Below are 56,535 nucleotides of genomic sequence, written 5' to 3' on the forward strand. Positions count from 1 at the left end.
CTCGCTGGACAGCGCCATGAACAGCGAGAAGGCTCGGCTATCCGGGGCCAATGGCGTGCTCACCAAGTTCTCCTCACCGGAGCTGACCAAGTGCCTGATCACGGCCGCCAAGGCCGTTGCCGAGCAGGGCCACTGAGTCATGCCTGATGATCATTCCCACGCGTATAGGGGAATGATCATCCCGGCACCTCAGGCATACTCCTGTCCTGGCTTCCCAGAACAAGGATCTTGCTGATGAAAATCCACGCACTCATGTTTTTAGGCTTCACGGCCCTCGCCGCCCAGGCCCACGCCTCCAGCCCAGAAGCCTGGGCCACCCATGACAAAACCGTGCTTGCCAGTTGCATCAAGGCCAGCGGCTTGAAGAACGCCGAGCCTGTGGGCACTGCCGCGCAGTTCGATGACCGGGTGGGTTATACCGCGCTGTTGCTGCAAGGCCAGTATCCGCAGAAACACATGAAAGGCGCGACGGGCACCGAGCTGTGCCTTTACCGTAAGAAATCCAAGACCGCCTACGTGACCGAGTGGGACTCCATCCGCCCCGCCGACAACAGCCGGTGATGGCGCACAACTTGCTTCGCAACGGTTAATCGCGGCGTTTTTCTGTCGCCGCTTTCCAGCTTTTGACCGGGCGCTCAATGAACACAACGTTTTCCTGCGTAGGGTGTGGCAAATGCTGCACCGATCACCATGTCCCCCTGACCCTCGACGAGGCCCGGATGTGGGCTGACGACGGCGGCCAGGTGATTGTCCTGGTGGAAGCCTTCCTGCCCAACGGCCTCGGCCTGCCGGCGGCGCAACGCGAACACGCTGAGCGCCGTTCGGCGCGGGTCCACAGCGGCGCCACCGAGGCCTTGGTGGCAATCACCTTCGCCGCCTATAACGCCGGGCGCTGCCGCAATCTTGACGAAGAAAACCTGTGCCGTATCTACGAGCGCCGCCCCTTGGTGTGCCGTATCTATCCGATGGAAATCAACCCGCACATCCCGCTCAACATTGCCGTAAAGGAATGCCCGCCAGAGTCGTGGGAGACCGGACCGCAACTGATACTCGGCGGTGAACTGGTCGACAAGGAACTGGCGCAGTTGATCGAACGCTCACGTCAGGCCGATCGCGAGGAAATCCGGATCAAGGAGCGCATCTGCGCTTCGCTGGGCATCCTCACCACCGCGCTGAAGGGCGACGGTTTTACCGCGTACCTGCCGGACATGAGCGCGTTCGCCGCCGTCATTGATCAGGTCCGTTTGCAGCCACTGGAGCAAGCGGCCAGTGAATGGCAGTTCCATTTGTCCGGTGATGACGTGGCCTGCCAGGTCCTGGCCAGTGGAGCACGGGTCGCCACTGAGGCACCGGTCAACTACGCGTTTATTTCGCTGCGGGCAGCGTAAACACCCCAGGGATGAAATAGAAATCCCTTGTGGGAGCGAGCCTGCTCGCGATAGCGGTGGATCAGTTTGCAGTGATGGTGGATGTGCCGCCGTCATCGCGAGCAGGCTCGCTCCCACATCCAACATAGATGCTCCCCCATAGGTACTGCCCATAAGTACTCCATTCCTGCCACTGACTCGCCTCAATCGACGCTCCCCCTCTCGCCTAACCCACATCCAGAATGTTAGCGTGCTTGGTATTCCTTGCCTGATGAGCCCTCTGCGATGAAAAAAACCGTACTTGCCTTCAGCCGTGTCACACCCGAGATGGTCGAACGACTGCAACAGGATTTCGACGTGATCGTGCCAAACCCGTCGAACGGCGACATCAATGCACAGTTCAACGAAGCCTTGCCCCACGTGCACGGCCTGATCGGTGTCGGACGCAAGCTCGGCCGCGAACAACTGCAGAACGCCGCGAAGCTGCAAGTGGTGTCCAGCGTGTCAGTGGGTTACGACAACTATGACCTGGCCTACTTCAATGAGCGTGGAATCATGCTCACCAACACCCCTGACGTGCTCACCGAAAGCACCGCCGACCTGGCTTTCGCCCTGCTGATGAGCAGCGCCCGGCGCGTTGCTGAACTGGACGCCTGGACCAAGGCCGGCCAATGGCAGGCGACGGTCGGCCCGCAGCTGTTCGGCACTGACGTGCACGGCAAGACCCTGGGCATCGTCGGCATGGGCAACATCGGCGCCGCCATTGCCCGGCGTGGCCGGCTGGGGTTCAACATGCCGATTCTCTACAGCGGCAACAGCCGCAAGACCGAACTGGAAGATCAGTTGGGCGCACAATTTCGCGAGCTGGATCAGTTGCTGGCCGAAGCGGACTTTGTTTGCCTCGTGGTGCCATTGAGTGAGAAGACCCGCCACCTGATTGGCCAGCGCGAACTGGCCCTGATGAAACCGAGTGCCATTCTGGTCAATATTTCCCGCGGTCCGGTGGTGGATGAGCCGGCGCTGATCGAAGCCTTGCAGAACAACCGCATCCGCGGCGCCGGGCTGGACGTTTACGAGAAAGAACCGTTGGCCGAGTCGCCGCTGTTCCAGCTGAAAAACGCCGTAACCCTGCCCCATATCGGCTCGGCCACCCACGAAACCCGTGAAGCCATGGCCAATCTTGCCGTGGAAAACTTGCGCAGCGCTTTGCTGGGCGAGCGACCGAAGAACCTGGTCAACCCGCAAGTCTGGAAGTAAACCATCGGGCAGGCGCCGGGTTCGGGCCTGCCATCCCCTGGCTCAGCGTGCGCCCAGGGCGGCTTGCGTCGCCACGGGCCGGGGTTTGCGAAACACCAGCACGTTCCCCAACATCACCAGTACCAGCCCAAGCAGTGCCGGCGCCGTCCATTGGTAGCCCTCGACCAACGCCGAGACGTTCAACGCCACCACCGGAAACAGCACCGTGCAATACGCCGCCCGCTCCGGGCCCATGCGCCCCACGAGCGTCAGGTAGGCGGTGAAGCCGATCACTGAACCTGGGATCACCAGGTACAACAGCGAGCCGACATAGCGCGCGTTCCATTCCATATCGAACGGGATGCCTTTGAAGAGGCACCACACCGCCAGCATCGCCGCCCCATAAGCCATGCCCCAGGCGTTGGTGGTCAACGGTTTGAGACCGGCCTTCTGCTGCAAACTCGAGAGCATGTTGCCCGCCGAAAAGCACAAGGTTCCCAGCAACGCCAAGGCCAACCCGAGCAGCGTTTGCGGGCTCGCGCTATGACCCGCCAGCTCCGGCCAGAACAGCAGCGCCAGCCCCAGCAACCCCAAGGCGCCGCCGAGCATGACGTTGCGGGCGATCCTTTGACCGAAGAACACGCGGGCATTGAGGGCATTCCAGAGCGTGGCAGTAGAGAACACCACCGCGACCAACCCACTGGGAATCCATTGGCTGGCAGTGAGGAAACACATGAAGTTGATGCAGAACAGGCACAGGCCCTGGGCCACGCAAATCAAATGACCGCGCCGGTTCATTGCTTGCAGACGTCGGCTGAGCAAGAGCATCACAAACAGAATCAGCGCCGCCAGGCCGAAGCGATAGACAATCGACACGGGGATGGCGACCACGCCCAACTGCAATTTCAGCGCAATCCAGGTAGTGCCCCAGATGAGCACGGTAAGCAGATACAACGAGAGGTTCATGACGGCAACTCCTGACAATGACCGCCAGTGTTGCGCCGCCCACCACCAGGCGCTTGCGTAAACTTGCGGTTTTGTCGGTTTGCAGGCTGGCATGAGCCGATCGACGGAGTAGGATGCAAGGCGTTGGAGAGACCCGATCATGCCCACACTGCAAACCCTGCAAGTCTTTCAAGCCCTCAACAGTTCGCCCAATGCTCGCCTTGAGCACAGTGCCGAGCTTGGAGATGGCATGGCGGCCGCTTTGTGGAGCAACCATCACGACGCCCAAGACTACGAGGCGCCGACTCACCACACGCTGTCGTGCTACATCGCCGGTGGTACCGGCACGTTTCGCCGCGAACGCCCCGACACCACCGGGGCACCCGGCAAACTCTGCGTCCTGCCGGCCGGGCACGAATCGGCCTGGGTCATCAATGGCGACATTCGCCTCGCCCACCTGTACTTCAGCCCTGAGCAATTCGCCCTCGGTTGCGTCACGCTACTGGATCGCGAGCCGCGGCAAGTGCAACTGCGCGAAGCCACCTTTCTCGACGACCCGCAACAGGCACAGCGCTTTCGCCAGTTGATCGCCCTGAACTGGGATGAGCCCGGTGAACGCCTTCTGACCACCAGCCTGGCCCATGACTTGCTCAACCATCTGCTATTGAGTCAGGTCGGCCAGCGCCAGGGGCTTCGCCTCAAGGGCGGACTGGCCGCTCACCAGCGGCGAATGCTGGTGGACTACATCGACAGCCATCTGGCCGACGCCATCAGCCTCGGCCAACTGGCGGCGCTGTGTGCGCTGTCCGAATACCACTTTGCCCGGATGTTCCGCGAAAGCTTCGGCCTGCCGCCCCATCAATACGTACTGGCACGACGTCTGGCCCACGCGCGGCACTGGCTGCGCAGCACGTCAAAACCGCTGGGTGAGGTCGCGTTGGCCTGCGGGTTCGCCAGCGCCAGCCATTTTACGAATCGTTTCCGGCAGGCCCTCGGCGCGACACCCGGCGAGTATCGACAGGCGTTTTTGCGCTAGGCATCAGCGTGCCCCGGTCAAATGAAACAAGCAGGTACTGATCCCGATTGCCGTAGCCACCGCCGCGCCCCTACAATGCGAACAATTCTTGTTCTCTAGCACAGCTCATCGCTGTCGGGATGCTCCTCGTTGCCGCCTGCACACACCGTCGAAGTGCTCTACAACGCCCATCACAGTTGGCTTAACGGCTGGTTGCGAAGAAAAATCGGCTGCCCCGACAGTGCCGCCGACCTGGCCCAGGACACGTTCATGCGCGTACTGACTGCGCGCGACCCGCAGCCTGTCCTGGAACCCCGGGCGTTTCTTACGACCATTGCCAAGCGCGTACTGTTCAACCACTACCGACGCCAGGACCTTGAGCGCGCCTACCTCGATACCCTCGCCCAACTGCCGGAGCAGGTGGTGCCGTCGGAGGAAGAACGGGCAATCATCCTGCAAAGCCTGATGGAACTGGACCAACTGCTCGATGGTTTGCCGCGAGCGGTCAAGCAGGCGTTTCTGCTGGCCCAGGTCGATGGCCTGACCTACAACGAAATAGCCCGTGAACTGGGAATTTCATTGGCGACGGTCAAGCGTCATTTGAACAAGGCAGCGATGCGCTGCTACTTCGCCTTATGACCCCTGCGATGAACAGCGCACCAGATGTCAGTGCGAAAGTGGCCGAACAGGCCGTGCACTGGCTTATGGAAATGCAGCAAGGCCCACTCGATACTCGCCGGCAGAAAGCCTGGGAGCAATGGCTCAATGCTCACAACGAACATCGCCGCGCCTGGGAGCATATCCAGCGGGTCAATCAGCGGCTGCGCAGCGTGCCCTCTCCGTTGGCCCATGCGGCCCTCAATGCACCGAAGTCCGCTGCGCGGCGTCGAGCGCTCAAAATGTTGTTGGTGCTTGGGGCCGGTTCAGCGTTGACCTGGAGCCTGCGTGAACGCCAACTGCTACCCCCATTGATGGCCGATTTTCGCAGCCCGGTAGGCGAACGGCGTCGTCTGACGCTGGATGACGGCAGTCAGTTGCAGCTCAACAGCGGCAGTGCGGTAGACGTTCGCTTCGACGCTCAACGCCGCTTGATCCACCTGCTGGAGGGGGAACTGTTATTGACCGCTGCCCGCGACCCAAGGCCCCTGCAAGTGCTGACCGCCCATGGCCTGCTGGAAAGCCGCAACGCCCGGTTCAACGTACGCGAGTATCCGGACCACACCCAGGTGGCGGTGTTTGAAGGCCAGGTGGACATTCGTAGCCGACACGGTCCGGCGTTGTTGCTGGCGACGTCACGGCAACTGAGCCTTGGCATCAACGGCGCCGGGCCCGCCACGGCCCTGGATGCCAACAGCGGCGCCTGGACAGAGGGCATGCTGGTAGCGGCGCACATGCGCCTGGCGGACTTTCTCGACGAGCTAGGCCGCTACCGACGTGGCCAATTGCACTGCGACGAGGCGGTCGCCAACCTTCTGATCTCCGGAACCTATCCGCTGGACGACAGCGAGCGAATCCTCGATCTGCTGGAAGTCAGCCTGCCGGTAAAAGTGCGTCGTTTCACCCGCTATTGGATCTCGGTCGAAGCTCGAGCCTGAACCACGGCCACCCCAGCTGAAAAAAAGTGATGCACCAGTGAGCCGTTTTCCACACCTGGGGTGACAGAGAAGGAAAGCACTTCGATACAACCTTCTCGGGATTCTCATCCATGCCGCAACGACCCACCCGTCTCACCCCGCTCGCCCGTACCGTGCGTCAATTGCTCCTGGGGGCCAGCTTGAGTTTCGTCGTACTGCCTTGCGTACAGGCTGCAGATGCCAAGCCCTATCACATCGCGCCGTCGTCACTGGAAAATGCCCTCAATCAATTCGGACGCGAGGCTGGGGTGTTGATTTCCTTCAGCTCACAGACGACCGCAGGCCTGCAGAGTCGTGGCCTGGAAGGCAGCTACAGCCCAGAGCAAGGGCTGAGCGCGCTGCTCGAAGGCACAGGCCTGCAAGCCCGCCCTGAGGCAGACAACGCCTTCAGCCTGCAACCGGCCGCCAGCACCGCGCTGGACATCGGCACCACCACCGTGGTCGGTGACTGGCTCGGCGATGCCGCGCCGACCAATGTCTTCGAACACGCCGGTGCCCGAGACGTCATCCGTCGTGAGGCGTTCGAACGCCAGGGCGCGACCCAGGCCCGGGATGTGCTCAATCGCATTCCTGGCGTCAACGCACCGGAAAACAACGGCACCGGCAGCCATGACATGGCGCTGAACTTTGGTATCCGCGGGCTCAATCCTCGCCTGGCCTCACGTTCCACGGTGCTGATGGACGGCATCCCGGTGCCTTTCGCACCCTACGGCCAACCGCAGCTATCGTTCGCGCCGGTCAGCATGGGCAACATGGACGCGGTGGATGTCGTGCGCGGAGGCGGCGCGGTGCGCTACGGTCCGCAAAACGTCGGTGGCGTGGTCAACTTCGTGACGCGGGCGATTCCCGAGGCGCCGACGGTAAAGGGCGGCTTCCAGACCGAGACCAGCCCGGCTTCCAGCCACGACGGCTTCAAGACATCCGCCAACCTGCTGGCCGGCGGCACCGCCGACAACGGCCTTGGCGGTGCCCTGTTGTACTCCGGCACTCGCGGCGGCGACTGGCGCGAACACAGCGACACACAAATCGACGACTTGATCCTCAAGGGCAACTACCAACTGGACGAGGCCAACAGTTTTAATGCCATGGCCCAATACTACGAAGGCGAGGCCGACATGCCCGGCGGCCTGAATGTGGCCGACTACGACGCCAACCCGTATCAGTCCACCCGTCAGAATGACCGCTTCTGGGGCCGTCGCACCCTGGTCAACTTCGGCTACCGCTACCAGCAGGATCGACGCGAATTTACCGCCAGCACGTTTTTCACCAAGACTTTGCGCAGCGGCTACCTGGACCAGGGCACCTTCCTGTCCCTGTCGCCTCGCGAATATTGGGTACGCGGCCTGGAAACCCGTTTTGCCCAAGGTTTCGACCTCGGGCCGACCAGCCACGAGGTCGGCGTCGGCTATCGCTACATCAACGAGGCCGGCCATGAACTGCGTTATCGCACGCCGATCGCCAGCAACGAATTGCCGACAACCTCCAGCCGAAACGACCGCGATACACGGGGTGGAACCGAAGCCAATGCAATTTTCATCGATGATCGGATCGATATTGGCAAATGGACGATCACGCCCGGTATTCGTTACGAAATGATCGAATCGCAGCAGACAAACAATTTGACCGACGTGAAATACAAGGGCGACTACAACACCGCCCTGCCAGCGCTGAATGTGCTGTACCACCTGACCGACGAATGGAATCTGTATGCCAATACCGAAGGTTCATTCGGCAGTGTGCAGTACAGCCAGATGCCCAACCGTGTGAGCAGCGGTGAAGTGAAACCGGAGAAAGCCCGCACCTGGGAACTTGGAACCCGCTATGACAATGGCAACCTGCGGGCGGAGATCGGTGCGTTCCTGATCAACTTCGACAACCAATACGAAAGCAACCAAACCAACGATTCGGTGATTGCCCGTGGCGAAACCCGCCACCAGGGCATCGAAACCAGCATCAACTACGCCCTCGACGGCCTGAGTCCGGCGCTGGCCGGTTTTGACGTATATGCCACGTATGCCTTCGTCGATGCCACCATTCGGGAAGACGGACCGAACAAAGGCAACCGCGTGCCATTTTCTTCCAAGCACAAAGGCACACTGGGCGTGGGTTACACGGACGGGCCGTGGAAATTGAACCTGGACAGCACCTATCAGAGCGCGCAGTTTGCCGACAACGCCAATACCCGCGCCGAAAGCGCCGACGGCAGTACCGGCAATATCCCTGGCTATATGCTGTTCAGCAGCCGCGCCGCCTATGATTTCGGCCCGCAACTGTCGGACCTGAACGTGGCGGTGGGTGTGAAGAACATCTTCAATACCCAGTATTTCACCCGCTCGTTCGACGATAACAACCGGGGCAAATACGTAGGGGAACCGCGCACGCTGTATGTGCAGACGTCCGTGGCGTTCTGATCAGGGGCTGCGATGGATCGCTGAAACAAGACGGGCCTGCGATTGCAGGCCCGTCTGTTCGGTGGGTAATTTTAAATGATCGGGCTCAGCCGTTGAGTGCAGCCCGTTCGTTCTCCAGGAATTCTTCTTCCAGCATCGCATCGGCCAAGGCCACCGACTCGGTCGGCTTCTCAGCGGTGGCGCGTTTGACGCGCAGTTTGCCGAACAGATGCTCCAGGGCATGTTCAAGCTTGGTGGCCGCCCCTTCGATGGCCAATTCCAGCGTATCGGCCTTGTGTGTCACCGAGACCGGTTGCAGACCCTTTGGCCGTGCTTCCAGCTGACAACGCAAGTCATGGGGACCGGGCTTGTCGCCGTTCTCGTCCCGCAAATGGACCTCGACCCGTGTCAGGTCTTCTTCATAACGTTCGAGCGTGCTTTCGATGGTAGTACGTACCCACTCCTCCAGTCGGATGCTGCTTTGAATATGGTTATCGCTGTTGACTTGGATTTGCATAGTTCATCCCTTATTTCGGCTAGCTCGCCAGGGGCCAATCGACGGTAGCGCGACGACCCCTTGAATACAGAGTCGGGCTGGCGGCAGAACAATTCAACCCCTTCGAAAAGATAAATATTCATACGCAAATAAAGCCGGACAACGGACAAAAGCGCTGTTAATGTCGGGAGTTGCCTCGCCTTGCTTACCCCACGAAAATTCTGCGCTCACCCTGCACCGTCAGCGACCATTCGCCCATTCCTGCACAGAAACGGGCAGCCTCCCGGGCCGCATGCCAAGGCCTTCAGCGCCTATGCGCCGTGATCATTGTCCGACAGTTTTTCCGGCATGCCCCTTGCTACCTCTCTGCTGGAGCGGTCGCAGGTTGGGATCTTCCGATCCAGCCTCTGCCTGGCTCTGGATGAAGCACGATCATGGAATGGCCGGTGGTCCGGTATCGCGAACTAATCCCGATCACGGCCGGTCAACAACTGCACGTTCAATCAGGCGGTGACGCATCATGGACAACCCTTTTCAGCTCATTACCGACGCTTTTGCGCCGCAGTATCAAATCAATCTGAGCATCCAGGGCCTGGACGGCAGCATCATGCTGACCCTCTCCAAGGCCGGGCGCATCGTCGCCAAGCGCATGATCAGCGCCCAGCAACGCAATGACCCGGAACGCCTGCGGCGCCTGGTCCAGAGCATCCAGTTCGGCATCGCCATCGAGCAGGGCCACAGCGCTGTGGCGATCCTCGAAGCCATGACCGGCGGTGACAACGTCAAGCTGCCACCACCGCAGACGCAGGGCGCGACATCCGCCCCCGCCGGTTTCTAGATCTCGCCCTTCTCCACTTCGGCGTGCTCGCTGGAACCCGCGCCAACCTTGCGGTGCGGGTGCTCGATTTTCACCGAAGGGAACTGTGAGGAAGCGTAACGCACCACCAGGATCGCGAACGCCAGCAGCAAGATGCCGCCGCACAAGTAGATGATGCCCAGGTCAGGCGGACTGTGGTGGGAGACGTTGGAAATCAACAAGCGCGTCAGCGCCGTGATCGCCACGTAGATCAGGAACCGCACCGGCATGTGGTTGGTCTTGAAGTAGATCCCGACCATCGCTCCCAATTCCAGATAGATGAACAGCAGCAGGATGTCATCGATCTTGATGTGCCCCTGCTCGAGCATCTGCAAAAACTCCATCACCGCCGCCCAGGCGGTCACCGCTCCGATGGCAAACAGTGCCAGGTAATGGAACGTCTCGACGAACAGATTGCCCAGGGATTCGGCCAACTGATGTACGTTCTGGCGCAGGTTCTCGGCCCAGTTGATTTTCACGATGTAGTTTCCTTAGGTCGACTCGACCGGATGATGCGGGTTGGACGTGACGGTTGTTCTGCATGCAGAAAAAAGGCCAGCGGCTGAGGGTGAGATGGCGATGGGCCGCAACCCGACACTTTTACGATGTTGATGCCGCCCTGTCGTGAGCAGGCTGGCTCCCACACCAGCGCTCGCGACAAATGTGCAAATACGTCTACATTAAAAAGCCACTATCCAAAGGGAAGGGATTCGCTTATCCTTTTGGCTGTATATAAATACAGTAGTCACAAAGATAACCAATGTGAAGGCATGTGAGGTGGTGAATGGCCGTCGAAGTGGTATACCGCAGCAGCCGAGATCTGGAGCGCTTGTTCATGGATAAAGCCGAAGCTGACCGTCATGACAAAATGCTGGAACTCGCCGAATTGCTGGCAGAAGTGTTGCAAAAAGCCGTTCCCTCGCTGAGCGAGAAACAGGTTGAGGAAGCCGGCATCTACATGGCGAAAAATCGCGATGTGTTCGCCAAGGCGTTCAAGAGTCAACCGGACGCCTTGTCCGAACTGCTCAATGCCCCTGCTGAATAAGCCTTGAAAAGATCGCAGCCTTCGGCAGCTCCATGGAATCCACCCAGGAGCTGCCGAAAGCTGCGATCTTTTTTATCGGTACAACAAACGCTCTGCCAATTCATCGGCCACCCTGGCCGGTGAGCGTTTTTCTGCCTGGGCGTGGGCAAAGACTTCCGTAAGCCGGGCGCCGATCTTCGACAAATGCGCGGTGATCGTCGACAGCTCTTCGCCGCGATGCTTCAAGGCGACATAGATCAGGCCTCCGGAGTTGATCACATAATCCGGCGCATAGAGGATCCCGCGCCGTTCCAATTGATCGGCCACCTGCAGGTTGCTCAACTGGTTATGGGCCGACCCGGCAACCGCCGAGCAGCGTAGTTGCGCCACGCTCTGGCTATTGAGCACCCCGCCCAGGCCACAGGGGGCGAGGATGTCGCACGGGGTACTGAGCAGTGCATCGTTGGCGATCGGATGCGCGCCCAGTTGCTCCATCGCCAGTTGAACCTTGCCAGGGTCAATGTCGCTGACCAACAGTTCGGCGCCTGCGGCGTGCAACTGTTCGGCCAGGGCGAAACCGACATTACCCAGGCCTTGGATCGCTACCCGCAGGCTTTCCAGGTTATCGCTGCCCAGGCGGGCCATGGCCGTGGCACGGATGCCGGCGAATACCCCCATCGCCGCGTGAGGCGCTGGGTCTCCCGAAGCCGTGGTGCTGGTCACATGACGGGTCTGTTGGGCGATGCAGTCCATGTCCGCCACCGAGGTGCCGCTGTCGATGGCGGTGATATAGCGGCCATCCAGTTGCTCGATGCAGCGCCCAAATGCCTCAAACAGCGCAGCGCGGCTTTCGACATGGGCCGGACGCATGATCACGGCCACGCCGCCGCCCACCGGTAAGCCGGCCAGTGCGGCCTTGTAGCTCATGCCCTGGGCCAGGCGCACGGCGTCGACCACGGCACTTTCATCGTCGGGGTAGGACAGATAACGACATCCACCCAGAGCAGGCCCAGGACGGCTGCAATGAATGGCAATCACCGCCTTCAACCCGGTGGCCGGGTCTACGCTCAGGTGCAGCGATTCAAGGCGGGAGCTTTGCATGAGAGCAAACATCGACAGGCTCCCGAATCACTTTTGTTTGTTCCGCCAGTATAGGCGTGCGCTCAAAATTTGCTGGAGCGCGCCGGAATAAGTCGAGCGGACGGCCAGTCTTTTGGGCATAACCTGATTCCTTCCCCGGACGAGACTGGACGAAAGCCCGCAGCAGAGCTAAAAACGAGGCATAGCCCGGAGACTGTGATGACACCGCGCCAAGCCTTTTTTGATTGCCTGCACCGCTCCCCACCGGCGCTGTTCGAAGCAGCGTTGTGGATTGCTGCCGAACATGATCGCGAAGTGGACGTACCGGCGTTGCTGAACGATTTCAAGGATCTGCAACAGCGTGTCAGCCATGACCTGCCGATGCTGCCCGTCAGCGAACTGGGCCAACCCTTGCTGCGCCGCCTCAATGACCTTGGATTCGCCCAGGATGATTTCACGCCCCTGCGCCCACGGGCCGCGTTGCTCGACAAGGTGCTGACGCGTAAACGTGGACAGCCCCTGGCCCTCGGCCTGATCGCCCTGGAGCTGGCTCGTGGCCTGGAGATTCCGATGGTCGGTGTCAATTTCCCCGGTCACTTCCTGTTGCGGGTCCCCGGTGCCGATCATCTGCTCGACCCGTGTGGCGGACGCCGGTTGTACCCCAACGACTGTCGGGAACTGCTGCAACGCCAATACGGCGCCAACATGCCCCTCAAAGCCGAGCACCTGGTCAGTGCCGAGCCCATGCAGATGCTCCAGCGCCTGTCGCGCAATCTTCGCCAATTGCATCTGACCAACGACGACTACATTGCTGCACTGATCGACGCCGAACGGGTGCTTGAACTGGGCAACGCCAGCGCCGCCGATTACCTGGCCCGCGCCAGCCTGTACCAACGGCTCGACTGTCCCAACGCCGAACGATTCGACTTGGAGCACGCGCTGATGCTCAGCGAAGACCCGATCCAGCGAATCCGGCTGACGGAACGGCTGGGGCATCTGCCGCCCAATTCAATTGTGCATTGAGCGGGTGTAGATCGCGGAGGACGAGGTGGTAACTCAAGGGCTCGCCCCCTCTCCTTCTGTGGGAGCGAGCCTGCTCGCGATAGCGGCGTGTCAGACAACATGTTTGTAAGCTCAACCACCGCCATCGCGAACAGGTTCGCTCCCACAGGGGGCTCAAGGTGTATCAGGCTGATTTGCCGGATGCGCCTGTTGAAACGCTGGATGCGCAGCCGCCAACGCCGCAACGCGACGGATCCGTGGATACGTCTCCAGAGAGACATTGAACCGTTCTGCCGCGTACACCTGCGGGATCAGATACACGTCCGCGATCCCGGGTGCTGCACCGAAGCAGTAGCCGTCATCCCCAATCAACTGTTCCACCGCCGCCAGTCCCTGGCTGATCCAATGCCCGATCCACTGCGCCACCTGCGTTTCATCGTGGCCCCACTGCCGCAGCTGGTTGAGTACGCTGACGTTGTGCAGCGGATGAATATCGCAACCGATCAATGCCGCGACGCCTCGCTCATGAGCCCGAACCGTCAGGTCGGCGCTGAGCAACGGCACCTGTGGATAACGCTCCTCCAGGTACTCGATGATGGCGGGTGACTGCACCAGCAACGCGCCTTCGTCGGTACGCAGCGCCGGAACCCGGCCCTGAGGGTTGATCGCCAGATAGGCCGGCTGACGATGTTCGCCCCCAGGCGCAGCGATCAGGTTGACCGGCAAGGCCTGGTAATCCAGGCCCTTGAGCGCCAGGGCAATGCGCACCCGGTAGGACGAAGTGGAGCGGTAGTAGGTGTAGAGTTCCATGCCCTGTCCCTCACCGCGCCGGCAGGATCTTGCCCCGGCATTCGCCAAAGCCGATGGACGCAACACCTTCGCGGCTGCAACGGGCACGCAGGATGATCTCGTCACCGTCCTCAAGGAATTTGCGCACTTCGCCAGAGGCCAGCTCGATTGGCTTTTTACCGCCCTCGGTAATCTCCAGCAGGCTGCCGAACTGACCGCTCTCAGGCCCCGACAAAGTGCCCGAACCGAACAGGTCACCGGCCTGCAACTGGCAACCATTGACGCTGTGGTGGGCGACCATCTGCGCCACGGTCCAGTACATGTACTGGGTGTTGCTCAACGTCAGGCGATGGGCCGGCAGGTTCTGCTCGCGCATGGCTTCGGTCAGCAGCAGGACTTCCAGTTCGATGTCGAAAGCCCCACCGGCCTGGTCACGCTTGTCCAGCAGATATGGCAACGGCTGCGGATCGCCTGCCGGACGCGCCGGTTGTGGGCGACGGAACGGTTCGAGGGCTTCGGCCGTCACCACCCATGGCGAGATACTGGTCAGGAAGCTTTTGGACAGAAAGGGCCCCAGCGGCTGGTATTCCCAGGCCTGGATATCCCGGGCCGACCAGTCGTTGAGCAGGCAGAAACCGCCAATGTGCTCGGCAGCATCACCGATGGCGATGGGTTCGCCCAAGGCGTTGCCCTTGCCGATCCAGATGCCCAGTTCCAGCTCATAATCCAGTCGCGCGCACGGGCCGAAGGTCGGCTCGGTCTGGCCGGCGGGCAGGGTCTGGCCCTTGGGACGACGCACATCGGTGCCGGACGGGCGAATGGTCGAGGCACGCCCGTGATAACCGATGGGCACGTACTTGTAGTTGGGCAACAGCGGATTGTCGGGACGGAACAACTTGCCGACGTTTTGCGCGTGTTCGATACCGACGTAGAAGTCGGTGTAGTCATTGATCCTGGCCGGCAAATGCATCTGGCAGTCCGCTGCGCGGACCAGCAGTTTCGCGCCCTGGGCTTCGATCTTGCCCCGCAGCGAGCTGTCTTCGCGCAGCAGCTCCAGCAAGCGTTCACGCAGGGCCACCCGGGCGCTGCGGCCGAGGTCGAAGAATGCATTCAACTGGCCGTCCTTCATGGCTTCGACGGCTTCGCGCGCCGCGCCGTCAAACAAGCCCGCCTGCAACGCGGCCTGCAAATCGAAAATCTGCTCACCAATCGCCACGCCGCTACGGGGAGCACCGTCATCGATACTGAAGATGCCCAGCGGCAGGTTCTGCAGCGGGAAGTCGGCATGGCCATTGGCGGAGGCGACCCAGCTACGGGCAGGGGAAAGTTGAGTCATGGGTTATCTCCGGGTCGGGTCGAAAGTGACCGGCAGCGAGGCCCAGCAGGCGTCGTAGTCAGTTTGCAATTGTGGGCAGTCCAGGGCGAAACGGCTCGGGCGCAGGACCTGGCTGGTTTCGAACATGAAGGCCATGGTGTTGTCGATTTTCGCAGGCGTCAGCTCGGCGTTGATCGCCTTGGTGCAGGTCTCGCCGTCCGGGCCATGGGCACTCATGCAACTGTGCAAGGAGGCGCCGCCGGGCAGGAAACCTTCGGCCTTGGCATCGTAGGCGCCCTGGATCAGGCCCATGAATTCATTCATCAGGTTGCGATGGAACCACGGCGGACGGAAGGTGTTTTCAGCCACCATCCAGCGCGGCGGGAAGATCACGAAATCGAGATTGGCCAGGCCGTGGACGCTGGTGGGTGAGGTCAATACGGTGAAGATCGACGGGTCCGGGTGGTCGAAGCTGACCGTACCGATGGTGTTGAAACGGCGCAGGTCATATTTGTAAGGCACGTTGTTGCCATGCCAGGCCACCACATCGAAGGGCGAATGATCCAGCTCGCAACCCCACATCTCACCGAGGAATTTCTGCACCAGCGCAGTCGGTCGGGCGAGGTTTTCGTAATGAGCGACCGGCGCCAGGAAATCCCGCGGGTTGGCCAGGCCGTTGCTGCCGATCGGCCCAAGGTCCGGCAGGCGCAACGGCGCGCCATGGTTTTCGGCGATATAGCCGCGGGCTTGTGGATCAAGCAGCTCGACGCGAAATTTCAGGCCCCGGGGGATCACGGCAATTTCCAGCGGCGCCAGTTCCAGCACTCCCAGCTCGGTGGCGATCCGCAGCCGTCCCAGCTGCGGCACGATCAGCCATTCCCCGTCAGCGTTGAAGAACACCCGTTCCATGGAACGGTTGGCGCGGTAATGGTAGACGCTGATACCGGCCGGTTTGTCCGAGCCGGCATTGGCCGCCATGCGCACCAGTCCATCGATGAAATCGGTTGGCTCGGCAGGAATATCCAACGGGTTCCAGCGCAGGCGATTGGGCGTGACCTCACCCAGAGGACCGCCCGCTATCTGATGTTCAAGCTTGACGAAGGCCGGATGATTGGCCGAAGGCCGGATGCGATACATCCAGGTCCGCCGCGCTTCGCTGCGAACCATGGTGAAGGCAGTGCCGGAGAATAATTCGGCATAGAGACCGTAAGGGGCTTTTTGCGGGGAGTTCTGGCCAACGGGCAAGGCGCCGGGCAGCGCCTCGCTGGCAAATTCATTGCCAAAGCCTGACTGATAAGCCAGGTCCGACACTGTGGAATCGAGGGTCATGGAGCCTCCTGAACACAGGACTGGGTACGACCTCGTCGTTCCACGAAGAAACGTCAGGCGCACAGGTTATTTTTATCGTAATTCAATTACGCATAACGTAATTTGCTCGACAGCGACCGTCAAGCTATAAAGACGCCCATTCGCCTCTGGACTCAGCGCCTCCATGGAAACCCCGCTCAGCAACGGTAAACAGAAAGTCCGCTCGGCCGAAGTCGGCACCGACATCCTCAAGGCCCTGGCCGAACTGTCGCCCTCCACGTCGCTGTCGCGTCTGGCCGAACACGTGCAAATGCCGGCGAGCAAGGTTCATCGGTACCTGCAGGCCTTGATCGCCAGCGGTTTCGCTGAACAGAACACGTCCACCAACCACTACGGCCTCGGGCGCGAAGCCTTGCGCGTGGGCCTGGCGGCGTTGAACGGCATGGACGTGTTGCAAGTGGCCGCCCTGCCCTTGGCCGAACTGCGCGATGACTTGAACGAAACCTGTTTCCTGGCGGTGTGGGGCAATCACGGCGCCACCGTCGTTCGGATCGAACCCGCCATACGGGCAGTGACCGTGGTGACGCAACTGGGGTCGGTATTGCCGCTGCTCAGCTCGTCCACGGGGCTGGTGTTCAGCGCCTACCTGCCGACGCGCGAAACGATCGGCTTGCGCGAACAGGAAGTGAGCGCTTCCACCGCCCACGCCCTGGCCGACGACCAGGCCTATGCCACCCTGTGCCAGCAAATACGCAGTCGCGGCCTGCACCATGTGCATGGCTTGCTGATGCCCGGCGTGGATGCCCTGTCAGCCCCGGTATTCAATGCTGTCGGCCAAGTGACGGCGGTGATGACCATTGTCGGCCCGACTTCCCTGTTCCATGCCGACGAAAACGGCCCAGCGGCGCAACGACTGCTGGCGGCGACCCGGGCCGTGAGCTGGCGGATGGGGTATGAGGCAGGCGCAGGATCGGATCAGCCAACGGGCCAATCCTGATCACACCATTGATGTGAGCGGTGATACGTAGCGGTGGCAGCTAATCGTCTTGTCCTTGGGAATTCTTTATCTCATCACGCCCATGACTTTGGCCTTGGCGACCGCCTGCGTGCGCCGCTGAACGCCTAACTTGCTGTGTATCCGCCGCGAATGGGTTTTTACCGTGTGCAAGGATATGAACAAACGTTCGGCAATCTGCTGATTTGAATAGCCCTGCGCAATGAGCTCCAGCACTTCCAATTCCCGATGACTCAACAACGTGTCTTCGACTACCTCCGCCGGCTGCTCGATGTGCTCAGTCGATTGCGCCCAGCCCAACAGATCGGGCTGACGCGCGCGTAACTCGCACAAGGCTTGCTGGGCGCGCCAACAGGCAACTCGCTTGAGGCCCTCTTGCACAAGCGATCGTGCCTGGGAACGATCAGCGGACAGCCAGACGACTTCAGCCAGCGCCAGATACAGTTCGGTCTCCAGGCCATGCATTTCACAGTGCTGTGCCCGGTCGATCATTGCCTTGAGTTGCGCTTGCGGGTCTTGCGCCCGATGCAGATAAACCTCGGTCAGCACCAGCAGGTACTCAAGCCGAGGAATCAACTCCAGGGTCGCAGGTGGGGCATGCTTGGCCTGCGGCCCGCGAAAATGACGCAAGACTCGGGTCAGGGCCTCGAGGGCCAGTTCCGGGCGTCCCTGTTGCAGCCAGAACTGGCAACTGGTTTGCAACAGCACGCCACGGTACACCGTGTCGGGGATGTGCCGCTGTTGCATGATCCGCTCGGCATCGCGCAGTTGCAGGAAAGCCTCGCCATAGTCGCCGCCATTGGCCGCCAGGGTGGCCTTGCCGAGAAAACCATAAAGCACTTGTTTGTCCTGGCAATGCAGGCCCGTTTCCAGGCCCGCCTGGAACTGCTCGGCAGCCTGCTCGGCCAACCCCATGCGCAAAGCCAGACGGCCACGGCGCAAGGCAATACGTCCCAGCAAGGCAGAAAAGTCCTGGCCAGGCTTATCGAGCAACCCCTGAACTGCGCTCAACAGATGATCGGCCCGGTGAGGAGCACCGCGTTGCTCCAGGACTTGGGCGTGATCCAGTTCCAGCAAGCCCTCGAAGACCAGTGAGCCTTGGGCGCGCGCCAGGCACAGGGCTTGGCGATTGATCCATTGCGCAGTGGCCAGTTCCCCCTTGAGCAGTGCCTGCTGTGTCAGCCCCAACTGGCACAGCAGGTGCAAGGCCCAGGCCTCTGGGTCGAGGCTCGCCTGGGCCTGGAGCAAGTGCTCGCGGGACTGCTCGCCATCCCCCGAAAGGTGCAGCAGCCAGCCCAGCAGAACCTGCCACCGGGCCAGCAGTTGCCGCTGCAGGCAGGCCGAAGGTTGCGGCATGAACCTGGCCAGTTGGTCGATGCACGCCGATGCCTGATCGAAGCGTCCGGCGAACAGCAACGCGGCCGTGACCAACCCCACCGATTGCGGCGTGCCGAGTGTCAGCGCCTCACCTTGTTGATCATGCAGCTTCAGCAACAGCGTCACGTTGCTGCGCTGCAATACGTGTTCAAAATTCAGATGCTGCAGGAAACTGACGGCAGCCTCGAACTCTTGCGCATGCATGGCCTGCTCGAATGCCATTTGCCAATCCTGCTCGGCGGCAAACCACTGGCAAGCCCGCCGATGCCAGGAGCGTCCCTGCGGCCAGGGCTCGTCACGCACCAGTCGGGCCAGGGCCGGGAAAATCTGCAACCAGTCCGAAGACTGCTCCCACGGTTCGATAAAACAGCCCAGGTCCAACAACAAGGGCAGGCATTCGGCGCCCACCGTGTCACCAAACAGATGCTCGCAGAGCCGGGCATTGAAGCGCGGCAGATGCGCCAGCACTCGCCAGGCCTGCGCCAGGTCCGGGGTCAGCGTACTGAACAGCTCATATTCAAGGTAGTCATGCAGGGTCCCGGGCCGCCCCGGCGACGCGTGGCTGCGCGCCCATTCACAACGTTCAAGCAGGGCGATACGCACCCCGGCGCACCAACCACCACTGCGCTGTATCACCTCGCGCGCGGTGCGAGCGCCCTGGGGACCGGGCAAATGTTTGAGCAACTGCTGGACATCGTCATGGGTGAAGACCAGCGCCTGGGCATCGAATTCATGCAGTTCGTCATCAAGTAGCAGGCGCGGCCAGTTACAGTGAGGACGACGGCGACCATTCAACCAAAGGTGAAGCGCCGGACTGCTGATGCTCAACAGACGATCGAGAAACTGATCCAGCTCGGGGTTGGGTACCCGACAGTAATCATCCAGGAACAGCCAGGTCGGTGCTTGCAAGCCCGCCAGGTGAGCCAGCAGCCCCCCTTCATCCAGCAACGGCAGCCCGAGGGTCTGCGCCAGCCGCTCGCACATTTGCGCCGCGTCCAGCATTGCGCCCCCAAGCGGCAACCAATGCAACCGGCAAGCGGCGGGGGCTTGCAGGAAACACTCAGCGAACAACGCACTCTTGCCACTGCCCGCCGGTGCGCAAAGCAGTTTTACCCGCGCCTCGGAGGCCAGCAAGGGCTCGCTCAAGGACCTGCGCGGCACATGGGTCGAAGACAGGCGGGGCAGCAATCCAGGACGGTCCGGACACGGGGTCATGGCGGTCATGTGCGAAGTCCAGTTTATTATTGTTTCATCACCCTAGTCCTGTGGCGCTCACCTTTGGAGAAGTATTCAGCGCGCTGATTGGCGCCCATAAAAAAAGACCGGCAAATCGATTGCCGGTCCTCACGATTATCTAACGTCAGCCATAGTCAGCTTCAAACCGCCGGGTCTCAACGAACCCCCGTCGAGCGCAGCGCCGCTGGCGTGAAGTCCGCAGCCCTGGCTTCGAAACCGTACTCGTAGCTGCGCTTCTCTTCGTTCTTCATCCCCAGCGCAATGTAGCGGCCGGCGATGATGTCGTAGAGCGCCTCAAGGGTGTAGCCCGGGTTCTGGTTGGCGTAGTAGAACTGGGCATGACCTTCGGCCACCCGCCACAGTTGACCGCGACCGTCGTAGTGATCCACCAGTGCCGCCTGCCAGCTGTCTTCATCGAAATACATGTGGCGCTTGGCGTAGATGTGACGTTCGTTTGGCTTGACCGTACCGACCACTTCCCAGACCCGATGCAGTTCATAGCGGGTCAGATCCTGATTGATGTGGCCGGCCTTGATCACGTCGTCATACTTGAGGCTGGGGGAATCCAGTTTGTAGCTGTTGTAGGGGATGTACATTTCCTTCTTCCCCACCAACTTCCAGTCGTAGCGGTCCGGCGCGCCGGAGAACAGGTCGAAGTTATCGGAGGTACGCAACCCGTCAGCGGCGGTGCCCGGGCCGTCGTAGGCCACTTGCGGGGCGCGACGCACACGGCGCTGGCCGGCGTTGTAGATCCAGGCCAGGCGCGGCTCCTTCACCTGGTCAAGCGTTTCATGCACCAGCAGCACGTTACCGGCCAGACGCGCCGGCGCGGTGACCGACTGTTTGAAATAGGTCAGCACATTGCTGGCCTTTTCCGGATCGGCGTCTTTGATCAGAAACGGCACGGCGATCTCTTCTTCGAAGCGAATCGGGGTGAAGCTGCCGTTGGTTTGTGGGGTGGCCTGGGTGATGATGCGCCGCACGTTGCCGCCGTGATAGCGGGTGACGTGGTTCCACAGCACTTCCACGCCGTTCTTGGGGATCGGGAATGCGTAGTAACGGTTACCGGTGAAATTGGCCAGGCCGTTGCCGTCATTGATGGTGGTGACGTTGAGGGCGCTGCGCTTGGCCGACTCGTAGATCTCGGGCGGTAGCGAGACGCTGCGATGGGTCGGATAGACCGGAATCTTGTAGGTTTGCGGATAGCGCTTGAACATCGCTATCTGGCCTTCGGAAAGCTTGTCCTTGTACTTGTCCACGGTCTCGGCGGTGATGGTGAACAGCGGTTTTTCCCCGGCAAAGGGATCGGCCAGAAAGCCTTTGCTGTCCACCGCCCCGGCGTTTTTGGCGATGCCACCGGTCCAGGCCGGAATCGAGCCATCAGCATTGCCTGCCATTTCCGCGCCCAACGGCGTAAGGCTGGTGCCCAATTTATTTGCTTCATCCGGCGAAACCGCCGCCATCACGTTCGCGGCCAGCAGGCTCAGGGCCAGGGCGCCGCATTGCAGAATCATCTTGCGCATTGGTTTTTCCTTGTCAGCCAGATCAGAAGTTCACGCCAAAGCTCAACGCGAGGAAGTCGCGGTCTTCGAGGACGTTGTAGTCGCCGCCGAAAAAGTCGGTGTAACTCAGGCTGGCGGTATAGGTGTTGCGGTAGTCGGCATCGACACCCAGGCTGATGGCCTTGGCACCTTCGTTGAACAAGCCGTTGGGGCCGTAGCCGGCCACGTCATGGGACCAGGAGACATTGGGCTTGAAGTTGATACCGGCAACGACGTTGGAGTAGTCAAGAATTGCCCGGGCGCGATAGCCCCACGAGGTCGAGGTGACGAAACCGTCGGTGTCACCGCCAAACCCGTACTGGCCGTAGACCGAGTCACGGCCATAACGCAGCTTGTCCTTGGATTCCAGGCCACCGACGTGCACCACCGCCGCCTCGCCCACCACGGTCAGGCGATCAGCGCCCAGCACCTGGTCGAAGAAGTGCGTCAGGGTGCTCTGGATCTGGGTCAATTCCTTACGACGATAACCGGTGTTATCGGCCCCGGGCGAGGTCGCGATGGGCGAAGCTGCACCGCCTGCGATCGGGTTGAGCAAGGTCAAGGTCAGATCGTTGGTGTTGAGCTGCACAGGTGCGTTGGGGCGGTAGCTGATTTCCCCGGTCCACGCGGTGCCGGTAGGCAGCGTGGTGGCGAAGCTGGCACCGTACAGACGGATGTCCTCGGGGTATTCAAGGTAATACTGACCGCGCCCCAGCATCACGCTTTGCGCCAGCCCCGAACCGCTGCCAGGGGCAAGCCCTTCTGCAATCGCGACCATTCCCGGCAATGCCGACAATGTAGACAGGCCGGCGGTGGTGGTGCCCACGGTTGGCGTGCGGCTGTGGTAGTTCATGAAGTACAGGCCGTACTCGGTGTCGTCACCGAGCCAGCGCAACGCCGTGCCCCACTGGCCGGAATCACGTGCGTCACGGTCACCGCTGCGAGCAATGACAACGCCTTCGTCATTCACCTGTATGCCTTGGCCAAAGGCCTGAGTCAATGGTACGAATGGCGCAATCGCCGGGCTGCCCACGGTGTAGCCGCTGGTGCAGCCATCGGCTACCACGTCGTTGCCAAAGAAAGTGCCGCAGTTATCGACGACCGTCTGATCCCATTCCAGTTGGTAGAAACCTTCGATGGTGAGCTTGTCGGTCAAGCCCTGGGAGGCGAACAGCATGTTCACCGGGATCAGGCCTTCCTTGATCTCGGCACCCGGCCGGCGGAACGCGGAGACGTCCACCGGGTTGATGCTGTTGATGGAGTTGCCGATGAAGGTACTTTCACCCCAACTGACCACCTGCTTGCCCGCACGCACCGTACCCGGCAAGTCGGCGATGGAGTAATTGTGATAGACAAACGCATCGAGAAGCTGCGCCCCTGACGACTTGGAGCCTTCCTTGCGGTTGCTGTCGCTGATGTCCTTGAACGGGCGGCTTTCGTCCTTGAGTTCGAAGTCATACCAATACTTGCCGCGCACGAACACGCCAGTATCACCGTACTTGAGTTCGAGATCGTGCAGGCCTTTGAATATCTTGGAAAAGGTCTCGCCCTTCTTGAAGTTCAGCCGCCCATCGTCACCGGTGGACGACTGCCCCGTACCGCCGTTGACGCTGCCGACCAAGTCCCGGTCGGCGTCGCGCATGCCCCAGCTCGCGCCCACGGACAACGAGGAGTCGAACTGCCCCTCGATCTCGCCAATGTTGAATGAAACGGCCTGCGCCTGGGCAGAGCAACCCAAGGCCACCGCGACGGCCAGCGCCTGCGGTTTGAAGATGGCGCGCATTGTTATTGTTGTCATGCGTCTTCCCCGGTGAGTGACAGAGCCTTCACCCTACTGCCGCACGACATGGGCGATAAGCGCACCAAGGAGGTATTCGCGCTGTACCCCGAAAGGATTACAGGTCATGGAATACGGGGCTTTGCGCCGCGCATGGACGCACTGGATGATGGGTCATCAGCGCCGCGCATATTCATCGGGCCTGTTAACTGTTGCGCGCCCTGCAACGGTGCATGTCTGGATCCGGGCTGTTTCCGACGATGGCCAATCCCTATGCTGGCCGGGCTTTCAGGGCAACGGGCCTGCAGGCACAAGCCGCCATCGCGTCCCTCGCGACCGGCGCACCGTCATTCGGATGGATTGGCGCATCGGTCCATCACCTCCCGTGTTCACTGACGTTGGTTTTCTGCTCCTTTGCAACGTCATTTTCAGGCCGCTGCTTTTTGCAGCGGCCTTTTTTATGCGTAGTTACTTGCGAGTTAAAACTTCTTTCAAACGGGAGCAAGCGCCCTCGCCACGCAATCATTCACCCGCGTATGCGTCGTCTCGTTTAACGGCTGTTTTACTCTGTAGATTATCTCCAACTAAACTTTCTCAATTCCTACATCACCGTCAGCTTTCGCCATAGGAAATGGCAGCCACACCCTGTTTCCACTAACGATTAATTCCCGGACATCCAAACGCCTGTTCCTACAACAAAGCAAGAAACCCACTACGGCCATATCAAAAACTCACTGTTAGGCTGAATGTCAGTCACAGCATTCTGTTTTGACTTTAAACCTCAGTGAGTTTTTATGACACTTATCAACTACAACAGCTATCGCTCGGTAAAAGGCTTCAACAATAGAATTCGTTTTCTAGTCTTTCATTACACCGCCGCGAACTTTTCATCCTCCATCAACGCACTGACCGGTTCCTCTGTCAGCGCCCACTACCTCATCCCGGACTTCAGCGACCCGAGTTACTTGAAAGCAGGTTTCCAGGAACCGCAGATTTTCAATCTGGTCGACGAGAACCAACGAGCCTGGCACGCAGGGGTGAGCAGTTGGGGTGGTCGCACGAATCTGAACGACACCTCGATCGGTGTTGAAATCGTCAACCTGGCCACCGATAACCACGGGCAATTCACTTTCCCGCCTTATCAACCTCAGCAAGTCGAGGCGATCGAATACCTGGCGTTGAACATCCTCAAGCGCTATCCGGACATCAGCCCGGTCAATGTGGTGGGACACTCGGATATTGCCGCTGGCAGGAAAAGCGATCCCGGCCCGATGTTCCCCTGGCATACGCTGTATCTTAAGGGCATCGGCGCATGGTTCGATGAACCCACGCAGGAAGCTTACACCCGCGCCTACCAATGCAACGGCCTGCCGACTCGCGAGCAACTGCTCGGCTTGTTCCGCAAATATGGGTATGACACGTCGGCAGCCGCCACAAGTGCGGGTTTTCAGCGTTTGGTGCGAGCCTTTCAGCTGCACTTTCGTCCAGCGAAATACGACGGTGTGATGGACATCGAGACTGCCGCGAATCTGGCGGCGCTGGTGAAGAAATACGTCCCCTGACCACCGTTGCCGCGCGTGACGGCAACGGGTCGAGGCCGCAAGGTCAAACGGTGTAGCGCTGCAAGTTCGCCATCATTTCCTTCAACGCTTCAAGGTTGTCATTGGGGTGTACCGCACCCTCGAAATCACAGATTTGCTGCCAGTGGGCCGCGACGTCTTCGGGCGAGAAACCTTTGTTTGGATCGAAGCCGGCACCCAGGCTGCGCTCCCAACGCACCTTGCCCATCCAGCCGCCGCCCACTTCGAACAACCCGGAGGTTTCCTGGCAGGTCTCGCTGGCCAGATACACCACCAACGGGCTGACGAGTTCAGGCTTGAGCTGTTCGAACACCTGCGGCGGGATCAGGCCTTCGGTCATGCGGGTGCCACCGGTGGGCGCGATGGCATTGACCAGAATATTGTTCTTGCGACCTTCGATGGCCAGGGTGCGCGTCAGGCCATAAAGGCCGAGCTTGGCCATGCCGTAGTTGGATTGACCGAAGTTGCCGTAGATGCCGGACGTGGAGGCCGTAAAGATCACCCGCCCGTAATTCTGCTCACGCAGGTGTGGCCAGGCGGCGCGGGTGACTTTGTAGGCGCCCTCGACATGGACGCGGTAGACCAGATCCCAGTCGGCGTCCTCCATTTTGTGGAAGGTCTTGTCCCGCAGGATCCCGGCGTTGTTGACCACTACATCGACCCGGCCAAATACGTCGAGCGCGTTTTGAACAAGCTTGTCGCCATCGGTGACGGAGTCGTGGTTCGCTTCGGCAATGCCGCCGGCTTGGCGAATTTCAGCGACCACCCGATCCGCCGCCGAGGCGTTGGCCCCTTCTCCCTGGGCAGAGCCGCCGAGGTCGTTGACCAGCACTTTGGCCCCCTGCCTGGCGAACAACAGGGCATGGGCTCGCCCCAGGCCACCGCCGGCTCCCGTGACGATCACGACTTTATCTTCGAAGCGCACAGATTCACTCATGGGCAGAACTCCAGCAGGCAATAGGACAATGCCCCGAGTGTCGGGCACAGGGCGGGTGGTCACAATCAACAGGGTTACAAGTGAATGGTGGCCAATAAGGTGAGGGGATGATGCGAGCCGGTTCTGCTGTGGGAACAGCGGCCCTCATCAGGTGGCGGGACCGAGTCGCTGCTATCGCGAGCAGGCTCGCTCCCACACAGGCCTGCGTAGACTCGCCTCTCTGTGGGAGCGAGCCTGCTCGCGATAGTGCTCCAACCTTCAGCACTTATGAGCAGACCACCTGCCTGACCGGTGCGGCCATGTTTTCGCGAAACTCCAGGTAATGCTTGAGTACCTGCACCGGGGCTTCGGTGTGCGGGTAGTGGCCGATGTCGGGCAGCAGTACGGTGTCAGGGTTGGGGATCAGCGCCTCGTAGCGCGCCACCATGTGTTCACCGGAAATCGGATCGACCGCGCCGTCGATCACCCGCAGCGCCACCTCGCCGCGCTGCATGGCCTGCACCCAGCGGTCACGCTGCACACGCCGTTCGGGAATGTAGGCAATGAGTTTGTGCATGATCCGCGGTCCGTGATGGGTTTCGACCAGGCTCCAGTAATCGTCCAGCTCGCTTTCGGTCGGGCCAGTCCTGGGGCCGAATATCTGGCGAAAACTCTTGACCAGGCCTTCTCGGGAAAAAGCTCGGCCCAGTAGCCAGCCCAAGGGGCTGAGCAACAGTTTTTGCATCAGCACCGGACGATGGGTTTCGGGAAACAGACCGCCGTTGAGAAAGACACAACTGGCGAGTTCGATGCGCGCCTCGTAGTGACGGGCGATCAGTTCCTGGGCCACGCTGTCACCATAATCATGGGCCAGTACATGCACGGCTTGCTTCACATTCAAATGCGCCAGCAAAGCCTGCTGCAGGTCAGCCTGCTCCAACAGGCTGTAGACATGATCCGTCGGCTTGGCCGAGTCGCCAAAACCGAGCATGTCGCAGGCGATCACCCGATAACGCTGTGCCAGCGGCTGCCACAGGTAATGCCAGTCCCAACTGGCGGTGGGGAAACCATGGATCAGCAACAACGGCTCGCCGTGCCCCGCCACCCAATACCGGATAGCGTGGCCACGGAACATCAATGTCTGGCCGCGCTGGCGCCAAATACGCAGGGGAATCTGGACCAGAGGCATCAGCATCTATAACCCGAATCTTGTTGATCCAGCTTGCGCAGCAACGCCGGCCATGCCAGCGCGCCTCCCATGCCTTGGGCGCTTTTGGTCACCCCGGCAATCATCGCCCGGGCGCCGGCCAGTATCTGCGGCTCGATGGCGATCAGTTCAGCCCCACCGTTGAGCGCCAGGACCTGGATGTCACAGGCTCGCTGGAAGGTGAACATCATCAGGAAGGTGTCGGCAATGGTGCCGCCACAGGTCAGCAGACCGTGATTGTGCAGCATCAGGAAATTATTGGCGCCCAGATCCGCCTGCAGGCGGGCCTTCTCTTCGTGATTGAGGGCCACGCCTTCATAGGCGTGATACGCCAGACTCGACAATACGAACAACGATTGCTGGCTGATAGGCAACACACCCTGCTTCTGTGCCGACACAGCAACGCCGGCCGCCGTGTGGGTATGCAGCACACACACCACATCGTGCCGCACCTCATGCACCGCACTGTGGATGGTATAACCGGCCGGATTGATCTCGTAGGGGCTGTCCATCAGCTTGTTGCCGGCCTGATCGACCTTGACCAGGCTCGAGGCGGTGACCTCATGAAACATCAACCCGAACGGGTTGATCAAAAAATCATCGGTCCCGGGCACCTTGGCGGATATATGCGTGAAAATCAGGTCATCCCAGCCATACAGGGCGACTAGCCGGTAACAGGCGGCCAGATCGACGCGAGTTTGCCATTCGGCGGCACTGACCTGATCCTTGATGCTGAGTGTCGATGGGACGGGCGCTACGCTCACGGCTCTGACCTCTGCTTTCTAGTTATAGGTGCTTGTTCTGAAACAGTCATGAACAAGCTAACCAGTCTAGTCAGCTCCCGCGAGGTCGGTAGTTGCATTGGCAGCCAGCTTACTGGCCGAGCGAGTCATCCGGGGGTGGCCGTTCACCTCACATTACGTTAGCGACGCAGCGCGTCGATCAACGCCTCCAGCCAAGGTTCGGCATCGGTTTCCGGGGTGACGCTTTCGCTGGCATCCAGACGCAACATGGGCAATACCTCGCGCACGCCCAGCTCGGCGAACAACTCGCGCATCTGCTCGCCACCGCCGCAGAAGGTATCGCCATAACTGGCGTCGCCCAGGCCTATCACGGCACCCGGCAGGTCACGAAAATAGGCTGGCAATTGGTCGCGAATCGTCGAATATAAGGGCATCAAGTTGTCCGGCAACTCTCCCATGCCCGTCGTGGAAGTCACGGCCAGCAAGGCCGCCGGGCCAAACGCCTGAATGTCCGCAAGGCTTGCGCGCGGGTTGTGCAGCGTTTCAAAACCCGCTTCACCGAGCAGTTTGGCGGCGTGCCGAGCGACTTCTTCGGCGGTCCCGTAGACGGAACCCGAAAGGATGGCGACTTTCATCAATCTGATCCTGAACCTGAATAAAAAGAGCGGCGATAGTAGCAGGCTCAGACGCAACGCTGCGATTGACTCTCAACATCCAATAATGGCCAGTAGACATCGCGGTAGGTTCTTCTAAAATGCAGCGCACACAGGGATGTTCAAGGGATGTCGCCCATGATTAATGCTCAACTGATGCAACTGGTCATCAACGCCTCGAACGACGGCATTGTCATCGCTGAAAAAGAAGGCGATGAAGACAATATCCTGATCTACGTAAACCCGGCTTTCGAACGGCTGACCGGCTACAGCAGTGAAGAGATTCTTTATCAGGATTGCCGATTCCTGCAGTCAGGTGATCGCGACCAGCCGGCCCTGGAGCAGATTCGCACGGCCCTCAAGCAGAACGGTGCCTGCCGGGAGATTCTGCGCAACTACCGCAAGGACGGCAGCCCTTTCTGGAATGAGTTGTCTCTATCGACGGTGAAAAACGAGGCTGACGGACGCACTTATTTCGTGGGTGTGCAAAAAGACGTGACCGCTCAGGTCAAGGCTCAGCAACGCGTCGCCCAGCTGGAAAAGGAGCTGGCCGAAGCACGAGCAACCATTGCCCGACTCGAAGCGACGAACGGCGCAAACAAACCGGCGAATTAGCGGTCAGTCACTACAATCACCAGTGAAAGTGTAATTCCTCTTTTCGAGCACATCATGCAGCGCGACGCCCTACTGACGCAGGATGAATTGGATTTCATCCGGACCATGCAGCACAACCCGCAACTCAACGAGCGGGATGTAACGTCGAGCTTGCTGGTAAACGGCGGGTCGCAGATTCGTGACTTGCTGACGCGCCTGGCGGCTAACGAACAGGTGACGCTGCAAGCCAACTTCGAAAACCAGCAAATGACTTTTCCGTTGCACCTAGTGGAAGACGAATTCCACGCAATGCACCTGCGTCTGGGTGTGCCCAGCATCTATGAAGATGGGCCAAAAATTCGGCCATGGCGCCTCACGCTTGACGAGCCAGTGGCACTGGAAAATGCCAAGGGCCTGCCCGGGCCGCTCTGGGTCCATGAGGTCTCCTGCAAAGGAATCCTGTTGCAAAACCGCAGTCGGACCAAGCCGCCGAAGCAATTTGCCTTGTGGTTCAGCCCGTCAGGTTATGAAAGGATTTCCTTGCGCGGCACACTGGAACGGGAAACCGATCAGGGCCTGTACGCCTACCACCTGAGCCAGAATGACGAGGATGAGACCGAACGCCTGCGCCAATACATCCTTCAGCAACACCGTCTGACCCATCCGGCCATGCACATCTAGCGCACGGCTTGACCTGCCGGTTATCAGGTATCCAGATTTCCCGCCAATAGCTGTCGCAACCGCTGATGTATCAAGGTCCCTTCACTGCCCAAGCAACCTATCGACGACCCCGCGAGGCTGTCCTGAAGCAGATCGGACGCATCACCGGCCAGCATCAGCGGGCAGTCCAGGCCCATCGCCAACTTGTTCAGGCGCTTGGGTAACTCGGCAGGGGGTGCATGGTTGGAAACCAGCACCAACGCCAACGGCTGGACCTTCTGGCACACCAGGGTCAGTTCGTCGAATGGCAGCCCAATGGTCAACACCCTGACGCCGACTTCCGCCTTGGAGACGAACAGCGCCGTGACCAGCAACTCCAGCTCTCGACATTGACCGACAATGCCCACGACCAACACCCGCCGCGCATGGGCTTCGCGTTTGAGCAGGAGTCGCTGGATGATGCGTGAACGCAGGAACCCATCGAAAAATACCCATTCGCTGGTTTGTCCGAACTCCTGCTGGCGTTGCTGCAACTGCCGCCAGACCGGCATCAGGATGTCCTGGAATACGATCGGCACGGCGTAGGTGGAAAATATCTGCCCGTAGATACGGTCCAGCTCTATATCGTCAAAGTTGCCAACCGCCCCAGCCACCTGTTGTTGCCACTGGGCATAATCGGCTCTCACCAGATCCGAGGAAATAAGCGCGGAAACCGGTTGCACCGATTCGGTCTTGGTCAGGATCTTTCCCACTTTGCTCACGGCCACCCCGCGCTCAATCCAGGCGAGGATGCTGCGCACCTTTTCGATATCGCCCACGGAGTACAAGCGATGCCCGCTTTCGGTGCGTGTGGGCTGAATCAGACCGTAGCGACGCTCCCATGCGCGCAAGGTCACGGGATTCACGCCGGTCAGTCGCGCTACTTCGCGGATGGGGAACAGTTCCTCCTGCCTCAAGGCAGTGGTTGCCTGGAAAACGAAGTTATCCTCTGTGATTACGCTCATTTTGGCAGACAATTCCGGCTGGCAAATTGGATCCCAGTGTACTCCCTCTGAGTCATAGGATGACAAGAACAAATGCCACTGATGCGCGATTTTGTTGCTTTTCACTCAAGAAGGAATAAACCTTGCGTGCTTTTTGGCGAACGGACGCGCCCCACCACCCTGGGGCGTTCCCGCGAATCTCCTATCCGGAGTACCGCACCTGTTTTACGGAGATACATAATGTCTACCTCACCCGTCACCTTGATGGTGGCCCGTCGTGTCGCCAATGGGCGCTATCAGGACCTGATCGTCTGGTTGCGCGAAGGCGAACAATTGGCCACCGACTTTCCCGGCTACTTGGGTTCCGGTGTACTCGCGCCACCGCCTCAGAGCGATGAATTCCAGATTATTTTCCGCTTTGCCGACGAGCAGACCCTGCATGCCTGGGAGCACTCGGCCTCGCGCACGGCGTGGCTGGCGCGAGGCAGCGAGCTGTTTGCCCACCCTTCGGAACACAGGGTGCGCGGTATCGACGGTTGGTTTGGCGCCGGCGATCAACGTCCACCGCGCTGGAAACAGGCCGTGGCCATCTGGCTCGCGTTCTTTCCGGTGTCGCTGCTGTTCAACTTTCTGCTGGGGCCATTGCTCAGTGAGCTGGGAATGATGAGCCGCGTGCTGATCAGCACACTCATTCTGACGCCATTGATGGTCTATCTGTTTATTCCGATGTCGACTCACCTGCTGGCGGGTTGGTTGAACGGTGCAGCGCCCAAAGCACTGCCAGCCAAGCCGGCTACGCAGAATCAGTGATGCCGGGCCGCTCTCGTCGGCCGCAGCGTTCGCGTTCAACAAGGGTCACTGTGGGAGAGGGCTTGCTCCCACAGAGTCGTCGCCACCTTGCGTCGCTGTTATAGTTTTGCGATTGCCGTGAACCGAGCCTTCCTATGTCCAGCGCCACCGCTCCGATCCTGATCACTGGCGCAGCCCAGCGCGTCGGTTTGCACTGCGCCCGTCGATTGCTCGAAGACGGTCATCCGGTAATCGCCACTTTCCGCACCGAGCGCCCGGGCGTGCAGGCGTTGCGGGATCTGGGGGCGATCGTGCTGTTCGCTGACTTTTCCAATGAAACCGGGATTTCGGCCTTCATTGATCAGCTCAAGCAGCACACCGACCGATTGCGCGCCATTGTCCACAACGCCTCGGCATGGCTGACCGAGACGCCCGGCCACGAAGCGAGCGCGTTCAACGCCATGTTCGCCGTGCACATGCTCGCCCCCTACCTGATCAACCTGCAGTGTGCCGAGCTGCTGCAACGCTCAACCCCGGCGGATATCGTGCACATCAGCGATGACGTCACGCGCAAGGGCAGCAGCCGGCATATCGCCTATTGCGCCACCAAGGCCGGGCTCGAAAGCCTGACCCTGTCGTTCGCGGCGAAATACGCGCCACACATCAAGGTCAACGCAATTGCCCCGGCCCTGCTACTGTTCAATCCCGAAGACGACGCGGCCTACCGTGCCAAGGCCCTGGCCAAGTCCGCGCTGGGCATCGAGCCCGGCAGCGAAGTGATCTATCAGAGCCTGCGTTATCTGCTGGACAACCCCTACGTCACCGGCACGACCCTGACCGTCAACGGCGGCCGGCACGTCAAATAGCCTTGCTTCGAGGATGCACCATGGCGCTATCGCCCCAGAACTATCGCGAGATCCTCATCGGCCTGGGTGAAGACCCGGAACGCGAAGGCCTGTTGGATACTCCGGTGCGAGCGGCCAAGGCCATGCAGTACCTTTGTCACGGCTATGAACAAAGCGTCGAACAGATCGTCAACGGCGCCCTGTTCGCCTCCGACAGCGATGAAATGGTGATCGTCGCCGACATCGAACTCTATTCCCTGTGCGAACATCATCTGCTGCCCTTCATCGGCAAGGCTCATGTGGCTTATATTCCTACGGGCAAGGTCCTGGGGCTGTCGAAGATCGCCCGGCTGGTGGACATGTTCGCCCGCCGCCTGCAAATCCAGGAAAACCTCACCCGGCAAATTGCCGACGCGGTGCAGCAGGTCACCCAGGCGGCCGGCGTTGCGGTGGTGATCGAAGCCCAGCACATGTGCATGATGATGCGCGGTGTCGAAAAACAGAACTCGACCATGAACACCTCGGTGATGCTCGGCGTCTTTCGCGAATCCAGCACCACCCGCCAGGAGTTCCTGCAATTGATTCGACGGAGCAAGTAAATGCCACAACTTCAACCCGCCATGGCGCGCATCAAGGTCAAGGACTTGCGCTTGCGCACGTTCATTGGCATCAACGAGGACGAAATCCTCAACAAACAGGATGTGTTGATCAACCTGACCATCCTCTACGCGGCCCAGGATGCGGTGCGCGACAACGACATCGACCACGCTCTGAACTACCGCACCATCACCAAGGCGATCATCGCCCACGTGGAAGGCAACCGTTTCGCCCTGCTCGAACGCCTGACCCAGGAACTGCTCGATCTGGTCATGGCCAACGAATCGGTGCTGTATGCCGAAGTCGAAGTCGACAAGCCCCACGCCTTGCGATTTGCCGAGTCGGTATCGATTACTTTAGCTGCAAGCCGCTAGCTACAAGCTGCAAGTTGAAGCGACTCGGCTTTTACTTGCGGCTTGAAGCCTGAAGCTTGAAGCTATCCCCACCCTTACATTCGCAGTGAATACTATGTCCCCTCAACAACGCCTCGAACTTGAAGCCGCCGCTTTCCGTCGGCTGGTTGCCCACCTGGACAGCCGCAAGGATGTGCAGAATATCGACCTGATGAACCTCGCCGGCTTCTGCCGCAACTGCCTGTCCAAGTGGTACAAGGCAGCTGCCGATGAACGCCAGATCGAGGTCAGCCTCGATGACGCCCGCGAAGTGGTTTACGGCATGCCCTACGCCGAGTGGAAAGCCCAATACCAGCAAGAAGCCAGCGCCGAACAGCAAGCGGCGTTCGCCAAAGGAAAACCCGATGCCTGACCTGAACACCCTGCGCGCCAGCCTCAAGAGCGGCGAACACATTTTTGCCGACACCCTGGCGTTTATCGCCAATGGCTACGACTACCAGCCTCAGCCTTTTAAAAACGGTGACGTCGACAACGCCGCCGGGCAGAACGAAGGTTCCTGCAAGACCCTGGGCCTGGCGCTGCTCGAAGGCTTGAGCGATGAAGAAGCGCTGCTGGCGTTCGGCGAACATTACCGCTCGGTACTGGCCACGCCTGAGGGCAGCGACCACGGCAATATCCGGGCGCTGATGGCCCATGGCTTGGCGGGTGTGAAGTTCGAGACTCAGCCGTTGCGGCGGCGCTGACCCAACGCGCCTCCCCTCTGTGCCGAGGTCCGCTTTTCTGTGGCGAGGGAGCTTGCTCCCGCTGGGCTACGAAGTAGCCTCCAGACGGCCCCGGCATGTGAACTGATGCACCAGGCGTGCTGATTTGGGACTGCTGCGCAGTCCAGCGGGAGCAAGCTCCCTCGCCACAGAAACAGTTCTCGCCAGACTCACTGATCTCACATCCCGACTTTTAAGATTGACCCGGCAACTTTATTTCGTTTGCCGGCCACCTCTGCTCGCGGCTTAGATAAAGGGAATCTTTCCTTCCTCCGAGCCGTCATCCATGAGCAGTGAAACCATCAGCCAATCGATTTCCACCGTGCACCCTGTCAGCCTCAGCCACGGCAAAAATGCCGAGGTCTGGGACACCGACGGCAAACGCTACATCGACTTCGTGGGCGGCATCGGCGTGTTGAACCTTGGCCACTGCCATCCCCGTGTCGTCGAAGCCATCCGCGAACAGGCAACCCGGCTGACGCACTACGCCTTCAACGCCGCCCCGCACGCCCCCTACATCGAATTGATGGAGCGTCTGGCAGCATTTATCCCGGTGGATTACCCGGTCAGCGGCATGCTCACCAACAGCGGCGCCGAAGCCGCGGAAAACGCCTTGAAGATCGTGCGCGGCGCCACGGGGCGCACGGCCGTCATCGCCTTTGATGGCGGCTTCCACGGCAGAACCCTGGCCACTCTCAATCTCAACGGCAAGGTCGCGCCCTACAAACAGAAAGTCGGCGTACTGCCCGGACCGGTCTATCACCTGCCCTACCCCAGCAAGGACAACGGCGTCACCTGCGAAGAAGCGTTGAAGGCCATGGAGCGGTTGTTCAGCGTCGAGATCGACGTAAATGACGTGGCGTGTTTCATCGTCGAACCGGTGCAGGGCGAAGCCGGTTTCCTGCCGATGGATATTGCCTTTGCCCAGGCCCTGCGGCAGTTCTGCGACGAGAAAGGTATCGTGCTGATCATCGATGAAATCCAGTCCGGCTTCGGTCGCACCGGCCAGCGCTTTGCGTTCTCGCGACTGGGCATCGAGCCGGACCTGATCCTGCTGGGTAAAAGCATTGCCGGCGGCGTCCCCCTGGGCGCCGTGGTGGGGCGCAAGGCACTGCTGGACAATCTGCCCAAAGGTGGTTTGGGCGGCACTTACTCAGGCAATCCCATCGCCTGCGCCGCCGCATTGGCGACCCTGGAGGAAATGACCGACGCAAACCTGCAAGCCTGGGGCACGCAACAGGAAGAGGCGATAGTCAGCCGCTACGCGTCATGGCGCAGTCGCGGGCTGTCCCCTTACCTGGGCCGCCTGACTGGCGTCGGGGCAATGCGCGGCATCGAACTGGCCCATGCCGACGGCAGCCCGGCTTCGGCACAATTGACACAATTGCTGGCCTTGGCGCGGGAGTCTGGTTTGTTGCTGATGCCCAGCGGTAAATCGCGGCACATCATTCGGCTGCTGGCGCCGTTGACGACCGAGGCGGCAGTGTTGGAGGAAGGGTTGGATATTCTGGAGACGTGCTTGGCGAAGCTGTCTTGAAATACAGATTCCCCTGACCACACAAAAACCTGTGGGAGCGAGCCTGCTCGCGATTCGGTGGCACATCCAACACTGATGCAAGCTGACCCGGCGCCATCGCGAGCAGGCTCGCTCCCACAGGGGGGTTGTGGTGAACAAAACATCTTGTCCACTGAACAGAAAAATCCCGCGCATAAAAAAACCGGCCGAAGCCGGTTTTTTTGTACCTGTTGAATCAGAACGAAGCGTTCTGCAGACCATCCAGGTAACGCTCGGTGTCCAGGGCTGCCATGCAACCGGCACCCGCCGAGGTAATCGCCTGACGGTAGACGTGGTCTGCCACGTCGCCGGCCGCGAAGATACCTTCGACGCTGGTGGCGGTGGCGTTGCCGTCGCGGCCGCCCTTGACAACCAGGTAGCCGTCCTTGAGTTCCAGTTGGCCTTCGAACAACGAGGTGTTCGGAGTGTGGCCGATGGCGATGAACACACCGTCGACTTTGATCTCGTCAAAGCTGCCGTCGTTGTTCTTCAGCCGGGCACCGGTCACGCCCATGTTGTCGCCCAGCACTTCATCCAGGGTGGCGTTGAGCTTGAGGATGATCTTGCCTTCAGCCACACGGGCATTGAGCTTATCGATCAGGATCTTCTCGGCGCGGAAGGTTTCGCGACGGTGGATCAGGGTGACCGTGCTGGCGATGTTGGCCAGGTACAGGGCTTCCTCAACGGCGGTGTTACCGCCACCCACCACAGCCACGGGCTTGTTGCGGTAGAAGAAGCCGTCACAAGTGGCGCAGGCGGAAACGCCTTTGCCCATGAAGGCTTCTTCCGATGGCAGGCCCAGGTAACGAGCGCTGGCACCGGTTGCAATGATCAGGGCATCACAGGTGTAGGTCGCGCTGTCACCGGTCAGGGTGTACGGCTTGGCGGCGAAGTCCACGGCATTGATGTGGTCGAAAACAATCTCGGTCTCGAAGCGCTCGGCGTGCTCTTTCATACGCTCCATCAACACCGGGCCGGTCAGACCGTGGACGTCGCCCGGCCAGTTGTCGACTTCGGTGGTGGTGGTCAATTGACCGCCGGCTTGCATGCCGGTAATCAGCAACGGCTTGAGGTTGGCACGGGCGGCATACACCGCAGCGCTGTAACCGGCAGGGCCGGAACCGAGAATAATCACTCGCGAATGACGCACTTCAGACATGACCTGCTCCTGTTGACCGGCCCTTGCGGGCCGGAACGCCGGGTGAGCGGCGCGAATAAAAGGGACTGTTGACGCACTTGGGGAAGGCTTGGGTTCGACAGTCCTGAAAAGAATGGGTGCAGCGTATCGAGGGAGCGAAGATTAAGGAAATACGGTTTAACAATCCAGCTCATAGGTGAGCTCTATCCAGATCAGTCAGTTCAATAAACTCGGCAAACGTTGTTACACGCCATGTCGATGCTTTCCCGAGCCCGGCAAAGCCGGTATGGTCGGCGCGTTCATCTTCGCTCGGAGCCTCTTATGCCCGCCCCCGTCCTGTCCGGCCCGCAATATTTGCGAGAAGGACTCAAACTGGTCTTAAGCCCGGGTCTGCGCTTGTTTGTGCTGTTGCCATTGGTGATCAACCTGGTGCTGTTCGTCGGATTGATCTACTTGGCCGGCCATCAGTTCAGCCTTTGGGTCGACACGCTGATGCCGTCATTACCGGATTGGCTGAGCTTTCTCAACTATGTCCTGTGGCCACTGTTCGTGGTGCTTGTGGTGCTGATGGTGTTTTTCACCTTCACCATGCTCGCCAATGTCATCGCCGCGCCGTTCAACGGTTTTCTCGCGGAGAAAGTCGAAGTGGTGATCCGTGGCACCGACGACTTCCCGGCCTTCAGCTGGGGCGAGTTGATCGCCATGATCCCTCGCACCTTGGCCCGGGAGGCACGCAAGCTCGGCTACTTCCTGCCCCGCGCCCTGGGCCTGCTGGTGCTGTCCTTCATTCCGGTGATCAATATCGTCGCCGCGCCGTTATGGCTGCTGTTCGGGGTGTGGATGATGGCGATCCAGTACATCGACTACCCGGCGGACAACCACAAGCTGGGCTGGAACGAAATGCTCGCCTGGCTGCGGGAAAAACGCTGGCAGAGCCTGGGTTTTGGCGGCAGCGTGTACCTGGTGCTGCTGATCCCGGTGGTCAACATCCTGATGATGCCGGCAGCGGTAGCCGGCGCGACCTTGTTCTGGGTGCGCGAGCAAGGCGCCGAGACCGCGTTGGCCCGCCAAGGCTGACCTGTCACAAATCCATCATTCAAGCGTCACAATGGCGAAATAGCCCCGGTCGACACTGGGGTCATGAGCACACACCTGCATATCACCCTCATCACCGAAACCTTCCCGCCGGAAATCAATGGCGTGGCCAATACCCTGGGCCGCCTGTGCGACGGCTTGCGCGCTCGCGGGCATCAGGTGGAATTGATACGGCCCCGTCAGGCTGGCGACCAACGCCAGGCCAGCGACGAGCAGTTGTTGCTGTGCCGAGGCTGGCCGCTACCGGGGTATCCGGGCTTGCAGTGGGGCCAGGCTTCGATGCACAAGCTGCTGCGGCGCTGGAAACGTCATCGCCCGGACGTGCTGTATATCGCCACGGAAGGCCCGCTGGGTTTATCGGCATTGCGGGCCGCGCGGCGCCTGGGCATCTCGGTGGTCAGTGGCTTCCACACCAATTTCCAGCAATACACCCAGCAGTATGGCCTCGGGTTGTTGAGTCGGGCCCTCACGCATTACCTGCGCTGGTTCCACAACAGCTCCAGCCTGACCCTGGTGCCGAGCCTCAGCCAGCGCATGGAGCTGGAGCGCCGGCATTTCGAGCGTGTGGCGCTGTTGTCCCGCGGTGTGGACAGCCAACTGTTCCATCCGATCAAACGCTCGACAACCCTGCGTGAGGCCTGGGGCTTGGGCGATGACGATATTGCGCTGATCCACGTCGGGCGTCTGGCGTCGGAGAAGAACCTGGGTCTGCTCAAACGCTGTTTCAACACACTGTGCAGCGCTTTCCCGGACCGGCGGCTGAAACTGGTGGTAGTAGGCGACGGTCCACAACGGGCCGCGCTGCAACAGGAACTGCCCGACGCGATCTTTTGTGGGGCCCAGCGTGGCGAATCGCTGGCCTGCCACTATGCGTCCGGGGATGTATTCGTCTTTCCGAGCCTGACCGAAACCTTCGGCAATGTCGTGCTGGAGGCGCTGGCGTCCGGGTTGGGTGTGGTGGCCTATGATCAGGCCGCGGCGGCGCAACACATCCGTCACGGTCACAACGGCGTGCTGGCCATGCCGGGGGATGAAGAGGCATTCTGCGACGCGGCCCGGTGGCTGCTGGAAGAGCGTGAAACCTTGCGTTGTGTGCGGCTCAATGCGCGCCAGCATGCCAGTCGCCAGGGCTGGCCATCGGTGATTGAGCAGTTCGAGACGCAGTTGCGCGGGGTTTGTGTCGGTGAACAGGTGATGCCGGCTGCGCCGACGGTGCGCTGATTTTTTCAGTGATGCTGGGGCCGCCATCGCGAGCAGGCTCGCTCCCACAGGGTGTTGTGTTGATCACACGTTCGGTGAACAACCCAAATCCGGTGTGGGAGCGAGCCTGCTCGCGATGGCAGGCGCCGCTTAAACCAGTGTCATCAACGCCTCACGGCTGAACGGCAAGATCTCCTGCTCCCGGCCTTCACGCACTTTTTGCGCCCAATCCGGGTCTACCAGCAGCGCACGCCCCACCGCCACCAGGTCGAACTCATCATTGTTCAGGCGCTCCAGCAGTTTCTCCAGGCTGGCCGGCTGCGCGACTTTGTCGGTGTTGACCATAAACTGCAGGAACTCGCCATCCAGGCCAACGCTGCCGACGGTGATGGTTGGTTTGCCGGTCAGCTTGCGGGTCCAGCCCGCCAGATTCAGCTCGGAGCCTTCGAATTCAGGCTCCCAGAAGCGACGTGTCGAGCAATGGAAAATATCCACACCGGCCTCTGCCAAAGGCTTGAGGAATTCGCCCAAGGCCTCTGGCGTTTGCACCAGACGCGCGCTGTAGTCCTGCTGCTTCCATTGGGAGAAACGGAAGATGATCGGGAACCCTTCACCTACCGCAGCACGCACGGCGCGGATCAGTTCGATGGCGAATCGCGATCGGTTGGCCAGACTTCCACCATAACCGTCGGTGCGCTGGTTGCTGCCCTCCCAGAAGAACTGGTCCACCAGGTAACCATGGGCGCCGTGGATCTCCACGCCGTCCATGCCGATGCTCTGGGCGTCTTTCGCCGCCTGGGCGAACGCTGCGATGACTTCGTCGATATCCGCCTGGGTCATGCCGTGAACCACGACCTGGCCGTCCTTGAGTTTTTCCGAAGGACCATAGCCCGGCACGCTGGCGTCCGGCTCGGTCCCCAAGCGCCGCACGTTACCTACGTGCCAGAGCTGCGGAACGATCTTGCCGCCTTCGGCATGCACGGCATCAACCACTTGTTTCCAGCCGGCCAGCGCGGCCTCGCCGTAAAAATGCGGCACGTTCGGATAACCGTTGGAGGCCTTGTGCCCGACGGTCGTGCCTTCGGTAATGATCAGACCGACGCCGGCCGCCGCGCGACGGCGGTAATATTCCACGACCTTGGTGTTCGGCACGCCGCCTGGGGAAAAGGAGCGAGTCATCGGCGCCATCACTACCCGGGTCGGCAGCTCCAGCGCACCGAGATGGAAGGGTTTGAACAAGGCTTTTACAGGCATGGGACACTCCACGGAAACAGGGTCGCAGGTCGAATATGACAGCGATAATATGGACCGTGGAAAGCAATGGGTAGCACTATTGATTTGAATGATTGTAGATCAAAAGGAAGCCGAGAGAAGTGTGCCCGCACACAACAGGGTGATGGTTGCTCCAGAGGTTCAGCTCAAGGCTTTTTCGATAGCCTGGATCACGGCCGGATCATCCGGCGCCGTGCGCGGTGAGAAACGCGCCAGCACCCGACCGTCCTTGCCCAGCAGGAACTTCTCGAAGTTCCAGGTGATGTCCCCCGGAAACTCGGCCCCCTCGCCTGCCAGCAGACGGTACAACTGATGACGGTCGTGCCCGTTCACTTCCAGCTTGCTGGACAACGGGAACGTCACACCATAATTGAGGCTGCAGAAATCCTGGATTTCCTGTTCCGTCCCCGGCTCTTGTCCGGCGAACTGGTTGCAAGGCAGGCCCAGCACACAGAACCCCTTGGCCTTGTATTGCTGATAGAGGTTTTCCAACGCAGCGTACTGAGGTGTCAGGCCACATTTGGAGGCGACGTTGACCACCAGCACGACTTGCCCCTTGAACGGCGCCAGATCAAGTTCCTGACCATCCAGGGCTTTAAGTTTAAGGTCGTGGAAAGCACTCATGACGAACTCCAGGTTTGCGGATCTTTTCGAACAGCCATGGACGATGCTAACAGCAACCGACTAAAAAGGCGCCGTAAGGCGCCTTTCCAGTTACTTGAGCGTAGCGCACAAATCAGTGGTGATGACCACCTTCGCCATGGACGTGACCATGGGCGATTTCTTCCTGGCTGGCATCACGAATGTCGACGATCTTGACCTGGAAGTTCAAGCGCTGACCGGCCAACGGGTGGTTGCCATCAACGGTGACGTCATCGCCTTCCAGGTCGCGGATGGTGACGATCTGCATCTGGCCATCGGGGGCCGAAGCGTGGAACTGCATGCCTACTTCCAGCTCATCCACGCCCTCGAACATGCTGCGGCTCAGGGTGCTGACCAGCTCGGCGGAGTATTCGCCATAAGCATCTTCCGGCTCAACGGTAACGTTCAGCTCGTCACCGGAAGTTTTACCTTCCAGGGCTTTTTCCAGACCCTGGATGATGTTGCCTGCGCCATGCAGGTAGACCAGCGGAGCGCCGCCGGCAGAGCTGTCGATGACCTCACCAGCGTCGTTGGTCAGGGTATAGTCGATGGAGACAGCCTTATTGGCGGCGATCAGCATGGGGCGAGACCTTTTGCATAAGAATGAAGAACGGACAAGTCTAAACAAGGATTTGCCCGAAAGCGAACGGAACCCGGACAAACGGGCTTGTTCGAACAGACCGACGGTCACCGGTTTTCATCAGGATGAGGACGGGCACTGGGTGGCCGAGCTGTCCTGTGGGCACACCCAGCATCTGCGCCACCTGCCGCCGTGGCAGTCCCGGGCCTGGGTGCTGGACCCGGCGCAACGTATTGAAAAAATAGGCCAGTCCTTTGACTGCGGCTGGTGCGCACAGGCCCCGGTTAGCGATAACCTTGGCGCCTGAATTGACGGTAGACGGCAGTTATAGCCTCGCCTTTGCCATGCACCTTTAGAGAATCCGCATGCAAACTTTTTTTATCGCGCCCACCGATTTTGGTGTGGGTCTGACCTCCATCAGCCTCGGGCTGGTGCGCACACTCGAACGGGCCGGGCTGAAAGTCGGTTTTTTCAAACCTATCGCCCAGCCCCATCCCGGCGATACCGGACCGGAACGCTCCACCGAACTGGTGGCCCGCACCCACGGCCTCAAACCGCCGCAGCCGCTGGGCCTGGCGCACGTCGAACGCATGCTCGGCGACGGCCAGCTCGATGAGTTGCTGGAAGAAATCATCACCCTCTACCAGCAGGCTGCCATCGGCAAGGACGTGCTGGTCGTCGAGGGTATGGTCCCGACCCGCAACGCCAGCTATGCCGCGCGGGTCAATCTGCACCTGGCCAAGAGCCTGGACGCCGAGGTCATCCTGGTGTCGGCGCCGGAGAACGAAGTGCTGACCGAGCTTTCCGGTCGCGTCGAGCTGCAGGCGCAGTTGTTCGGCGGGCCCAAAGACCCGAAAGTCCTCGGCGTGATCCTGAACAAAGTCCATACCGAGGAAAGCATGGAGGCCTTCTCCGCGCGGCTCAAGGAGCACTCGCCGCTGTTGCGCAGCGGCGATTTCCGCCTGCTGGGCTGCATCCCGTTCCGCCCCGAACTCAACGCCCCACGCACCCGTGACGTGGCCGACCTGATGGGCGCGCAGGTGCTCAATGCCGGCGATTACGAAACCCGGCGCATGAGCAACATCATTATTTGCGCCCGCACCATGCGCAACACCGTGGAGCTGCTCAAGCCCGGCGTGCTGGTGGTGACCCCGGGTGATCGCGACGACATCATCCTGGCCGTGAGCCTGGCAGCGCTCAACGGCGTACCGTTGGCCGGCCTGCTGCTGACCAGCGACACCCTGCCCGACCCGCGCATCATGGACCTGTGTCGAGGCGCCTTGCAGGCGGGGCTTCCGGTGCTGTCGGTCAGTACCGGGTCTTACGACACCGCCAACCTGCTCAATGGCTTGAACAAGGAAATTCCGATCGACGACCGCGAACGTGCGGAGATCATCACCGATTTTGTCGCCAGCCACCTGGATGCCAAATGGCTGCATCAGCGTTGCGGTACGCCAAGGGAAATGCGCTTGTCGCCGGCCGTGTTCCGCTACCAGCTGATTCAGCGCGCCCAGGCTGCCGACAAACGCATTGTGCTGCCTGAGGGCAGTGAACCGCTGACTGTCCAGGCCGCTGCCATTTGCCAGGCCCGTGGCATCGCTCGCTGCGTGCTGCTGGCCAAACCGGCCGACGTCGAGGCAGTGGCTCGTGCCCAGGGCATCGAACTGCCGCCGGGGCTGGAGATTCTCGACCCGGATTCGATTCGTGAGCGTTACGTCGAACCGATGGTGCGGCTGCGCAAGAGCAAAAGCCTGAACGCGCCGATGGCCGAACAGCAACTGGAAGACACCGTGGTGATCGGCACCATGATGCTGGCGCTCGATGAAGTCGACGGGCTGGTATCCGGTGTTATCCACTCCACCGCCAACACCATCCGCCCGGCCTTGCAACTGATCAAGACCGCCCCGGGATGTTCGCTGGTGTCTTCGGTGTTTTTCATGCTGTTCCCCGAAGAAGTGCTGGTCTATGGCGACTGCGTGATGAACCCGCATCCCAGCGCCGCGGAGCTGGCGGAGATTGCCCTGCAAAGCGCCGACTCGGCTGCCGCGTTTGGCATCACGCCACGGGTGGCAATGCTCAGCTATTCCAGCGGCGAGTCGGCCAGCGGTGAAGAGGTGGAGAAAGTCCGCGAAGCCACCCTGCTGGCCCACGAGGCGCAACACGGCTTGCTGATCGACGGGCCGCTGCAATACGACGCCGCCGCCAACGAAACTGTGGCCCGACAACTGGCGCCCAATAGCCAGGTGGCCGGCCGGGCGACGGTGTTCATCTTCCCGGACCTGAACACCGGCAACACCACCCACAAGGCCGTGCAACGCAGCGCCGATTGCGTCAGCCTCGGGCCAATGCTGCAAGGCCTGCGCAAACCCGTAAACGACTTGCCCCGCGGCGCTCAGGTCGACGACATCGTGTACACCATCGCCCTGACCGCGATCCAGGCCGCCAACCGACCCATGGATATTTAAATGCTGGATTTCCTGCCTGCTCCTGTGCGCGGCGTCATTGCCTCGCTGCTGTTGGCGTTGAACACCATCGCCTGCTGCACCCCGCTGTTCATCGTGGCAATCTTCAAGCTGTTGCTGCCCTTCCCCGCCGCCCAGCGTTTCACCGACTGGCTGATGGGCCACATTCATGAAGCCTGGATCAGCAACAACAAGGCCTGGATGAACCTGCTGCGCCGCACCCGCTGGCACCTCAGCGGCCTGGAAGGCCTGGACTACCAGCACTCGTACCTGATCACCAGCAACCACCAGAGTTGGGTCGATATCATGGTGTTGCAGTACGTGCTGAACCGGCGCATTCGCCCATTGAAGTTCTTTCTCAAGCAGGAACTGATCTGGGTACCGGTGATCGGCCTGGCCTGGTGGGCCCTGGGGTTCCCGTTCATGAAGCGCTACTCCAAGGCTTACCTGGAGAAGTACCCGGAAAAGAAAGGCAAGGACCTGGAAACCACCCGCAAGACCTGCGCGAAATTTCGCAACAACCCCGTGGGTATCTTTAACTTCGTCGAAGGCACACGCTTCACCGAAGGCAAGCATGCCCAGCAACAGTCACCGTTTCGCTACCTGCTCAAACCCAAGGCCGGTGGGATTGCGTTTGTGCTCGATGCCATGGGCGAACAGCTGGAGTCGATCATCAACGTGACCATCCACTATCCCGGCGGCCGACCGGGGTACTGGGATTTGCTCTGCGGAAAAGTTGACGAAGTGGTGGTGCATTTCCAGGAACTGAAGATTCCGCCGCAGTTCATCGGCAGGAACTACGACCAGGACGGCGCCTATCGCCTGGAGTTCCAGGGCTGGATCAATCAGTTGTGGCAGGATAAAGATGCGTTGCTGGAACAGATGCATCGGGAGTATCCAGACCGCCATTGAATCCCTTGTGGGAGCGAGCCTGCTCGCGATTGCGGTGTCTCAGCTTGGATAAATGGAGACTGACCCACCGCTATCGCGAGCAGGCTCGCTCCCACAGTTGACCGAGTTGTTCCTTGAAAAGAAAAAGCCCGCAGATGATCGCTCATCTGCGGGCTTTTTCTTGTCGCTTGAAGCTAGAAGCTTGCAGCGGCTTCCCTAGATCGCCCCACGCTTGCGCAGCAGATCCAGCACCTGCTTGACGCTCTCTTCCAGGGTCAGCGCCTGGGTGTCGATCACCAGATCGGCGTCCAGCGGCACGTCATACGGGAAGGACTCACCGGGGATGTTGTCGCCGGCAGCAGCGTACAAACCTTGCGGATCACGCTGGGCGCAGACGATTGGCGAGGCCTGGACATAGACCGTCAGCAGACGTTCCTTGCCGATCAGGTCTTTGGCCTGCTCGCGCCCTTCTGCATTCGGCGCGACGAACGCGGCGAGGGTCAGCAGCCCGGCTTCGTTGAACTGACGGGCAACGTGGGCCGCACGACGCCAGTTCTCGGTACGTCCGGCACGGTCCTGTGGCAAGCCCTTGTTCAAGTCATGACGCAGGTTCTGGCCATCGAGCACGAAGACCGCACGGCCCATGTCGAACAGCTTGCGTTCCACCGCATAAGCCAGCGTGCTTTTGCCAGCGCCCGACAGGCCGCTGAACAGCACCGTGGCCGGTTGCTGGCCGAAGCGCTGGACGCGCTCTTCCACCGACACATGGGCCAGTTTGCCGTGGTGCGTGCTGGTGCCGTGAGCCAGCGGCTGGGCGACGATCATGCCCGCGCCGACAGTGCCATTGGTCAGGCGATCGATGACGATGAACGCGCCAGTGGTGCGGTTGCTCTCGTAACCGTCCAGGGCGATCGGCGCATCCAGGGCGATCTTCACCTTGCCGATTTCGTTGAGCTGCAACGCGCTGGCCGGTCCCTCTTCCAAGGTGTTCACGTCGACCTTGTTGACGATGCTGGCAATCGAGCCCGGCACATAACTGGTGGCGCGCTTGATGTCGTATTTCTTGCCCGGCAGCATCGGCTCTTCGGCCATCCACACCAACATCGCTTCGAAGCTGTCAGTGACCGGCGGTACGCTGTCGGCATGCACCAGCAGGTCGCCACGGGAGATGTCGATCTCATCTTCCATGGTCAGCGTCACTGCCTGGCCAGGGCCGGCGTGTTCCAGCTCGCCTTCGAAAGTGACGATGGATTTCACGCGGCTGCTCTTGCCTGAAGGCAGCACCACCACTTCGTCGCCCTTGTGCACGATGCCGCTGGCCAGGGTGCCGGCGAAACCGCGGAAGTTCAGGTTCGGACGGTTGACGTACTGCACCGGGAAACGCAGGTCGGTGAAGTTGCGGTCACCCGCCACTTCCACGGTCTCGAGAATTTCCATCAGCGACTGGCCGGTGTACCACGGCGAGCGCTCGGACTTGTTCACCACGTTGTCGCCCTTGAGGGCCGACATCGGCACGAAGTGCATGCTGGTGGGCTTCATCTTCAAGCCTTCGGCGAACTTCAGGTAGTCGGCCTTGATCGACTCGAATACGCCCTGGTCGAAGTCCTTGAGGTCCATCTTGTTGATGGCCACGACGATATGCTTGATGCCCAGCAACGAGGCGATAAAGCTGTGGCGACGGGTCTGGGTCTGCACGCCGTAGCGGGCATCCACCAGAATGATCGCCAGGTCACAGGTGGAGGCACCGGTGGCCATGTTGCGGGTGTACTGCTCATGGCCCGGGGTGTCGGCGATGATGAATTTGCGCTTGGCCGTGGAGAAATAGCGGTACGCGACATCGATGGTGATGCCTTGCTCGCGCTCGGCCTGCAAGCCATCGACCAGCAACGCCAGGTCGATGTCGTCACCGGTGGTGCCGACTTTCTTCGAATCGCGGGTAATGGCTTCCAGATGATCTTCGTAGATCATCTTGGAGTCGTGCAGCAGGCGCCCGATCAGGGTGCTCTTGCCGTCGTCGACGTTACCGCAGGTCAAAAAACGCAGCAGCTCTTTGCGCTCGTGCTGGCCCAGGTAAGCGAGGATGTCCTCGCTGATCAAATCAGATTGGTGCGACATGACAACCCCTTAGAAATAACCCTGACGTTTCTTATCTTCCATCGAGCCTGCGCCATCGTGGTCGATGACCCGGCCCTGGCGCTCGGAAGTTCGCGTCAGGAGCATTTCCTGAATGATGTCCGTCAGGCTTTCGGCCTCGGACTCCACCGCGCCCGTCAACGGGTAGCAGCCAAGGGTGCGGAAACGCACTTTCTTTTTGACGATACGGGCTTTGTCTTCATCGGACAGGTGCTCGAGGATGCGCTCGTCGTCGATCATGATCAGCGTGCCGTTCTTCTCGATCACTTCGCGCTCAGCGGCGAAGTACAGCGGCACGATCGGGATACCTTCGAGGTAGATGTACTGCCAGATGTCCAGCTCGGTCCAGTTCGACAGCGGGAATACGCGGATCGACTCGCCTTTGTTGACCTTGCCGTTGTAGACGTTCCACAGCTCCGGGCGCTGGTTCTTCGGATCCCAGCGATGCTTGCTGTCGCGGAACGAGTACACGCGCTCCTTGGCGCGGGACTTCTCTTCATCGCGGCGGGCACCACCAAAAGCGGCGTCGAAACCATACTTGTCCAAAGCCTGTTTCAGGCCTTCGGTCTTCATGATGTCGGTGTGCTTGGCGCTGCCGTGAGTAAACGGGTTGATGCCTTGCGCCACGCCGTCCGGGTTCACGTGAGTGATCAGGTCCAGGCCCAGTTCTTCAACCATGCGGTCGCGGAACTTGTACATTTCCTGGAATTTCCAGCGGGTGTCGACATGCATCACCGGAAACGGCAGCTTGCCGGGGAAAAACGCCTTGCGTGCCAGGTGCAGCATCACGGCGGAGTCTTTACCGATGGAGTACAGCATCACCGGGTTATCGAACTCGGCGGCCACCTCGCGGATGATGTGGATGCTTTCCGCCTCCAGCTGTTTCAGATGCGTCAGTTTGTCGACCATGGCTACTCACGAAAACTTTCTTATGAACGGCCAGCGGGCCGTGTTCGAGCGGGGAATCCTAGCACAGCGACCTCTTCTAATCAGGGCGCCAACTAGATCGAAACAGCATATGGATATGCCTGCCGGTTCGGGCATTGCAACAGCCTTTTGTGGGAGCGAGCTTGCTCGCGATAGCAGTGTATCAGTCGGCATTGAAGTTGACTGACCCTCCGCTATCGCGAGCAAGCTCGCTCCCACAGGGGATTACACGTGATCAAATGGGATTCGGGCAATCTATGAAGATATGCTCCAAAGCAAAGCGCCGCGCCAGGTAATCGCCCAATGCCTGCACACCATAGCGCTCGGTCGCATGGTGCCCGGCGGCGATGAAGCTGATGCCGTTTTCCCGGGCGCTGTGAAAGGTCTGCTCGGATGCCTCGCCACTGAGAAACAGATCAACCCCGGCCAGCACGGCCTGATCGATGTAGCCCTGGCCTCCGCCCGTGCACCAGCCGACCCGGCGGATCATCTGCTCGCCTTCGATCAACAAAGGCTCGCGGCCCATGACTTCCTGCACTTTACGGGCGAAGTCCCGGGGCGTCATCGGTTCGGACAAGGAGCCCACCAGGCCGACGACCTTGGGGTTGTCCGGGTCCAGCGGCCCTTCGACGGTAATGTCCAACTGGCGAGCCAATTGCACGTTATTGCCCACCTCGGCATGCAGATCCAGCGGCAAGTGGTAGGCCAGCAGACTGATATCGTGCTTGAGCAAGGTTTTGAGGCGACGTTGCTTCATGCCGGTGACGCAGGGATTTTCGCCTTTCCAGAAATACCCGTGATGCACCAGCACCAGATCAGCGTCAGCCTCCACTGCAGCATCGAGCAATGCCTGGCTGGCGGTGACACCGCTGACAATGCGCGTCACCTGAGGGGCGCCTTCGACCTGCAAACCGTTGGGGCAGTAATCGGCAATCCTGGCGGCGGCCAGGTAACGATCCGCTTCTTCTACCAGGGTGTTCAGGGCTACGGCCATGAAAAGACTCCTAAATATCCCGTTCAGAGGCGCGCGCGGCCTCGTATAATGCGCGACATTATGGGCGGTCTCACACCGCCTGCAACCTTTGTAGGACGTGCTTAATGCTCAAGGCGCTGCGTTTTTCCGGCTGGCCTCTGTTGGCCGGCGTGCTTGTCGCTCTACTGATTATCCAGCGTTATCCGGAGTGGGTCGGCCTGCCGAGCCTCGACGTCAACCTGCAGCAGGCGCCACAGACCAAGGCACTGCAACAAGGGCCGGTGTCCTATGCCGATGCCGTGACGATCGCGGCACCGGCCGTGGTCAACCTGTACACCACCAAGGTCGTCAACAAATCCAGCCATCCCCTGTTCGAAGACCCGCAGTTCCGGCGCTTCTTCGGCGACAACTCACCCAAGCAGAAACGCATGGAGTCGAGCCTGGGTTCGGGCGTAATCATGAGCCCTGAAGGTTATATCCTGACCAACAACCACGTCACCAGCGGCGCCGACCAGATTGTGGTGGCGCTCAAGGATGGTCGCGAAACCCTGGCCCGGGTGATCGGCAGCGACCCGGAAACCGACCTCGCGGTGCTGAAGATCGACCTGAAGAACCTGCCGGCCATCACCATTGGGCGTTCGGACAGCATTCGCATCGGCGATGTCACCCTGGCCATCGGCAACCCCTTCGGCGTCGGCCAGACCGTGACCATGGGTATCATCAGCGCCACTGGGCGCAATCAGTTGGGCCTGAACAATTACGAAGACTTCATCCAGACCGATGCCGCGATCAACCCCGGCAACTCCGGCGGCGCGCTGGTGGATGCCAACGGCAATCTGACCGGGATCAACACGGCGATCTTCTCCAAGTCCGGCGGCAGCCAGGGCATCGGTTTTGCGATTCCGGTGAAGCTGGCCATGGAAGTGATGAAGTCCATCATCGAACACGGCCAGGTGATTCGCGGCTGGCTGGGTATTGAAGTGCAGCCGCTGTCCCAGGAGCTGGCGGAGTCCTTCGGCCTGTCCGGGCGTCCCGGGATCGTGGTAGCAGGCATTTTCCGCGATGGCCCGGCCCAGAAGGCCGGCCTGCAACTGGGCGACGTGATCCTGAGCATCGACGGCGAACCCGCCGGTGACGGCCGTCGCTCGATGAACCAGGTGGCGCGGATCAAACCCACCGACAAGGTCGCCATCCAGGTGATGCGCAACGGCAAGGAGCTCAAGCTCACCGCAGAAATCGGTTTGCGCCCACCGCCGGCACCGGTGGTGGTGAAGGAAGAAGAGTAACTGCGCGATAGCAACGGCCTTGCTGGCCAAGAGTCCCTTGTGGCGAGGGAGCTTGCTCCCTTGCCACAAAAAACCGTGTTCGCCGCGGTTATTTTAGTCGGCCAGGAATAGCATAAATTCTCATTAGTAGTGTTATATTGTTTCAATACCAAAAATTGGAACAACATAACATGTCATCTCTAAAACGGATTTCCCTCGCCAGCCTGGCCTTGGGTCTGCTGGGTGACCCGGTGATCGCCGAGGAAATCCAGCCGATGGAACTGGACGCCATCAACGTCTCTGCCGACTACGAATCCCCTACCGGACCGGTGACGGGCTATCGCGCCACTCGCTCCGCCAGCGCCACCAAAACCGACACCGCCCTGCGGGACATCCCGCAATCGATCAGTGTGATCCCCGCCAGCGTCCTCAATGATCTGGGCAGCACCAACGTCGAACGGGCCCTGGAATATGCCGGCGGCGTGTCAAAGCAAAACAACTTCGGCGGCCTGACACTCTACGAATACAGCGTGCGTGGCTTTACCACTTCGGAGTTCTACAAGGACGGCTTCAGCGCCAACCGCGGTTATCCGAGTACGCCGGATGCGGCCAACATTGAACGCATCGAGGTGCTTAAAGGACCGGCGGCCAGCCTGTACGGGCGCGGCGACCCCGGCGGTACGGTGAACATCGTCACCAAGAAGCCCCAGCCCGAAGCCTTCACCACCCTGCAAACCAGCGCCGGCAGTTGGGATCGCTACCGCACCGCGCTGGACGTCAACACACCACTGGACGCTGAGGGCAATCTGCTGTCGCGGGTCAACCTGGCGGTCGAGGACAATCACAGCTTTCGCGATCACGTCCAGAGCAAGCGCGTCTTCGTCGCCCCCTCCCTCAGTTGGCAACTGAGCCCCGATACGCGCCTGCTGGTGGAAAGCGAAATCGTGCGTCACAGTTCAACGTTCGATCGCGGCATCGTGGCGCCGAACAACCGTTGGAGCGGTGTTTCCCGCTCGACCTTTTTGGGCGAACCCAACGACGGCGACATCGACAACCACAACAACATGCTCCAGGCGGCCCTCGAACATCAGCTCAACGACGCCTGGCAACTGCGCCTGGCCAGCCATTACAAACAGGGCGAACTCTGGGGCTTCGCCTCCGAAGCGCGGCCGCTGAACGCCGACGGTCGTACGGTGAACCGCCGCTACCGCGAGCGCGACAACAATTGGCACGACAGCATTACCCAGCTTGAATTACGCGGGCTGTTTGACCTCGGGCCCTGGCAGCACGAACTGTTGATCGGCACCGAATACGAGGACTATCGCAAGAACGAACGCGTGACCACGATCAACGGTGGCACTTACCCCATCGACATCTATCAACCGGTCTATGGCCAGCCGAAACCTGATGGTCAACGTACCGGCACCGATTTTTTCGAGCGTGTGAAAAGCCGTGCGCTGAATCTTCAGGACCAGATCGTCTTCACCGACAAACTGCGGGGCATGCTCGGCGTGCGTTATGAGCATTTCGAGCAGAGCATTGACGACCACACCACGCAGCTCACCAGCCGCCAGCGTCATGACACCTTCACGCAACGGGCCGGCCTGCTGTACCAACTGACGCCCGAGGTCGGACTGTTCGCCAACGCCTCCACCTCGTTCAAGCCCAACAATGGCCTGGATGCCGGGGGCAAAACCTTCGATCCGGAGGAAGGCGTTGGCTATGAAGTGGGGATCAAGAGCGAACTGTTCGATGATCGCCTGAGCACCACCCTGGCGGCGTTCCATATCGAAAAGGAAAACGTCCTGGCGCGGGACCCGGCCACAGACTCCAACCGCGCCATGGGCAAGGCCCGCAGCCAGGGACTCGATCTGCAGGTCACCGGGCAGGTAACTGACGCCATCCGGGTGATCGGCGCCTTCGCCTACATCGATGCCGAAGTGACCAAGGGTGACGAAATCATTCCCACCGGCAGCCGGATTCTTGGCGTCGCCAAGCGCAGCGGCAGCGTGCTGGGGGTCTACGAATTCCAGGACGGCCACCTGCGCGGCTCCGACGTGGGTGCGGCATTCACATACGTCGGGGATCGCTCCGGCGAAGCCGGCAAGGACTTCGAACTGCCGGCCTACCACACCGTGGATCTGCTGGCCCATTACAAGGCCAGCGACAACGTCACCGTGGGCCTGAATCTGAACAACGTCTTCGACGAAAAATACTACGAGCGCTCGTACAGCAACTACTGGGTCAACCCCGGCGAGCCGCGCAACTTTACCGTCAGCCTCACCCTTGATCTGTAAAAAGGAAAATCAATGAAATACCCCAAGACCTTCGCCCTTCTTAGCCTGTTCCTGGCCACCCAAGCCTCGGCCCATGGCCTGTGGACCGAACAACGGCGCGGCAACATCGAAGTGATCTACGGCCACGGCGCCGAGGACAATGCCTTCAAGGCGCAGAAAATCAGCGGTGCGTGGGCCTATGACCTGGGCGGCAAGATGATCCCGGTCACCGTCGAACGCTTGCCCGACCATGCTCGCTTGCAACCCCTCAAGCCACCGGCCGTGATGGCCGTGGAACTGGACAATGGCATGTGGTCCCAGACCGCTGACAAAAAATGGATCAACGAAGGCCGCAGCAAGGTGCCCGGGGCGATTGAATCGACCCACACCTTCAAGTACAGCCTGGCGATCTACGAGCCGGGAGCGAAGTTGCCGAAACTTGATCAGGTCAAGTTCCTGATCCTGCCGGAAGTCGACCCGCTGACCGTAGGCCCGGGCCAGTCACTGCCGGTACGGGTGCTGCTGGACGGGAAACCGGCCGCCGGGGTGAAGCTGGTGGGTGATTACCGCAGCGCACCGGACACCGTATCAGCAGAAACCGACGCCGAAGGCCGGGCCAAGGTGCTGGTGCGTAACGAGGGGTTGAATGTGATCGCCGCGCAGATGGAAATTGCGCTCAAGGACAACAAGGACGTGGCCACGCGTGGGGTGTTCACCTCGCTGACCTTCCTGGGTGAAGAGCATCACGAGTAAGGCCCAACAACTGTGGGAGCGAGTCTGCTCGCGATGGCGGTGGATCAGCCAGATGGATGTTGACTGACACTACGCCATCGCGAGCAGGCTCGCTCCCACAGGGTGCCTCTGCTGGTTACAAAATTTGTATTCGCAACGACTCTACTGTGGGAACGAGCCTGCTCGCGATAAGGCCATCAGCCCCCTTCCTTAACTTTAGAGTTCACCCAGGGCTTCGATCAGCGCCTGGTTCTGCTCCGGCGTGCCGATGCTGATCCGCAGGAATTGGGCAATCCGCTCCTGCTTGAAGTGCCGCACGATCACGCCTTGTTCGCGCAATTTCGCCGCCAGCCCTGCCGCATCGTGCCGGGGGTGACGGGCGAAGATGAAGTTGGCCGCCGAAGGCAACACGTCAAAGCCCTTGGCCTGCAACTGCGCCACCACCCATTCACGGTGCTCGATGACCAACCGGCAGGTCTGCTCGAAATACTCCCGATCGTCGAACGCCGCCGCGCCCCCGACATTCGCCAGGCGATCCAGCGGGTAGGAGTTGAAGCTGTTCTTGATCCGCTCCAGCGCTTCGATCAGGTCCGGATGGCCCACCGCCAGGCCCACCCGCAATCCTGCCAATGAGCGGGACTTGGACAGGGTCTGGGTGACCAGCAGGTTCGGATAGCGGTCCACCAGACTGATGGCGGTCTCGCCGCCGAAGTCGATATAGGCCTCGTCGACCACCACCACCGAGTCCGGGCTGGCCTTGAGGATCTGCTCGACCGCATCCAGGGCCAGCAGGCAGCCGGTGGGAGCGTTCGGGTTGGGGAAGATGATCCCGCCGTTTGGTTTGGCATAGTCCGCCGGGTCGATCTGGAACTGCGCGTCCAGCGGCACCGCGTCGAACTGGATGCCGTACAGCCCGCAATACACCGGATAAAAGCTGTAACTGATGTCCGGGAACAACAGCGGCTGATCGTGCTGCAGCAGCCCGTGGAAAATGTGCGCCAGCACTTCGTCCGAACCGTTGCCCAGGAACACCTGGTTGCTCTGCACGCCGTAATAGCGGGCCACGGCATTTTTCAGCAGGTCGCTGTTGGGGTCCGGGTACAGGCGCAGGTTGTCGTTCAGCTCGGTTTGCATCGCCGCCAGGGCCTTGGGCGATGGACCGTAGGGGTTCTCGTTGGTGTTGAGCTTGACCAGGCGGGTCAGCTTCGGCTGTTCGCCCGGCACGTAAGGCACCAGGTTCTTGACGAACGGGCTCCAGAATTTACTCATTTCAGTTTCCCCTGCCCTTCAATGGAGCGCTCATCAAGGATGCGGTATTCGGCACTGCGGGCGTGGGCGCTCAGCGACTCGCCACGGGCCAGCACCGAAGCGGTCTTGCCCAGTTCGGACGCACCTTGCTCGGAGCAGAAGATGATCGACGAACGTTTCTGGAAGTCATACACCCCCAGCGGCGACGAGAAACGCGCCGTACCGGAAGTCGGCAAGACGTGGTTGGGACCTGCGCAATAGTCACCCAGGGCTTCGCTGGTGTGGCGGCCCATGAAGATCGCACCGGCGTGACGGATCTGCGGCAGCCAGGCCTGCGGGTCAGCGACCGACAACTCCAGGTGCTCCGGCGCGATGCGGTTGGCGACCTCGATGGCCTGTTCCATGCTCTCGACCTTGATCAGCGCGCCACGGCCGTTGATCGAGGTGTTGATGATCTCGGCGCGGTCCATGGTCGGCAGCAGCTTGTCGATGCTGGCAGCCACTTTGTCGAGGAACTCGGCGTCCGGGCTGACCAGGATCGCCTGGGCATCTTCGTCGTGCTCGGCCTGGGAAAACAGGTCCATGGCGATCCAGTCCGGGTCGGTCTGGCCGTCGCACACCACCAGGATCTCCGACGGGCCGGCGATCATATCGATACCGACCTGACCGAACACGTGGCGTTTGGCGGTGGCGACATAGATGTTGCCAGGCCCCACCACCTTGTCGACCCGCGGCACGCTCTCGGTGCCATAGGCCAGCGCAGCCACGGCCTGGGCGCCACCGATGGTGAACACCCGGTCCACCCCGGCGATGCAGGCAGCGGCCAGCACCAGTTCATTGATTTCGCCGCGCGGGGTCGGCACCACCATGACCACTTCGGTCACGCCGGCGACCTTGGCTGGGATCGCGTTCATCAACACCGAGGATGGATACGACGCCTTGCCACCCGGCACGTACAGACCGGCGCGGTCCAGCGGCGTGACCTTTTGGCCCAGCACCGTGCCGTCGGCTTCGGTGTAGCTCCAGGAGTCCTGCTTCTGCCTCTCGTGATAGTCGCGCACCCGCGATGCGGCTTTTTCCAGGGCTTCGCGCTGCGGCACCGTGATCCGGGTCAGGGCCAGTTCCAGGCGCTCGCGCGGCAGAATCAGATCAGCCATGGACGCCACTTGCAGGCCATCGAATTTCTGGGTGAATTCCACCAAAGCTGCATCGCCACGCTCGCGCACAGCCTTGATGATGTCCAGCACCCGCTGATTGACCGAGTCGTCAGACACACTTTCCCAGCTCAGCAGATGATCCAGATGATGTGCGAAATCCGGGTCGGCAGCGTTGAGTCGGCGAATCGAAGTGGGAGCGGTCATAGCGAGGGCCTCATTAATGGCAAATGCTCAGGCGCCCTAAGCTACCAGTCCATTCGCGTGGGCACCTGAGAAAATTGGCTATGACACGGATAGACGGGCGCGACTCAAGGTCGCGCAGGTGAGTCAGCCGCGGTGTCGCGATTCCACTGCCTTGCGCAGGGTATCGATCAGAGCCTGGATACGGGCGTGCTGCATTTTCATCGAAGCCTTGTTGACGATCAGCCGGGAGGTGATGTCGGCAATGAAATCCTGGGGCTCCAGGCCATTGGCCCGCAGGGTGTTGCCGGTGTCGACCACATCGATGATCTTGTCCGCCAGGCCGATCAGCGGCGCCAGCTCCATCGAACCGTACAACTTGATGATATCGACCTGACGGCCCTGCTCGGCGTAATAACGCTTGGCAATGTTGACGAACTTGGTCGCCACCCGCAAACGGCCCTTGGGCTCTGGCGCGCCGACTTTGCCGGCGGTCATCAGCTTGCAGCGGGCGATCCGCAGGTCCAGGGGCTCGTACAGGCCCTGGCCGCCGTATTCCATCAACACGTCCTTACCGGCGACGCCCAGGTCGGCGGCGCCATGTTCAACGTAAGTCGGAACATCGGTGGCGCGCACGATCAGCAAGCGTACATCGGCTTGAGTCGTGGGGATGATCAGCTTGCGGCTCTTGTCCGGATTCTCGGTCGGCACGATGCCCGCTTCAG

55 protein-coding genes (2 of these 55 only partly in view) are annotated in these 56,535 nt (G+C 60.5%); 30 read left to right on the forward strand and 25 right to left on the reverse strand.

Going from position 1 to position 56,535, the window contains the following annotated elements; genetic code table 11:
- The 4 genes from MKS85_RS04800 to MKS85_RS04815 all read left to right on the forward strand — a co-directional run.
- Nucleotides 1–136, forward strand: partial view of a chemotaxis protein CheV gene (locus MKS85_RS04800; RefSeq protein WP_047228604.1) — the final stretch only. It extends 767 nt beyond the left edge of the window; 136 of the gene's 903 nt are visible here — the last part of the coding sequence; its start codon lies beyond the left edge, outside the window; its stop codon occupies nt 134–136.
- A 98-nt stretch (nt 137–234) separates the two neighbouring features.
- Nucleotides 235–561 carry a hypothetical protein gene (locus MKS85_RS04805; RefSeq protein ID WP_076383591.1) on the forward strand — a complete coding sequence of 109 codons (327 nt, stop codon included), beginning with the start codon at nt 235–237 and terminating at the stop codon, nt 559–561.
- A gap of 77 nt (nt 562–638) precedes the next feature.
- Entirely contained in the window at nt 639–1,388 is a 750-nt protein-coding gene (locus tag MKS85_RS04810; protein ID WP_188250950.1) for a YkgJ family cysteine cluster protein, read from the forward strand.
- Nucleotides 1,389–1,652: 264 nt separating this feature from the next.
- Nucleotides 1,653–2,624, forward strand: a complete 972-nt coding sequence (locus MKS85_RS04815) for a D-glycerate dehydrogenase (RefSeq protein WP_188250951.1) — start codon at nt 1,653–1,655, stop codon at nt 2,622–2,624.
- Between the two features lie 42 nt (nt 2,625–2,666).
- Here MKS85_RS04815 and MKS85_RS04820 read toward each other — a convergent pair whose 3' ends face one another.
- A complete protein-coding gene (locus MKS85_RS04820) occupies nt 2,667–3,569 on the reverse strand; it encodes a DMT family transporter (protein WP_047228608.1) in 903 nt (300 codons plus the stop codon).
- A 139-nt stretch (nt 3,570–3,708) separates the two neighbouring features.
- Here MKS85_RS04820 and MKS85_RS04825 point away from each other — a divergent pair, with 139 nt between their 5' ends.
- From MKS85_RS04825 to fecA, 4 genes are all read left to right on the forward strand, one after another.
- A complete protein-coding gene (locus MKS85_RS04825) occupies nt 3,709–4,584 on the forward strand; it encodes a helix-turn-helix domain-containing protein (RefSeq protein WP_173406571.1) in 876 nt (291 codons plus the stop codon).
- 129 nt (nt 4,585–4,713) lie between these two features.
- Complete coding sequence (locus tag MKS85_RS04830; protein ID WP_188250952.1) at nt 4,714–5,202, forward strand: sigma-70 family RNA polymerase sigma factor; 489 nt, start codon at nt 4,714–4,716, stop codon at nt 5,200–5,202.
- An 8-nt stretch (nt 5,203–5,210) separates the two neighbouring features.
- The gene (locus MKS85_RS04835; RefSeq protein ID WP_188250953.1) at nt 5,211–6,158 is read left to right on the forward strand and encodes a FecR domain-containing protein; all 948 of its coding nucleotides are present in this window, start codon (nt 5,211–5,213) and stop codon (nt 6,156–6,158) included.
- Between the two features lie 110 nt (nt 6,159–6,268).
- Nucleotides 6,269–8,608 (forward strand): TonB-dependent Fe(3+) dicitrate receptor FecA, encoded by a 2,340-nt coding sequence (gene fecA, locus MKS85_RS04840; protein ID WP_188250954.1) that lies wholly within the window; start codon nt 6,269–6,271, stop codon nt 8,606–8,608.
- An 85-nt stretch (nt 8,609–8,693) separates the two neighbouring features.
- On the opposite strand, the gene MKS85_RS04845 is transcribed toward fecA, so the two are convergent.
- Complete coding sequence (locus MKS85_RS04845; RefSeq protein WP_047228613.1) at nt 8,694–9,104, reverse strand: HPF/RaiA family ribosome-associated protein; 411 nt, start codon at nt 9,102–9,104, stop codon at nt 8,694–8,696.
- A 499-nt stretch (nt 9,105–9,603) separates the two neighbouring features.
- Here MKS85_RS04845 and MKS85_RS04850 point away from each other — a divergent pair, with 499 nt between their 5' ends.
- Entirely contained in the window at nt 9,604–9,921 is a 318-nt protein-coding gene (locus MKS85_RS04850; protein ID WP_047228614.1) for a DUF3509 domain-containing protein, read from the forward strand.
- On the opposite strand, the gene MKS85_RS04855 is transcribed toward MKS85_RS04850, so the two are convergent.
- Nucleotides 9,918–10,418 carry a phosphate-starvation-inducible protein PsiE gene (locus MKS85_RS04855; RefSeq protein ID WP_076383585.1) on the reverse strand — a complete coding sequence of 167 codons (501 nt, stop codon included), beginning with the start codon at nt 10,416–10,418 and terminating at the stop codon, nt 9,918–9,920. The two genes, MKS85_RS04850 and MKS85_RS04855, sit on opposite strands and share 4 nt — an antisense overlap.
- A gap of 305 nt (nt 10,419–10,723) precedes the next feature.
- Between MKS85_RS04855 and MKS85_RS04860 the strand changes: the two genes are divergently transcribed.
- Nucleotides 10,724–10,984, forward strand: a complete 261-nt coding sequence (locus MKS85_RS04860) for a YebG family protein (protein WP_047228616.1) — start codon at nt 10,724–10,726, stop codon at nt 10,982–10,984.
- A 72-nt stretch (nt 10,985–11,056) separates the two neighbouring features.
- Here MKS85_RS04860 and MKS85_RS04865 read toward each other — a convergent pair whose 3' ends face one another.
- Nucleotides 11,057–12,076, reverse strand: coding sequence for a Glu/Leu/Phe/Val dehydrogenase dimerization domain-containing protein (locus MKS85_RS04865; protein WP_047228617.1), 1,020 nt, complete (start codon nt 12,074–12,076; stop codon nt 11,057–11,059).
- A gap of 186 nt (nt 12,077–12,262) precedes the next feature.
- On the opposite strand from MKS85_RS04865, the gene MKS85_RS04870 reads away from it, so the two are divergent.
- Nucleotides 12,263–13,066 carry a SirB1 family protein gene (locus MKS85_RS04870; protein ID WP_076383584.1) on the forward strand — a complete coding sequence of 268 codons (804 nt, stop codon included), beginning with the start codon at nt 12,263–12,265 and terminating at the stop codon, nt 13,064–13,066.
- A gap of 153 nt (nt 13,067–13,219) precedes the next feature.
- Here the strand turns inward: MKS85_RS04870 and maiA are convergent, their stop codons facing one another.
- The 3 genes from maiA to hmgA are packed head-to-tail and all read right to left on the reverse strand — an operon-like array spanning nt 13,220 to nt 16,478.
- A complete protein-coding gene (gene maiA, locus MKS85_RS04875) occupies nt 13,220–13,855 on the reverse strand; it encodes a maleylacetoacetate isomerase (RefSeq protein WP_188250955.1) in 636 nt (211 codons plus the stop codon).
- Between the two features lie 10 nt (nt 13,856–13,865).
- Entirely contained in the window at nt 13,866–15,170 is a 1,305-nt protein-coding gene (gene fahA / locus MKS85_RS04880; protein WP_188250956.1) for a fumarylacetoacetase, read from the reverse strand.
- A 3-nt stretch (nt 15,171–15,173) separates the two neighbouring features.
- Complete coding sequence (gene hmgA / locus MKS85_RS04885) at nt 15,174–16,478, reverse strand: homogentisate 1,2-dioxygenase (protein ID WP_188250957.1); 1,305 nt, start codon at nt 16,476–16,478, stop codon at nt 15,174–15,176.
- Nucleotides 16,479–16,641: 163 nt separating this feature from the next.
- On the opposite strand from hmgA, the gene MKS85_RS04890 reads away from it, so the two are divergent.
- On the forward strand, nt 16,642–17,454 hold the full coding sequence (locus MKS85_RS04890) for an IclR family transcriptional regulator (protein WP_047228622.1): 813 nt from the start codon (nt 16,642–16,644) through the stop codon (nt 17,452–17,454).
- A 66-nt stretch (nt 17,455–17,520) separates the two neighbouring features.
- On the opposite strand, the gene MKS85_RS04895 is transcribed toward MKS85_RS04890, so the two are convergent.
- The 3 genes from MKS85_RS04895 to MKS85_RS04905 all read right to left on the reverse strand — a co-directional run bounded on the left by MKS85_RS04895 (nt 17,521) and on the right by MKS85_RS04905 (nt 23,424).
- Nucleotides 17,521–20,073 carry a LuxR C-terminal-related transcriptional regulator gene (locus MKS85_RS04895; RefSeq protein WP_188250958.1) on the reverse strand — a complete coding sequence of 851 codons (2,553 nt, stop codon included), beginning with the start codon at nt 20,071–20,073 and terminating at the stop codon, nt 17,521–17,523.
- 167 nt (nt 20,074–20,240) lie between these two features.
- Nucleotides 20,241–21,608 carry a DUF1329 domain-containing protein gene (locus tag MKS85_RS04900; RefSeq protein ID WP_188250959.1) on the reverse strand — a complete coding sequence of 456 codons (1,368 nt, stop codon included), beginning with the start codon at nt 21,606–21,608 and terminating at the stop codon, nt 20,241–20,243.
- A 22-nt stretch (nt 21,609–21,630) separates the two neighbouring features.
- Nucleotides 21,631–23,424 (reverse strand): DUF1302 domain-containing protein, encoded by a 1,794-nt coding sequence (locus tag MKS85_RS04905; protein ID WP_188250960.1) that lies wholly within the window; start codon nt 23,422–23,424, stop codon nt 21,631–21,633.
- 773 nt (nt 23,425–24,197) lie between these two features.
- Between MKS85_RS04905 and MKS85_RS04910 the strand changes: the two genes are divergently transcribed.
- Nucleotides 24,198–24,965 (forward strand): N-acetylmuramoyl-L-alanine amidase, encoded by a 768-nt coding sequence (locus tag MKS85_RS04910; protein WP_188250961.1) that lies wholly within the window; start codon nt 24,198–24,200, stop codon nt 24,963–24,965.
- A 43-nt stretch (nt 24,966–25,008) separates the two neighbouring features.
- Here MKS85_RS04910 and MKS85_RS04915 read toward each other — a convergent pair whose 3' ends face one another.
- The 4 genes from MKS85_RS04915 to MKS85_RS04930 all read right to left on the reverse strand — a co-directional run bounded on the left by MKS85_RS04915 (nt 25,009) and on the right by MKS85_RS04930 (nt 28,484).
- Nucleotides 25,009–25,920, reverse strand: a complete 912-nt coding sequence (locus tag MKS85_RS04915) for an SDR family oxidoreductase (RefSeq protein ID WP_076383577.1) — start codon at nt 25,918–25,920, stop codon at nt 25,009–25,011.
- Between the two features lie 265 nt (nt 25,921–26,185).
- The gene (locus tag MKS85_RS04920; RefSeq protein WP_139049181.1) at nt 26,186–27,088 is read right to left on the reverse strand and encodes an alpha/beta fold hydrolase; all 903 of its coding nucleotides are present in this window, start codon (nt 27,086–27,088) and stop codon (nt 26,186–26,188) included.
- Nucleotides 27,088–27,870, reverse strand: a complete 783-nt coding sequence (locus tag MKS85_RS04925) for a class II aldolase/adducin family protein (protein ID WP_047228628.1) — start codon at nt 27,868–27,870, stop codon at nt 27,088–27,090. Before MKS85_RS04925 ends, MKS85_RS04920 begins: the two co-directional genes overlap by 1 nt.
- A gap of 158 nt (nt 27,871–28,028) precedes the next feature.
- Entirely contained in the window at nt 28,029–28,484 is a 456-nt protein-coding gene (locus tag MKS85_RS04930) for a flavodoxin (RefSeq protein ID WP_188250962.1), read from the reverse strand.
- Between the two features lie 156 nt (nt 28,485–28,640).
- Between MKS85_RS04930 and MKS85_RS04935 the strand changes: the two genes are divergently transcribed.
- Together MKS85_RS04935 and MKS85_RS04940 are read left to right on the forward strand one after the other, a co-directional pair.
- Nucleotides 28,641–29,117, forward strand: coding sequence for a PAS domain-containing protein (locus tag MKS85_RS04935; RefSeq protein WP_047228630.1), 477 nt, complete (start codon nt 28,641–28,643; stop codon nt 29,115–29,117).
- 54 nt (nt 29,118–29,171) lie between these two features.
- On the forward strand, nt 29,172–29,777 hold the full coding sequence (locus MKS85_RS04940; RefSeq protein ID WP_188250963.1) for a hypothetical protein: 606 nt from the start codon (nt 29,172–29,174) through the stop codon (nt 29,775–29,777).
- Nucleotides 29,778–29,800: 23 nt separating this feature from the next.
- On the opposite strand, the gene MKS85_RS04945 is transcribed toward MKS85_RS04940, so the two are convergent.
- Nucleotides 29,801–30,760: a MerR family transcriptional regulator gene (locus MKS85_RS04945; protein ID WP_188250964.1), complete on the reverse strand. Its 960-nt coding sequence runs from the start codon at nt 30,758–30,760 to the stop codon at nt 29,801–29,803.
- Between the two features lie 219 nt (nt 30,761–30,979).
- On the opposite strand from MKS85_RS04945, the gene MKS85_RS04950 reads away from it, so the two are divergent.
- The 7 genes from MKS85_RS04950 to MKS85_RS04980 all read left to right on the forward strand — a co-directional run bounded on the left by MKS85_RS04950 (nt 30,980) and on the right by MKS85_RS04980 (nt 35,621).
- Nucleotides 30,980–31,549 carry an antibiotic biosynthesis monooxygenase gene (locus MKS85_RS04950; protein WP_047228633.1) on the forward strand — a complete coding sequence of 190 codons (570 nt, stop codon included), beginning with the start codon at nt 30,980–30,982 and terminating at the stop codon, nt 31,547–31,549.
- A 134-nt stretch (nt 31,550–31,683) separates the two neighbouring features.
- On the forward strand, nt 31,684–32,394 hold the full coding sequence (gene folM / locus MKS85_RS04955; protein ID WP_188250965.1) for a dihydromonapterin reductase: 711 nt from the start codon (nt 31,684–31,686) through the stop codon (nt 32,392–32,394).
- A 20-nt stretch (nt 32,395–32,414) separates the two neighbouring features.
- Entirely contained in the window at nt 32,415–32,972 is a 558-nt protein-coding gene (folE, locus tag MKS85_RS04960; RefSeq protein WP_047228635.1) for a GTP cyclohydrolase I FolE, read from the forward strand.
- Nucleotides 32,973–33,344 carry a dihydroneopterin triphosphate 2'-epimerase gene (gene folX / locus MKS85_RS04965; protein ID WP_188250966.1) on the forward strand — a complete coding sequence of 124 codons (372 nt, stop codon included), beginning with the start codon at nt 32,973–32,975 and terminating at the stop codon, nt 33,342–33,344.
- 94 nt (nt 33,345–33,438) lie between these two features.
- Nucleotides 33,439–33,735 carry a DUF1244 domain-containing protein gene (locus tag MKS85_RS04970; RefSeq protein WP_188250967.1) on the forward strand — a complete coding sequence of 99 codons (297 nt, stop codon included), beginning with the start codon at nt 33,439–33,441 and terminating at the stop codon, nt 33,733–33,735.
- Complete coding sequence (locus MKS85_RS04975; RefSeq protein ID WP_047228638.1) at nt 33,728–34,066, forward strand: HopJ type III effector protein; 339 nt, start codon at nt 33,728–33,730, stop codon at nt 34,064–34,066. Before MKS85_RS04970 ends, MKS85_RS04975 begins: the two co-directional genes overlap by 8 nt.
- A gap of 304 nt (nt 34,067–34,370) precedes the next feature.
- Entirely contained in the window at nt 34,371–35,621 is a 1,251-nt protein-coding gene (locus MKS85_RS04980) for an aspartate aminotransferase family protein (protein ID WP_160893398.1), read from the forward strand.
- Between the two features lie 214 nt (nt 35,622–35,835).
- Here the strand turns inward: MKS85_RS04980 and trxB are convergent, their stop codons facing one another.
- A complete protein-coding gene (gene trxB / locus MKS85_RS04985; protein WP_047228640.1) occupies nt 35,836–36,798 on the reverse strand; it encodes a thioredoxin-disulfide reductase in 963 nt (320 codons plus the stop codon).
- 300 nt (nt 36,799–37,098) lie between these two features.
- On the opposite strand from trxB, the gene cysZ reads away from it, so the two are divergent.
- A complete protein-coding gene (gene cysZ, locus MKS85_RS04990) occupies nt 37,099–37,854 on the forward strand; it encodes a sulfate transporter CysZ (RefSeq protein ID WP_047228641.1) in 756 nt (251 codons plus the stop codon).
- A 39-nt stretch (nt 37,855–37,893) separates the two neighbouring features.
- Nucleotides 37,894–39,093, forward strand: a complete 1,200-nt coding sequence (locus MKS85_RS04995; protein WP_139049156.1) for a glycosyltransferase family 1 protein — start codon at nt 37,894–37,896, stop codon at nt 39,091–39,093.
- A 129-nt stretch (nt 39,094–39,222) separates the two neighbouring features.
- Here the strand turns inward: MKS85_RS04995 and MKS85_RS05000 are convergent, their stop codons facing one another.
- The 3 genes from MKS85_RS05000 to MKS85_RS05010 form a co-directional block, all read right to left on the reverse strand.
- Entirely contained in the window at nt 39,223–40,326 is a 1,104-nt protein-coding gene (locus tag MKS85_RS05000) for an NADH:flavin oxidoreductase (RefSeq protein ID WP_076383570.1), read from the reverse strand.
- 159 nt (nt 40,327–40,485) lie between these two features.
- Nucleotides 40,486–40,968 carry a glutathione peroxidase gene (locus MKS85_RS05005; RefSeq protein WP_047228644.1) on the reverse strand — a complete coding sequence of 161 codons (483 nt, stop codon included), beginning with the start codon at nt 40,966–40,968 and terminating at the stop codon, nt 40,486–40,488.
- Between the two features lie 112 nt (nt 40,969–41,080).
- Nucleotides 41,081–41,566: a peptidylprolyl isomerase gene (locus MKS85_RS05010; protein WP_047228645.1), complete on the reverse strand. Its 486-nt coding sequence runs from the start codon at nt 41,564–41,566 to the stop codon at nt 41,081–41,083.
- On the opposite strand from MKS85_RS05010, the gene MKS85_RS05015 reads away from it, so the two are divergent.
- Genes MKS85_RS05015 through MKS85_RS05025 form a run of 3 tightly spaced genes read left to right on the forward strand, consistent with a single transcriptional unit; the run spans nt 41,535 to nt 44,940 of the window.
- On the forward strand, nt 41,535–41,873 hold the full coding sequence (locus tag MKS85_RS05015) for a DUF3565 domain-containing protein (protein ID WP_076383569.1): 339 nt from the start codon (nt 41,535–41,537) through the stop codon (nt 41,871–41,873). The genes MKS85_RS05010 and MKS85_RS05015 overlap by 32 nt on opposite strands.
- Nucleotides 41,874–41,931: 58 nt before the next feature.
- Nucleotides 41,932–44,031, forward strand: a complete 2,100-nt coding sequence (pta, locus tag MKS85_RS05020) for a phosphate acetyltransferase (protein ID WP_047228647.1) — start codon at nt 41,932–41,934, stop codon at nt 44,029–44,031.
- Nucleotides 44,032–44,940 (forward strand): acyltransferase, encoded by a 909-nt coding sequence (locus MKS85_RS05025; RefSeq protein ID WP_047228648.1) that lies wholly within the window; start codon nt 44,032–44,034, stop codon nt 44,938–44,940.
- A gap of 195 nt (nt 44,941–45,135) precedes the next feature.
- On the opposite strand, the gene cysN is transcribed toward MKS85_RS05025, so the two are convergent.
- From cysN to MKS85_RS05040, 3 genes are all read right to left on the reverse strand, one after another.
- Nucleotides 45,136–47,034, reverse strand: a complete 1,899-nt coding sequence (cysN, locus tag MKS85_RS05030) for a sulfate adenylyltransferase subunit CysN (protein ID WP_188250969.1) — start codon at nt 47,032–47,034, stop codon at nt 45,136–45,138.
- Between the two features lie 9 nt (nt 47,035–47,043).
- Entirely contained in the window at nt 47,044–47,961 is a 918-nt protein-coding gene (gene cysD / locus MKS85_RS05035) for a sulfate adenylyltransferase subunit CysD (RefSeq protein ID WP_003178041.1), read from the reverse strand.
- Nucleotides 47,962–48,214: 253 nt separating this feature from the next.
- Nucleotides 48,215–48,973 (reverse strand): Nif3-like dinuclear metal center hexameric protein, encoded by a 759-nt coding sequence (locus tag MKS85_RS05040; RefSeq protein ID WP_047228650.1) that lies wholly within the window; start codon nt 48,971–48,973, stop codon nt 48,215–48,217.
- Nucleotides 48,974–49,077: 104 nt separating this feature from the next.
- On the opposite strand from MKS85_RS05040, the gene algW reads away from it, so the two are divergent.
- The 3 genes from algW to MKS85_RS05055 all read left to right on the forward strand — a co-directional run bounded on the left by algW (nt 49,078) and on the right by MKS85_RS05055 (nt 53,246).
- Nucleotides 49,078–50,238: a Do family serine endopeptidase AlgW gene (gene algW / locus MKS85_RS05045; RefSeq protein WP_047228651.1), complete on the forward strand. Its 1,161-nt coding sequence runs from the start codon at nt 49,078–49,080 to the stop codon at nt 50,236–50,238.
- A 170-nt stretch (nt 50,239–50,408) separates the two neighbouring features.
- Nucleotides 50,409–52,514 carry a TonB-dependent siderophore receptor gene (locus MKS85_RS05050; RefSeq protein ID WP_188250970.1) on the forward strand — a complete coding sequence of 702 codons (2,106 nt, stop codon included), beginning with the start codon at nt 50,409–50,411 and terminating at the stop codon, nt 52,512–52,514.
- A 12-nt stretch (nt 52,515–52,526) separates the two neighbouring features.
- Nucleotides 52,527–53,246 carry a DUF4198 domain-containing protein gene (locus tag MKS85_RS05055; RefSeq protein ID WP_188250971.1) on the forward strand — a complete coding sequence of 240 codons (720 nt, stop codon included), beginning with the start codon at nt 52,527–52,529 and terminating at the stop codon, nt 53,244–53,246.
- A 195-nt stretch (nt 53,247–53,441) separates the two neighbouring features.
- Here the strand turns inward: MKS85_RS05055 and hisC are convergent, their stop codons facing one another.
- From hisC to hisG, 3 genes are all read right to left on the reverse strand, one after another.
- A complete protein-coding gene (hisC, locus tag MKS85_RS05060) occupies nt 53,442–54,494 on the reverse strand; it encodes a histidinol-phosphate transaminase (protein ID WP_188250972.1) in 1,053 nt (350 codons plus the stop codon).
- A complete protein-coding gene (hisD, locus tag MKS85_RS05065) occupies nt 54,491–55,834 on the reverse strand; it encodes a histidinol dehydrogenase (protein WP_188250973.1) in 1,344 nt (447 codons plus the stop codon). The genes hisC and hisD overlap by 4 nt, the downstream gene beginning before the upstream one ends.
- Nucleotides 55,835–55,957: 123 nt before the next feature.
- Nucleotides 55,958–56,535 carry the 3' portion of an ATP phosphoribosyltransferase gene (gene hisG / locus MKS85_RS05070; protein ID WP_047228656.1) on the reverse strand. The gene runs 58 nt beyond the window's last position, so only the last 578 of its 636 coding nucleotides appear in the window; the start codon falls outside the window, past its right edge; it ends in the stop codon at nt 55,958–55,960.

Source organism: Pseudomonas sp. JL2 (assembly GCF_031570495.1).
GTDB classification, from domain to species: Bacteria; Pseudomonadota; Gammaproteobacteria; order Pseudomonadales; family Pseudomonadaceae; genus Aquipseudomonas; species Aquipseudomonas rhizophila.

Coding starts and splice junctions, on each gene's coding strand:
- MKS85_RS04805 (WP_076383591.1), top strand. CDS start 235: ATGAAAATCCACGCACTCATGTTTTTAGGCTTCACGGCCCTCGCCGCC.
- MKS85_RS04810 (WP_188250950.1), top strand. CDS start 639: ATGAACACAACGTTTTCCTGCGTAGGGTGTGGCAAATGCTGCACCGAT.
- MKS85_RS04815 (WP_188250951.1), top strand. CDS start 1,653: ATGAAAAAAACCGTACTTGCCTTCAGCCGTGTCACACCCGAGATGGTC.
- MKS85_RS04820 (WP_047228608.1), bottom strand. CDS start 3,569: ATGAACCTCTCGTTGTATCTGCTTACCGTGCTCATCTGGGGCACTACC.
- MKS85_RS04825 (WP_173406571.1), top strand. CDS start 3,709: ATGCCCACACTGCAAACCCTGCAAGTCTTTCAAGCCCTCAACAGTTCG.
- MKS85_RS04835 (WP_188250953.1), top strand. CDS start 5,211: ATGAACAGCGCACCAGATGTCAGTGCGAAAGTGGCCGAACAGGCCGTG.
- fecA (WP_188250954.1), top strand. CDS start 6,269: ATGCCGCAACGACCCACCCGTCTCACCCCGCTCGCCCGTACCGTGCGT.
- MKS85_RS04845 (WP_047228613.1), bottom strand. CDS start 9,104: ATGCAAATCCAAGTCAACAGCGATAACCATATTCAAAGCAGCATCCGA.
- MKS85_RS04850 (WP_047228614.1), top strand. CDS start 9,604: ATGGACAACCCTTTTCAGCTCATTACCGACGCTTTTGCGCCGCAGTAT.
- MKS85_RS04860 (WP_047228616.1), top strand. CDS start 10,724: ATGGCCGTCGAAGTGGTATACCGCAGCAGCCGAGATCTGGAGCGCTTG.
- MKS85_RS04865 (WP_047228617.1), bottom strand. CDS start 12,076: ATGTTTGCTCTCATGCAAAGCTCCCGCCTTGAATCGCTGCACCTGAGC.
- MKS85_RS04870 (WP_076383584.1), top strand. CDS start 12,263: ATGACACCGCGCCAAGCCTTTTTTGATTGCCTGCACCGCTCCCCACCG.
- maiA (WP_188250955.1), bottom strand. CDS start 13,855: ATGGAACTCTACACCTACTACCGCTCCACTTCGTCCTACCGGGTGCGC.
- fahA (WP_188250956.1), bottom strand. CDS start 15,170: ATGACTCAACTTTCCCCTGCCCGTAGCTGGGTCGCCTCCGCCAATGGC.
- hmgA (WP_188250957.1), bottom strand. CDS start 16,478: ATGACCCTCGATTCCACAGTGTCGGACCTGGCTTATCAGTCAGGCTTT.
- MKS85_RS04890 (WP_047228622.1), top strand. CDS start 16,642: ATGGAAACCCCGCTCAGCAACGGTAAACAGAAAGTCCGCTCGGCCGAA.
- MKS85_RS04895 (WP_188250958.1), bottom strand. CDS start 20,073: ATGACCGCCATGACCCCGTGTCCGGACCGTCCTGGATTGCTGCCCCGC.
- MKS85_RS04900 (WP_188250959.1), bottom strand. CDS start 21,608: ATGCGCAAGATGATTCTGCAATGCGGCGCCCTGGCCCTGAGCCTGCTG.
- MKS85_RS04905 (WP_188250960.1), bottom strand. CDS start 23,424: ATGACAACAATAACAATGCGCGCCATCTTCAAACCGCAGGCGCTGGCC.
- MKS85_RS04910 (WP_188250961.1), top strand. CDS start 24,198: ATGACACTTATCAACTACAACAGCTATCGCTCGGTAAAAGGCTTCAAC.
- MKS85_RS04915 (WP_076383577.1), bottom strand. CDS start 25,920: ATGAGTGAATCTGTGCGCTTCGAAGATAAAGTCGTGATCGTCACGGGA.
- MKS85_RS04920 (WP_139049181.1), bottom strand. CDS start 27,088: ATGCCTCTGGTCCAGATTCCCCTGCGTATTTGGCGCCAGCGCGGCCAG.
- MKS85_RS04930 (WP_188250962.1), bottom strand. CDS start 28,484: ATGAAAGTCGCCATCCTTTCGGGTTCCGTCTACGGGACCGCCGAAGAA.
- MKS85_RS04935 (WP_047228630.1), top strand. CDS start 28,641: ATGATTAATGCTCAACTGATGCAACTGGTCATCAACGCCTCGAACGAC.
- MKS85_RS04940 (WP_188250963.1), top strand. CDS start 29,172: ATGCAGCGCGACGCCCTACTGACGCAGGATGAATTGGATTTCATCCGG.
- MKS85_RS04945 (WP_188250964.1), bottom strand. CDS start 30,760: ATGAGCGTAATCACAGAGGATAACTTCGTTTTCCAGGCAACCACTGCC.
- MKS85_RS04950 (WP_047228633.1), top strand. CDS start 30,980: ATGTCTACCTCACCCGTCACCTTGATGGTGGCCCGTCGTGTCGCCAAT.
- folM (WP_188250965.1), top strand. CDS start 31,684: ATGTCCAGCGCCACCGCTCCGATCCTGATCACTGGCGCAGCCCAGCGC.
- folE (WP_047228635.1), top strand. CDS start 32,415: ATGGCGCTATCGCCCCAGAACTATCGCGAGATCCTCATCGGCCTGGGT.
- folX (WP_188250966.1), top strand. CDS start 32,973: ATGCCACAACTTCAACCCGCCATGGCGCGCATCAAGGTCAAGGACTTG.
- MKS85_RS04970 (WP_188250967.1), top strand. CDS start 33,439: ATGTCCCCTCAACAACGCCTCGAACTTGAAGCCGCCGCTTTCCGTCGG.
- MKS85_RS04975 (WP_047228638.1), top strand. CDS start 33,728: ATGCCTGACCTGAACACCCTGCGCGCCAGCCTCAAGAGCGGCGAACAC.
- MKS85_RS04980 (WP_160893398.1), top strand. CDS start 34,371: ATGAGCAGTGAAACCATCAGCCAATCGATTTCCACCGTGCACCCTGTC.
- trxB (WP_047228640.1), bottom strand. CDS start 36,798: ATGTCTGAAGTGCGTCATTCGCGAGTGATTATTCTCGGTTCCGGCCCT.
- cysZ (WP_047228641.1), top strand. CDS start 37,099: ATGCCCGCCCCCGTCCTGTCCGGCCCGCAATATTTGCGAGAAGGACTC.
- MKS85_RS05000 (WP_076383570.1), bottom strand. CDS start 40,326: ATGCCTGTAAAAGCCTTGTTCAAACCCTTCCATCTCGGTGCGCTGGAG.
- MKS85_RS05005 (WP_047228644.1), bottom strand. CDS start 40,968: ATGAGTGCTTTCCACGACCTTAAACTTAAAGCCCTGGATGGTCAGGAA.
- MKS85_RS05015 (WP_076383569.1), top strand. CDS start 41,535: ATGGAGACAGCCTTATTGGCGGCGATCAGCATGGGGCGAGACCTTTTG.
- MKS85_RS05010 (WP_047228645.1), bottom strand. CDS start 41,566: ATGCTGATCGCCGCCAATAAGGCTGTCTCCATCGACTATACCCTGACC.
- pta (WP_047228647.1), top strand. CDS start 41,932: ATGCAAACTTTTTTTATCGCGCCCACCGATTTTGGTGTGGGTCTGACC.
- MKS85_RS05025 (WP_047228648.1), top strand. CDS start 44,032: ATGCTGGATTTCCTGCCTGCTCCTGTGCGCGGCGTCATTGCCTCGCTG.
- cysN (WP_188250969.1), bottom strand. CDS start 47,034: ATGTCGCACCAATCTGATTTGATCAGCGAGGACATCCTCGCTTACCTG.
- cysD (WP_003178041.1), bottom strand. CDS start 47,961: ATGGTCGACAAACTGACGCATCTGAAACAGCTGGAGGCGGAAAGCATC.
- MKS85_RS05040 (WP_047228650.1), bottom strand. CDS start 48,973: ATGGCCGTAGCCCTGAACACCCTGGTAGAAGAAGCGGATCGTTACCTG.
- algW (WP_047228651.1), top strand. CDS start 49,078: ATGCTCAAGGCGCTGCGTTTTTCCGGCTGGCCTCTGTTGGCCGGCGTG.
- MKS85_RS05050 (WP_188250970.1), top strand. CDS start 50,409: ATGTCATCTCTAAAACGGATTTCCCTCGCCAGCCTGGCCTTGGGTCTG.
- MKS85_RS05055 (WP_188250971.1), top strand. CDS start 52,527: ATGAAATACCCCAAGACCTTCGCCCTTCTTAGCCTGTTCCTGGCCACC.
- hisC (WP_188250972.1), bottom strand. CDS start 54,494: ATGAGTAAATTCTGGAGCCCGTTCGTCAAGAACCTGGTGCCTTACGTG.
- hisD (WP_188250973.1), bottom strand. CDS start 55,834: ATGACCGCTCCCACTTCGATTCGCCGACTCAACGCTGCCGACCCGGAT.